At 40.5% G+C, this 57671-nt stretch carries 62 protein-coding genes, 2 tRNA genes and 1 other annotated feature (1 of these 65 running past the window's edge); of the genes, 13 read left to right on the top strand and 51 right to left on the bottom strand.

Annotation, left to right across the window (positions count from 1 at the left end):
• The 21 genes from H5S10_RS07020 to polA form a co-directional block, all read right to left on the bottom strand.
• A protein-coding gene (locus H5S10_RS07020) for a HAMP domain-containing sensor histidine kinase (RefSeq protein WP_182586909.1) crosses the window boundary here: on the bottom strand, positions 1 to 1086 show its 5' portion. The gene continues 390 nt to the left of window position 1, outside the view; only the first 1086 of its 1476 coding nucleotides appear in the window; the start codon lies at positions 1084 to 1086; the stop codon falls past the left edge of the window.
• A 12-nt stretch (positions 1087 to 1098) separates the two neighbouring features.
• Complete coding sequence (locus H5S10_RS07015; RefSeq protein WP_003664091.1) at positions 1099 to 1785, bottom strand: response regulator transcription factor; 687 nt, start codon at positions 1783 to 1785, stop codon at positions 1099 to 1101.
• Positions 1786 to 2009: 224 nt separating this feature from the next.
• On the bottom strand, positions 2010 to 2189 hold the full coding sequence (gene rpmF, locus H5S10_RS07010) for a 50S ribosomal protein L32 (RefSeq protein ID WP_003664092.1): 180 nt from the start codon (positions 2187 to 2189) through the stop codon (positions 2010 to 2012).
• 54 nt (positions 2190 to 2243) lie between these two features.
• Positions 2244 to 2801 (bottom strand): DUF177 domain-containing protein, encoded by a 558-nt coding sequence (locus tag H5S10_RS07005; RefSeq protein ID WP_182589155.1) that lies wholly within the window; start codon positions 2799 to 2801, stop codon positions 2244 to 2246.
• Positions 2802 to 2930: 129 nt separating this feature from the next.
• Complete coding sequence (locus H5S10_RS07000; protein ID WP_182589154.1) at positions 2931 to 4064, bottom strand: nucleotidyltransferase; 1134 nt, start codon at positions 4062 to 4064, stop codon at positions 2931 to 2933.
• A gap of 11 nt (positions 4065 to 4075) precedes the next feature.
• On the bottom strand, positions 4076 to 4816 hold the full coding sequence (locus H5S10_RS06995; protein ID WP_182586907.1) for a class I SAM-dependent DNA methyltransferase: 741 nt from the start codon (positions 4814 to 4816) through the stop codon (positions 4076 to 4078).
• Positions 4816 to 5172: a ribosome silencing factor gene (gene rsfS / locus H5S10_RS06990; protein WP_019251367.1), complete on the bottom strand. Its 357-nt coding sequence runs from the start codon at positions 5170 to 5172 to the stop codon at positions 4816 to 4818. Before rsfS ends, H5S10_RS06995 begins: the two co-directional genes overlap by 1 nt.
• On the bottom strand, positions 5172 to 5786 hold the full coding sequence (gene yqeK / locus H5S10_RS06985; RefSeq protein ID WP_182586906.1) for a bis(5'-nucleosyl)-tetraphosphatase (symmetrical) YqeK: 615 nt from the start codon (positions 5784 to 5786) through the stop codon (positions 5172 to 5174). Before yqeK ends, rsfS begins: the two co-directional genes overlap by 1 nt.
• Positions 5779 to 6423 (bottom strand): nicotinate-nucleotide adenylyltransferase, encoded by a 645-nt coding sequence (locus H5S10_RS06980; RefSeq protein ID WP_182589153.1) that lies wholly within the window; start codon positions 6421 to 6423, stop codon positions 5779 to 5781. The genes yqeK and H5S10_RS06980 overlap by 8 nt, the downstream gene beginning before the upstream one ends.
• A 21-nt stretch (positions 6424 to 6444) precedes the next feature.
• Complete coding sequence (gene yhbY, locus H5S10_RS06975) at positions 6445 to 6756, bottom strand: ribosome assembly RNA-binding protein YhbY (RefSeq protein ID WP_003664099.1); 312 nt, start codon at positions 6754 to 6756, stop codon at positions 6445 to 6447.
• A 24-nt stretch (positions 6757 to 6780) separates the two neighbouring features.
• Positions 6781 to 7908, bottom strand: a complete 1128-nt coding sequence (gene yqeH, locus H5S10_RS06970; protein WP_182589152.1) for a ribosome biogenesis GTPase YqeH — start codon at positions 7906 to 7908, stop codon at positions 6781 to 6783.
• On the bottom strand, positions 7901 to 8431 hold the full coding sequence (locus H5S10_RS06965; protein WP_019251371.1) for a YqeG family HAD IIIA-type phosphatase: 531 nt from the start codon (positions 8429 to 8431) through the stop codon (positions 7901 to 7903). The genes yqeH and H5S10_RS06965 overlap by 8 nt, the downstream gene beginning before the upstream one ends.
• 153 nt (positions 8432 to 8584) lie before the next feature.
• Entirely contained in the window at positions 8585 to 8938 is a 354-nt protein-coding gene (gene rplT, locus H5S10_RS06960) for a 50S ribosomal protein L20 (protein WP_003664105.1), read from the bottom strand.
• Between the two features lie 44 nt (positions 8939 to 8982).
• Positions 8983 to 9180 carry a 50S ribosomal protein L35 gene (gene rpmI / locus H5S10_RS06955; protein WP_003664106.1) on the bottom strand — a complete coding sequence of 66 codons (198 nt, stop codon included), beginning with the start codon at positions 9178 to 9180 and terminating at the stop codon, positions 8983 to 8985.
• 22 nt (positions 9181 to 9202) lie between these two features.
• Positions 9203 to 9715, bottom strand: a complete 513-nt coding sequence (gene infC, locus H5S10_RS06950) for a translation initiation factor IF-3 (RefSeq protein WP_003664107.1) — start codon at positions 9713 to 9715, stop codon at positions 9203 to 9205.
• 42 nt (positions 9716 to 9757) lie between these two features.
• Positions 9758 to 9894 (bottom strand) — a sequence feature (ribosomal protein L20 leader region).
• A gap of 46 nt (positions 9895 to 9940) precedes the next feature.
• Positions 9941 to 10882: a primosomal protein DnaI gene (gene dnaI / locus H5S10_RS06945; protein WP_182589151.1), complete on the bottom strand. Its 942-nt coding sequence runs from the start codon at positions 10880 to 10882 to the stop codon at positions 9941 to 9943.
• Between the two features lie 20 nt (positions 10883 to 10902).
• Entirely contained in the window at positions 10903 to 12264 is a 1362-nt protein-coding gene (locus H5S10_RS06940) for a replication initiation and membrane attachment family protein (RefSeq protein ID WP_182589150.1), read from the bottom strand.
• 17 nt (positions 12265 to 12281) lie between these two features.
• Positions 12282 to 12746: a transcriptional regulator NrdR gene (nrdR, locus tag H5S10_RS06935; protein WP_182586901.1), complete on the bottom strand. Its 465-nt coding sequence runs from the start codon at positions 12744 to 12746 to the stop codon at positions 12282 to 12284.
• Positions 12747 to 12791: 45 nt separating this feature from the next.
• The gene (gene coaE / locus H5S10_RS06930) at positions 12792 to 13391 is read right to left on the bottom strand and encodes a dephospho-CoA kinase (protein ID WP_182586900.1); all 600 of its coding nucleotides are present in this window, start codon (positions 13389 to 13391) and stop codon (positions 12792 to 12794) included.
• A gap of 3 nt (positions 13392 to 13394) precedes the next feature.
• Complete coding sequence (gene mutM, locus H5S10_RS06925; RefSeq protein ID WP_182586899.1) at positions 13395 to 14225, bottom strand: DNA-formamidopyrimidine glycosylase; 831 nt, start codon at positions 14223 to 14225, stop codon at positions 13395 to 13397.
• Between the two features lie 14 nt (positions 14226 to 14239).
• Complete coding sequence (polA, locus tag H5S10_RS06920; RefSeq protein WP_182589149.1) at positions 14240 to 16906, bottom strand: DNA polymerase I; 2667 nt, start codon at positions 16904 to 16906, stop codon at positions 14240 to 14242.
• Between the two features lie 122 nt (positions 16907 to 17028).
• Between polA and H5S10_RS06915 the strand changes: the two genes are divergently transcribed.
• Positions 17029 to 17703 (top strand): YoaK family protein, encoded by a 675-nt coding sequence (locus H5S10_RS06915; RefSeq protein WP_182586897.1) that lies wholly within the window; start codon positions 17029 to 17031, stop codon positions 17701 to 17703.
• 58 nt (positions 17704 to 17761) lie between these two features.
• On the opposite strand, the gene H5S10_RS06910 is transcribed toward H5S10_RS06915, so the two are convergent.
• Positions 17762 to 18475 carry a Bax inhibitor-1/YccA family protein gene (locus H5S10_RS06910; protein WP_182589148.1) on the bottom strand — a complete coding sequence of 238 codons (714 nt, stop codon included), beginning with the start codon at positions 18473 to 18475 and terminating at the stop codon, positions 17762 to 17764.
• A gap of 91 nt (positions 18476 to 18566) precedes the next feature.
• Positions 18567 to 19871 carry a UDP-N-acetylmuramate--L-alanine ligase gene (gene murC / locus H5S10_RS06905; RefSeq protein ID WP_182589147.1) on the bottom strand — a complete coding sequence of 435 codons (1305 nt, stop codon included), beginning with the start codon at positions 19869 to 19871 and terminating at the stop codon, positions 18567 to 18569.
• A 255-nt stretch (positions 19872 to 20126) separates the two neighbouring features.
• Here murC and H5S10_RS06900 point away from each other — a divergent pair, with 255 nt between their 5' ends.
• A complete protein-coding gene (locus tag H5S10_RS06900; RefSeq protein ID WP_134989257.1) occupies positions 20127 to 20420 on the top strand; it encodes a type II toxin-antitoxin system prevent-host-death family antitoxin in 294 nt (97 codons plus the stop codon).
• 3 nt (positions 20421 to 20423) lie between these two features.
• Complete coding sequence (locus H5S10_RS06895) at positions 20424 to 20762, top strand: type II toxin-antitoxin system YafQ family toxin (protein ID WP_182589146.1); 339 nt, start codon at positions 20424 to 20426, stop codon at positions 20760 to 20762.
• 139 nt (positions 20763 to 20901) lie between these two features.
• Here the strand turns inward: H5S10_RS06895 and ytpR are convergent, their stop codons facing one another.
• Together ytpR and H5S10_RS06885 are read right to left on the bottom strand one after the other, a co-directional pair.
• The gene (gene ytpR, locus H5S10_RS06890) at positions 20902 to 21549 is read right to left on the bottom strand and encodes a YtpR family tRNA-binding protein (RefSeq protein WP_182586893.1); all 648 of its coding nucleotides are present in this window, start codon (positions 21547 to 21549) and stop codon (positions 20902 to 20904) included.
• A gap of 128 nt (positions 21550 to 21677) precedes the next feature.
• On the bottom strand, positions 21678 to 21998 hold the full coding sequence (locus H5S10_RS06885; protein WP_035156972.1) for a thioredoxin family protein: 321 nt from the start codon (positions 21996 to 21998) through the stop codon (positions 21678 to 21680).
• Between the two features lie 164 nt (positions 21999 to 22162).
• On the opposite strand from H5S10_RS06885, the gene H5S10_RS06880 reads away from it, so the two are divergent.
• The 4 genes from H5S10_RS06880 to H5S10_RS06865 all read left to right on the top strand — a co-directional run bounded on the left by H5S10_RS06880 (position 22163) and on the right by H5S10_RS06865 (position 26160).
• Entirely contained in the window at positions 22163 to 22501 is a 339-nt protein-coding gene (locus H5S10_RS06880; RefSeq protein WP_182586892.1) for a PepSY domain-containing protein, read from the top strand.
• A gap of 56 nt (positions 22502 to 22557) precedes the next feature.
• Positions 22558 to 23478: a glutaminase A gene (gene glsA, locus H5S10_RS06875; RefSeq protein ID WP_182586891.1), complete on the top strand. Its 921-nt coding sequence runs from the start codon at positions 22558 to 22560 to the stop codon at positions 23476 to 23478.
• 166 nt (positions 23479 to 23644) lie between these two features.
• The gene (locus H5S10_RS06870) at positions 23645 to 24628 is read left to right on the top strand and encodes an aldo/keto reductase (RefSeq protein WP_182589145.1); all 984 of its coding nucleotides are present in this window, start codon (positions 23645 to 23647) and stop codon (positions 24626 to 24628) included.
• Positions 24629 to 24666: 38 nt separating this feature from the next.
• A complete protein-coding gene (locus H5S10_RS06865; protein WP_182589144.1) occupies positions 24667 to 26160 on the top strand; it encodes a glycosyltransferase in 1494 nt (497 codons plus the stop codon).
• Between the two features lie 56 nt (positions 26161 to 26216).
• Here H5S10_RS06865 and H5S10_RS10310 read toward each other — a convergent pair whose 3' ends face one another.
• From H5S10_RS10310 to H5S10_RS06830, 4 genes are all read right to left on the bottom strand, one after another.
• The gene (locus H5S10_RS10310; RefSeq protein ID WP_233446402.1) at positions 26217 to 31163 is read right to left on the bottom strand and encodes a mucin-binding protein; all 4947 of its coding nucleotides are present in this window, start codon (positions 31161 to 31163) and stop codon (positions 26217 to 26219) included.
• Positions 31164 to 31395: 232 nt separating this feature from the next.
• Positions 31396 to 32037: a tRNA (guanosine(46)-N7)-methyltransferase TrmB gene (trmB, locus tag H5S10_RS06840; RefSeq protein ID WP_035156976.1), complete on the bottom strand. Its 642-nt coding sequence runs from the start codon at positions 32035 to 32037 to the stop codon at positions 31396 to 31398.
• Between the two features lie 12 nt (positions 32038 to 32049).
• The gene (locus tag H5S10_RS06835) at positions 32050 to 33252 is read right to left on the bottom strand and encodes an ABC transporter permease (protein ID WP_182589143.1); all 1203 of its coding nucleotides are present in this window, start codon (positions 33250 to 33252) and stop codon (positions 32050 to 32052) included.
• Positions 33245 to 33982 (bottom strand): ABC transporter ATP-binding protein, encoded by a 738-nt coding sequence (locus H5S10_RS06830; RefSeq protein ID WP_182586886.1) that lies wholly within the window; start codon positions 33980 to 33982, stop codon positions 33245 to 33247. The genes H5S10_RS06835 and H5S10_RS06830 overlap by 8 nt, the downstream gene beginning before the upstream one ends.
• A gap of 136 nt (positions 33983 to 34118) precedes the next feature.
• Here H5S10_RS06830 and H5S10_RS06825 point away from each other — a divergent pair, with 136 nt between their 5' ends.
• Both H5S10_RS06825 and H5S10_RS06820 read left to right on the top strand, forming a co-directional pair.
• Positions 34119 to 34553, top strand: coding sequence for an HIT family protein (locus H5S10_RS06825; RefSeq protein WP_182589142.1), 435 nt, complete (start codon positions 34119 to 34121; stop codon positions 34551 to 34553).
• Between the two features lie 2 nt (positions 34554 to 34555).
• Positions 34556 to 34786, top strand: coding sequence for a hypothetical protein (locus H5S10_RS06820; protein WP_182586884.1), 231 nt, complete (start codon positions 34556 to 34558; stop codon positions 34784 to 34786).
• Positions 34787 to 34972: 186 nt separating this feature from the next.
• On the opposite strand, the gene H5S10_RS06815 is transcribed toward H5S10_RS06820, so the two are convergent.
• The 6 genes from H5S10_RS06815 to argS all read right to left on the bottom strand — a co-directional run bounded on the left by H5S10_RS06815 (position 34973) and on the right by argS (position 44222).
• A complete protein-coding gene (locus H5S10_RS06815; RefSeq protein WP_182589141.1) occupies positions 34973 to 35908 on the bottom strand; it encodes a peptidylprolyl isomerase in 936 nt (311 codons plus the stop codon).
• Positions 35909 to 36022: 114 nt separating this feature from the next.
• On the bottom strand, positions 36023 to 38515 hold the full coding sequence (locus H5S10_RS06810) for an ATP-binding protein (protein WP_182589140.1): 2493 nt from the start codon (positions 38513 to 38515) through the stop codon (positions 36023 to 36025).
• A gap of 3 nt (positions 38516 to 38518) precedes the next feature.
• Positions 38519 to 39703: a metallophosphoesterase family protein gene (locus H5S10_RS06805; protein ID WP_182589139.1), complete on the bottom strand. Its 1185-nt coding sequence runs from the start codon at positions 39701 to 39703 to the stop codon at positions 38519 to 38521.
• Between the two features lie 79 nt (positions 39704 to 39782).
• Positions 39783 to 40154, bottom strand: coding sequence for a YlbF family regulator (locus H5S10_RS06800; protein ID WP_182586880.1), 372 nt, complete (start codon positions 40152 to 40154; stop codon positions 39783 to 39785).
• A 48-nt stretch (positions 40155 to 40202) separates the two neighbouring features.
• The gene (locus H5S10_RS06795; RefSeq protein ID WP_182589138.1) at positions 40203 to 42368 is read right to left on the bottom strand and encodes a PBP1A family penicillin-binding protein; all 2166 of its coding nucleotides are present in this window, start codon (positions 42366 to 42368) and stop codon (positions 40203 to 40205) included.
• Between the two features lie 165 nt (positions 42369 to 42533).
• Complete coding sequence (argS, locus tag H5S10_RS06790; RefSeq protein ID WP_182589137.1) at positions 42534 to 44222, bottom strand: arginine--tRNA ligase; 1689 nt, start codon at positions 44220 to 44222, stop codon at positions 42534 to 42536.
• A 359-nt stretch (positions 44223 to 44581) separates the two neighbouring features.
• Here argS and thiD point away from each other — a divergent pair, with 359 nt between their 5' ends.
• A complete protein-coding gene (gene thiD / locus H5S10_RS06785; protein WP_182589136.1) occupies positions 44582 to 45397 on the top strand; it encodes a bifunctional hydroxymethylpyrimidine kinase/phosphomethylpyrimidine kinase in 816 nt (271 codons plus the stop codon).
• Between the two features lie 12 nt (positions 45398 to 45409).
• On the top strand, positions 45410 to 46348 hold the full coding sequence (locus tag H5S10_RS06780) for an L-lactate dehydrogenase (protein ID WP_182589135.1): 939 nt from the start codon (positions 45410 to 45412) through the stop codon (positions 46346 to 46348).
• Positions 46349 to 46402: 54 nt separating this feature from the next.
• On the opposite strand, the gene H5S10_RS06775 is transcribed toward H5S10_RS06780, so the two are convergent.
• Both H5S10_RS06775 and H5S10_RS06770 read right to left on the bottom strand, forming a co-directional pair.
• Positions 46403 to 46473: transfer RNA gene (locus tag H5S10_RS06775), tRNA-Gly, on the bottom strand.
• 63 nt (positions 46474 to 46536) lie between these two features.
• On the bottom strand, positions 46537 to 46809 hold the full coding sequence (locus H5S10_RS06770) for a hypothetical protein (protein WP_003664174.1): 273 nt from the start codon (positions 46807 to 46809) through the stop codon (positions 46537 to 46539).
• Positions 46810 to 46950: 141 nt separating this feature from the next.
• On the opposite strand from H5S10_RS06770, the gene H5S10_RS06765 reads away from it, so the two are divergent.
• On the top strand, positions 46951 to 47286 hold the full coding sequence (locus H5S10_RS06765) for a hypothetical protein (protein WP_182586875.1): 336 nt from the start codon (positions 46951 to 46953) through the stop codon (positions 47284 to 47286).
• Here the strand turns inward: H5S10_RS06765 and folP are convergent.
• From folP to H5S10_RS06695, 14 genes are all read right to left on the bottom strand, one after another.
• Positions 47252 to 48415, bottom strand: a complete 1164-nt coding sequence (gene folP / locus H5S10_RS06760) for a dihydropteroate synthase (RefSeq protein ID WP_182586874.1) — start codon at positions 48413 to 48415, stop codon at positions 47252 to 47254. The two genes, H5S10_RS06765 and folP, sit on opposite strands and share 35 nt — an antisense overlap.
• A complete protein-coding gene (locus H5S10_RS06755; protein WP_182589134.1) occupies positions 48402 to 49004 on the bottom strand; it encodes a non-canonical purine NTP pyrophosphatase in 603 nt (200 codons plus the stop codon). Before H5S10_RS06755 ends, folP begins: the two co-directional genes overlap by 14 nt.
• Complete coding sequence (locus tag H5S10_RS06750) at positions 48994 to 50253, bottom strand: bifunctional folylpolyglutamate synthase/dihydrofolate synthase (protein WP_182589133.1); 1260 nt, start codon at positions 50251 to 50253, stop codon at positions 48994 to 48996. Before H5S10_RS06750 ends, H5S10_RS06755 begins: the two co-directional genes overlap by 11 nt.
• Complete coding sequence (gene folE / locus H5S10_RS06745; protein ID WP_182586871.1) at positions 50240 to 50818, bottom strand: GTP cyclohydrolase I FolE; 579 nt, start codon at positions 50816 to 50818, stop codon at positions 50240 to 50242. The genes H5S10_RS06750 and folE overlap by 14 nt, the downstream gene beginning before the upstream one ends.
• Positions 50800 to 51312 (bottom strand): 2-amino-4-hydroxy-6-hydroxymethyldihydropteridine diphosphokinase, encoded by a 513-nt coding sequence (gene folK / locus H5S10_RS06740; protein WP_182589132.1) that lies wholly within the window; start codon positions 51310 to 51312, stop codon positions 50800 to 50802. The genes folE and folK overlap by 19 nt, the downstream gene beginning before the upstream one ends.
• Before the next feature lie 2 nt (positions 51313 to 51314).
• Entirely contained in the window at positions 51315 to 51674 is a 360-nt protein-coding gene (gene folB / locus H5S10_RS06735; RefSeq protein ID WP_182586933.1) for a dihydroneopterin aldolase, read from the bottom strand.
• A 63-nt stretch (positions 51675 to 51737) separates the two neighbouring features.
• Entirely contained in the window at positions 51738 to 52133 is a 396-nt protein-coding gene (locus H5S10_RS06730) for an ASCH domain-containing protein (RefSeq protein WP_182589131.1), read from the bottom strand.
• Between the two features lie 76 nt (positions 52134 to 52209).
• Positions 52210 to 52293, bottom strand: a tRNA-Leu gene (locus H5S10_RS06725).
• Between the two features lie 82 nt (positions 52294 to 52375).
• Entirely contained in the window at positions 52376 to 52654 is a 279-nt protein-coding gene (locus tag H5S10_RS06720; protein WP_003664194.1) for a heavy metal-binding domain-containing protein, read from the bottom strand.
• Between the two features lie 343 nt (positions 52655 to 52997).
• Complete coding sequence (locus tag H5S10_RS06715; RefSeq protein WP_182589130.1) at positions 52998 to 53675, bottom strand: CPBP family intramembrane glutamic endopeptidase; 678 nt, start codon at positions 53673 to 53675, stop codon at positions 52998 to 53000.
• Positions 53659 to 53904 carry a hypothetical protein gene (locus tag H5S10_RS06710; RefSeq protein ID WP_003668533.1) on the bottom strand — a complete coding sequence of 82 codons (246 nt, stop codon included), beginning with the start codon at positions 53902 to 53904 and terminating at the stop codon, positions 53659 to 53661. Before H5S10_RS06710 ends, H5S10_RS06715 begins: the two co-directional genes overlap by 17 nt.
• A gap of 116 nt (positions 53905 to 54020) precedes the next feature.
• On the bottom strand, positions 54021 to 54944 hold the full coding sequence (gene rbsK / locus H5S10_RS06705) for a ribokinase (protein WP_182589129.1): 924 nt from the start codon (positions 54942 to 54944) through the stop codon (positions 54021 to 54023).
• Positions 54945 to 55000: 56 nt separating this feature from the next.
• Complete coding sequence (rbsR, locus tag H5S10_RS06700) at positions 55001 to 56017, bottom strand: ribose utilization transcriptional repressor RbsR (protein ID WP_182589128.1); 1017 nt, start codon at positions 56015 to 56017, stop codon at positions 55001 to 55003.
• Between the two features lie 81 nt (positions 56018 to 56098).
• On the bottom strand, positions 56099 to 56707 hold the full coding sequence (locus H5S10_RS06695) for a hypothetical protein (protein ID WP_182589127.1): 609 nt from the start codon (positions 56705 to 56707) through the stop codon (positions 56099 to 56101).
• Positions 56708 to 56922: 215 nt separating this feature from the next.
• Here H5S10_RS06695 and H5S10_RS06690 point away from each other — a divergent pair, with 215 nt between their 5' ends.
• Positions 56923 to 57555, top strand: a complete 633-nt coding sequence (locus tag H5S10_RS06690; protein ID WP_003664204.1) for a deoxynucleoside kinase — start codon at positions 56923 to 56925, stop codon at positions 57553 to 57555.
• The last annotated feature ends 116 nt before the right edge of the window (positions 57556 to 57671 follow it).

Below are 57671 nucleotides of genomic sequence, written 5' to 3'. Positions count from 1 at the left end.
GTCGTCCAAACGGAAAGTAAAGTCTGGATATAGCATCTTAAAGTTATTGTAGACCTGGTGAACCACATCATTAACAACCGTATGCTGGTTGCGGAAATTGATCTCAACTTGTTCTGCCCGGCTCAAATCAAGCATTTCCTGAACTAAATTCTTCATCCGGCGCGTTTCAATCAATGTTGCTTTAATTGAATCATCCAACACTTTGGGATCATCCTTCCCCCATCGTTGAAGCATCTCTAAATGCCCTTGAATAATCGCAACAGGCGTCCGTAATTCGTGACTAACATCACTGACAAATTGTGACTGCTGGTCGATATACCGCTGCATCCGATCAAGCATCTCATTAAACATCGTTATCAGTTCTGCTAGTTCATCATTACGATTGGTGGTTGGTACTCGGACATCTTTAGTTGGATCAGCACTAATCTCCTTAACCGTATCGTGAATCCCGTCCAATGGTCGAAGGAGAAAGAGTGAAAGAAAGTATCCCAATAGACCACTCGCAATCACAACCAAGCAAAGGGCTAATACACATACTAATGCCAACTGATGATAGCTTTGCATATAAGCATCGAGATTATTTTCAACTTGTAAGTACCCAATCAACTGCCGATTAGTCTGCCCATAGATTGGCATCTGACCGACCAGCACATCATGATCGGGCCCAGCAGCAATATGGATATTGCGATTAGTCGTAAACTGTGGCTTTTTAATATAGCGACCAGTACTCAAAATGTTTTTCCCATCAGGATTGTAAATGTTGATAACTAAGTGCCCATCACTTAATTCCTTAATGACTGGTCGTTTATATTCCTCTCCCGAAATAATGTTTGACCGTTTTCTGTCTGGATCAATAAGGTGACTAACGTTCTTTTTTGTTAAGGGCCTATTAACAGTACTTAATTGTGTACTAATGTTGGTCATCCCTTGATTCAATAATTGTCTTTCCTGATGAAATAAATTTTGCGTAAATGCACTAAATAATGCCATGACAACGATACAAAAGATGATTAATGACCCTAATGCTGTTCCAGCTGCCCACTTAATTTTTAGTGAAACAAACCGTCTTTCATCTTTTTGTTTCATAATTGATCATTCCTAGGAGCGAATCACATATCCAGTACCACGAACCGTTTGGATATAGCTCTTTTCACCAGGACGGTCGATCTTATTTCGTAAGTACCGAATATAAACATCAACAACATTGGTCTCAACTTTGGAGTCATAGCCCCATACCTTACTCAAAAGATCTTTTCGTGACATAACCACATTGATATTTTCCATCAAGATCAAAAGTAATTCGTATTCCCGCTTTGTAAGGTTAATTACTTCATCACCACGACGAACAACGCGATTCTCTTTTTCAATGGTAAGGTCCTTGTAATTGACCGTCGTTTGGTGTTCCTTATTATTACCATCTTCAATACTAATTCGCCGTAATAATGCCCGAACCCGCGCAAGAAGTTCTTCAATAGCAAACGGCTTAACAATATAATCATCTGCCCCGTGATCTAATCCAGAAACACGGTCAATAACAGAATCACGAGCGGTCATGATAATAATTGGTGTGTCTTTTAATTCACGAACCCGCCGTGCAACTTCGATCCCATTTAATTCTGGGAGCATCAAGTCTAGCAAAATCACATCAAAATCTTGATTTAAGGCTGCTTCTAATCCGGCACGACCATCAAGTTCAACATCTGTATCGTAGCCTTCATGCTTTAATTCAAGTTCTACAAAGTTTGCTAAATTTTCCTCATCCTCAATAATTAAAATTCGACTCATTAATAACTCACCTACTATAATAATCTTTTTTTACTTGTTATACGTATTAATAAAACACAATAATTTTATCACAATTTTTTAATAAACCCCAGTATTCTCTATACTAAAAATCTCGATTTATCAAGGAATTAGATTATATCATTTTTTACTTATAAATTCTTAGAAAATTTTAAAATAAAAAAACTATCCTAGGTCCGGCGCCTAAAGGATAGCTTTTATATTAATTAGTTGTTAGTGTTAACAACTTGCTTGCCATCGTAGTAACCACAACTTGGGCATACCATGTGTGACTTACGAAGTTCACCACAGTTTGGGCAAGGAGTAAGGCCAGGTACATTTAACTTGATGTGACCCCGACGCATACGCTTCTTAGTCTTTGAAGTCTTCCGTGCTGGAACAGCCATGTTTGACACCTCCTAAGAAATTAGAATTATCCACAAATGGTTTTTAACCGTCCGCTATTTTTTGTTATCCTGATCAGGAAAAAGGTTTTGCAACTTAGCGAGACGTGGATCAACTTTGTCATCTTTCTGCTGCTGGGCCTTATAGTCATCTTCAGAGATAACACTCCAACCCTTTCCGTTTGGCATTGGTTTGCCAGATTTTTCTTCGGCAGAAAGGACCCGTAGTGGTACCTGTTCAACGATATTTTCCGCTAATGCAGTATCAAAATCAATTAAATCACCCTTTTTAATCAGGAAAACAACCTCATCTTCATCCTCATAGCGGGCAAAGTGTGAACGATCATCGATATACGTCTCTGAGAACGTAAAATCGAGTGGTAATTGAACGGGTGTTAACGAGCGACTAGATGGAACGGTTAACGTCGTAGTAACATGAGCGCTAATCGTTGCATCACCATCGTCATAAGTAACGTAACCATCAACTTTAACTGGTTGAACAGCTAAAATAATATCTGGAAACAGTTTCGTTAATGATGCGTTCAGATCAAAAGTACTTTGAATATGAAGTGGTTCATCTTGGTAACGATGTAATTCAGCTAACGACCATTTCAACGTACTAACCTCCTAATGCAACATGTGCAATTATACTAGTCCCCTTATACGTTGTCAATGTTTTTTCCTTGACAACCTTTCAGGAAACCAAATCTACTTAGAATATTTTACCAAACTTTATCAAAGACGTTAATTAATAATTATCGGCGGGTGCTTCAAATCTTGTTCAACTGGTGTAAATAACTGATACAGTTTTCCTGCTCGATAATCAAGGTTAAGCAATTGATCGCGCATTTCTTGATCTACCTTTGTAATCAACGGAAGATCAAGCTGCTTTTTTACCTCATGAAGGTATTCACGTCCTTGTTTATTAAAGGCCAAGACATGGAGATAAGGATGTTTACTATGTTCAGCTACTTCTTCTTGGGTAATCTGCAAGATTGTGTATAAATAAACCCGCAATAAGTGTGCATAAGTATATCGCTTAGTCTTGGTGAACTTCATAAATGAATTAAAATCAAGGCTTCGCTGGGCGGCCTCCTTCATCCGATATTCGAGTCCTTCTGCCATTAAGTAAGTTGACTGAAGGGTCGAAATAGGCGCTTGGATAAGTTGATTACGTAATAAGGGATAAAGTTCTGTCCATGAAGGAATAATCTTTATTGTTGCTAATGCATCCCCCATTACCTGGGGAACAGCTTGCCAGTAATCGCCCTTTTCACTGATTGCCTGACGGATTGCACTCGCACTCGCAATTTTGCCTTTAATTTGCTGGTCGTGATAGTTACTCCCCTGTCGCTTGATAGGCAGCAACTCAAAATGATAGTCCTGGTTAATTTTAGCTTTGGTATAAGCAAAAGCTAAAATATCATTGGGATCAATAAGTGTGATCCCAGTTTGTTCTTTTAATTGTTGGTTAAATTGGGTGGCATAAGTTGCATTGTACTTATTAAAATTTTCCTGGTTAAAAGCTTCTTCAGCCTTTACTAAGCGTGCAAAATCCCATTCTGGATGTTCGCTCCCAAAGACAATTGAATCAACGCCAAGAGCATTTAAGAGACTCAGCGCACCTCCTGCAAACCGATGTGCTGGTTGGACAGCGTAAAAAAGCGGTAATTCGATCACCAGGTCAACCCCATTCATCACTGCTGCCCTTGCCCGTGACCATTTATCAACAATTGTCGGTTCGCCACGCTGGGTAAAATTACCACTCATTACCGCTACCGTTACATCTGCCCCGGAAATTTTTTTTGCCTGCTGAAGGTGGTAGCGATGCCCATTGTGAAATGGATTATATTCAACAACCATCCCTACTGCTTTCATGTGAACTCTCCTTATTTATGACACTTAAAGAACCATCGTGTTGGGTTTTCTTCTTTGATAGATGTCGAAAAATTTGATCCCACTTCAACAGAATTAAAGCCAGCTTGAGATAACATCTGCTTTAACAAGGGCAATTCATAAGCACGTTCATAATGGGTTTCTCCAACACGATCATAACGTCCATCATTACCTCGAGTGAAAAAAGCTAATTCATGAATCACACCATGATCAACATCATCATCTTTAAAAGACTGCCAGATGAATGCCCGTTGATGATCTTCACCTTCATAGTTGAACATATATCCCGGATAAATGACATCAGTTTGATAAGGGGAAATGACATCAAATAAAAAGATCCCATTATCTTTCAAGTGATCAGCAATCTCATTGAAGGTCTTCTGCACGGCCTTTGCATCGGCTAAATAACAAAAAGAGTCTGCATAACACGTGATCGCATCATACTGCGGTAAAGCACTGAGGTCCCGCATATCGGCTTGCAAGAGATGCATATTAACCCCAGCTTTCGTGGCATGTTGATCGGCAATACTGAGCATCTCAGCAGAAAAGTCAGCAACCGTTACGTCAAATCCACGAGCAGCGAGCATTACTCCCAACCGTCCACTACCCCCAGCTAAATCTAAAATGCTCTTAGTATCAGCAGGAAGGTTCTTAATTGTGAATTCTTCCCACTTCTGGTACATCTCAGGATCAAAAAGCTGGTCATATAACTGGGCAAAACTTTGATAAATCATTAATCATTAATCCAGTCGTTAATATTGACAAGGGGTGCGTCGGCCCATAATTTTTCAAGGTTATAGAATTGACGAGTTTCTTCACGGAAAATGTGGACAACCACGTCACCAAGGTCAACCAATACCCATTGAGCATGATTTTTACCTTCAACGCTACCAATTTTGACATTTTCTTCATGCGCTTTTTCAACAATGGCATTGGTGATCGCTTGTACTTGCCGGTCTGAACCGCCAGTCATAATAACGAAATAATCAGCCATTGGACTAATCTCATCAACTTTAAGGGCAACGATATCTTCTGCGCGCCGACCATCGGCAGCCTTGACAACCATTTCTAATAATTGTTTACTATCCATTAATCTATCTCTCCTTCATATTGCGGAACCCATGCATTATAGGTATCTATTGTCTTTGGATATACCGGCTTTCCATTTTCAATCAAATAAGCCAGCGTATGTTTTGTTTGATAAGCAACCCCTGCTTGAAGGTTTGCTGCTGTAATTACTCGTGCCTTTTTTACGCCGGCAAAGTCCCGACCCGGTTCAATATAATCAGCCATGTAGATAACTTGTTCGAGCTTTGTCATTACTGGCGCCCCAGTAGTATGGTGACGAACCGCATTTAGGATATCTTCATCCCAAATCCCTAATTCATCCTTGATTAGCTCTGCACCAACTACTCCATGCCAAATTGCATTACCATAATCTAAGAGCAGCGGATTAAGCCCTTTTTTCTTAATCTCAGCAATAAAATCTTCGTCAGGACGCTGTTTGGCATAATCATGACACAGACCGGCAATACTAGCTTTTTCAACATCAACCCCGTATTGCTCAGCTAACTTAATCGCTGTCTCTTCCACACGTAACACATGCTGAAATCGTTTATCCTTTAACGCCTTTTTTAGACGATCGATAAGTTCAGACCGTGTCATCGGGATATAACTTTTATTATAAACTAATTCTTCATTCACGATATAATTGATGCTCCTCAATAAATTTTCTTACAGCATCCGGTACCATATACTTAATCGATTGGCCATGTTGCACCCGTTGTCGAATATCGGTTGAACTAAAATCAACTGTTGGGACATCTACCCAAATTACTGGATACCGTGTCTCATTCTTCGCTCTTTGACGGTGAACGCCGACAAAATGGAAATGAGGCAAGCGGATTAAATCATTGATCCGGTACCACTTGTCAAGGTAATCGACCATATCCCCACCAATAATAAAGTAATAATCCACATCAGGGTGCTTAGCTAACAAATACTTAATAGTATCGTAAGTATAGCTAACTCCGCCTCGCTCTAATTCGGCATGCTCAATCCCTAAAAAGGGGTTATCAGCAACTGCTAATTCGAGCATCTGCAACCGCAATTGAGGATCAAGCGAATCTTTATGATCTACATGGGGAGGTTTAGCATCTGGTAAAAAATCAACCCGATCAAGACAAAGAGCGTGACCAACTTGATCAGCCATAAATAAGTGCGCATTATGAATAGGATTAAATGTTCCCCCATAGAGACCGATTCGTTTACGATGTCCACTAACCTTAGTCTGCGGTTGTGCCTGGGGTTGCACCTTGTCTACTACACTACAGCTTTGCAAAACCGTCACTCCTACTTTTACTTAGATTTCAGCTACCCGTGATGACAATTCACGGGCATCCTTATTTGCTGAGACCTTAAATAAAACTAACACCCGACCAATAACTTGAACTACTTGAATAGAAGTTTTTTCTTCAATTAATTCGCGCACTTCATCAGTTGTAACATCTGAGTTTTGTAAAATGCTAACCTTAATTAACTCTCGACGGTCAAGTGCGCCGTCTAATTGAGCAAGCCAGTTGTCAGTCAGACCATCTTTACCCACAGAAAATAGTGGTTGAAGGTGGTTTGCTTGTGCTCGTAAAAATCGTTTTTGTTTTCCTCTTAATTGCATAAGTCTTTTCCTTTCAAATATTAATTAAATCATTGCGCGCCGTACAAGAGCCCCCACACCTTTAGGAACCCACGCAGCAACAGTCGTTTTTGCAGGAACGGTAATCCATCCCAGACCCTCAAAAACAATATCGCTCTTTTCGGTAATGTGGAATTCATAGCGTTCTAATGGTGGAAAACTATCTTTCTCATCACTAGTCGGTGGTGTAAGTAAGTCTCCCAAGTGTTTAGCATAGAAATTATCAGCATTGCTTAGCTTTGTACGGTGAATTGGTAAATTATTATCAAAGTAAGCAACCATCCCTGCGCGTTCACCATACAGATAATCAAACCGCGCAACGCCACCTAAGAATAATGTTTGGCCATCATTTAATTGGTAAGTCTTTGGTTTAATTTCTTTTTGGGGAGCAACAATCTTCAAGTCTTTTGGTGATAAAACATGGGCCATTTGTTCTTGATGAATAATTCCGGGAGTATCAACTAAAACATGTCCATCATCAAGGGGAATTTCAATCTTATCAAGAGTAGTTCCTGGAAAACGTGAAGTAGTAATCAATTCGTTTACTCCCGTTCGTTGCTTGATAATCTGATTTATTAACGTTGATTTTCCAACATTGGTAACACCTACAACATAAACGTCTCGATTGTGCCGGTATTTTTCAATCACATCAAGCAAGTGGTCAATCTGATGGTTCTTTTTAGCAGAAACAAGAACCGTATTAATTGGACGCAATCCGGCAATATTTGCCTGTTGACGAATCCAGTCAGTTAATTTTGGCCGCCGCAGAGAGCGTGGTAACAGGTCCTCCTTGTTTCCAACTAATAGCACTGGATTATCACCAACAAAACGGTGTAAGCCCGGAATTAAACTCCCATTGAAGTCAAAAACATCAACAACATACACAATTAAAGCATTGGCATCCCGAATCTGATTTAATAGGCGCAGAAAATCATCATCCGTTAATGACACCGGAGCAATTTCATTGTAGTGCCGCAAACGGAAACAACGCTGACAATACAATTCTCCTGTCTCTTTTCCCTTCTCAAGGGCTGACTTAGGCGTATACCCCAAGCCATTAGGATCTTCTGTTTGGATAATACTCCCACAACCTATACAGCGTAATTCTTCAGTTTGTTGTTCTTGTTCAGTCATTCAAATCCTCCTGCCATTTTAAATCTGGATATTTTTTATTTAAACTCTTCCAAACACGGCGTTCAAAAAAGCGGTTAATACGGGTATCCCACTTATCCGTATTTAATAGTGGACGTACTAAGATACTTCGAATGCCCGCTTGGTTAGCCGCAGCAATATCGGTCAATAGCTGGTCGCCAACCATGACCACTTCATCTTTTGTTAAATTAAGTTTTTTTCGTGCACGATCAATCCCAAAACTTAAAGGCTTCAATGATCGCGAAACAAATGGAAGATCAAGGCTATTAACAGCTTTCCCAACTCGTTCCTTACTATTATTAGAAATAACAATTAGTGGAATATGGGCTTCCCGTAAAGCATCCATCCACTCCTTTAATTCTGGAGTTCCATCTGGATTGTTCCAAGCAATCAAGGTATTATCCAGGTCACTAAAAACAGCTCGCACTCCCTGCTCTTTTAATTGGGCAGGAGAAACAGAATATATTGTATTAACCATCCATGTTGGTTTAAATATCTCTAACAAAGTCGCACCTCATCAAATTTAATATTCCAATCGGTTAACCCGATTAAATGTTCTAGTATTTAATTATATCGTGTGCTTTACTCGGAAAGCAACTAATTAAAAAAAGCCGCTTATCATGCATACGCATCATAAGCGACCGAAGATTATTTAGGCTTAGTTAAGAGCTTTCTTAGCTTCGTCAACGAGTGCCTTGAATGCATCTGCATCGTTAACAGCTAAATCAGCTAACATCTTACGGTTAATGTCAATGTTAGCAACCTTTAAGCCGTGCATTAACTTGCTGTAACTAATGTCGTTCATACGTGCAGCAGCGTTAATCCGAGCAATCCAAAGTTCACGGAACTTACGCTTGTTGACCTTACGATCACGGAAAGCGTAAGTGTAACTCTTCATTACTTGGTCTTTAGCAGTCTTGAAAAGACGGTGCTTTGAACCACGGTAACCCTTTGCTAACTTCATAATGCGCTTGCGACGTGCACGCGTAACAGTTCCACCTTTAACTCGCATGTTGAAATCCTCCTACGTATATTAAATAGTTATTTTTGTGAAGTTTACTTAAATGGTAATAACTTCTTGTAACGCTTTACGTTGGTCTTGTCCATCATGCTCAAACCACGTAATTGACGACGTTGCTTCTTAGTCTTACCGTGGAAACGGTGACTAGTGAATGAGTTTCCACTCTTGAATCCACCATTAGCTGTACGCTTGAAACGCTTGGCAGCAGCACGGTTACTCTTCATCTTTGGCATAACTAATTCCTACCTTCTTAAATTAATTCTTTGCTTTATCAGCAGCCGGAGCAAGAGTCAAGAAAATACTCCGCCCTTCCATCTTTGGACGTTGGACAACAGTAGCGATGTCTGAAGTTTCTTCAGCCATTCGTTCAATCATGTCACGACCGATATCCTTATGGGTAATAGCACGACCACGGAAACGTAATGAAATCCGTACCTTATCGCCCTTTTCAATGAACTTACGAACACGCTTTAACTTAACGTTAAAGTCATTAGTATCGATTGATGGACTAAGGCGAATTTCCTTAACCGTTATCGTCTTTTGCTTCTTACGAGCTTCACGCTCTTTCTTTTGCATCTCGAAACGGTACTTCCCGTAATCCATAATGCGGGCAACAGCTGGGCGTGCCTTTGGTGCAACTAATACTAGGTCTAAGTTAGCTTCTTCAGCTAACTGTAGTGCTTCACGCTTAGACTTAATGCCTAGTTGTTCACCATCTTGACCGATTAACCGCACTTCCCGTGCACGAATACCGTTATTGACAATCATATCTTGTGCTATGGCAACGCACCTCCAATTTTTTTAGCGAAAGATCAAGCAAAAAAGCGAGGTACAAAAGTACCCCGCTTCATAACAACGACCTTATCCTAGTGGTCGATTATCATTCATCTCGTCAGCCCGGCGATCGATATCACCTAGGCGAGAAGCGGGTGCTTCTGCTTTTTCTTTCAACGTTTATTAGCTTACTAAATTCAAAGTTTAATGTCAAGAACTTTATCCCTTATCACGCAAATTCTTTCCTTCCATTTCAATTTCTCGTGATAAGTACTTAACTCTTTCCATAATTCGAGCTGCTTTGAGGGGCTCATTATCGCCCTGTGCGTTGATAGCAAGATGGTTATTTTGCAACTCCTCCATTGAAAAATTAGAACTAAAGAAGGTTGGTAACTCCTCTTGCATCCGATATTCTAAGATCACGCTTAAAATATCATCTCTTACCCAAGTTGTCATTGCACCAGCCCCAATATCATCAAGCATTAAAATCGGGGCTCGTTTAATAGCATCCAATTTTTCCCCTGTATTGTTTTGCTTAATTGAATTCCGCATTTCAACAGCAAAACTAGGGAAATGGACCATCGTTGTTGCAACACCTTTACTCTTAGCGAGTTCATTAGCGATTGCTCCAAGAAGGTATGTTTTTCCGACCCCAAATTGCCCATATAAGTAAAGCCCTGGTTGGAACTTATCTTTTTGATAATTATCCGTAAAGTCCATGGCTGCTTGAATTGCCTTTGTTCGTGTATCAGTTTGGGTATCTTCATTTAAATAGTAATCATCATATGACGCATTTTTAATGAACTTCGGCATATTAATTGAGTTAACTAGCCGTTGAATATAACGTTGGCGCTGCCGTTCCAATAATTGTTTAGTTGGAACATAGGTTACGTCAATCTGCCCTGCACTGATAACTAATTGTGGGGAATATCCTGGGGCAACAGTTGGCACGCCTTTTTCAATTAATTGCTTTTCATGAAAAAACTCATAAAGCTTTGACTGTCCCCGTTTAATTGCTTCTTTACTAAGATGGTCACGATTTTCGTTTAAGAACGCTTGAACATCTTTATCCGCATAGACCTGCTTCATTGTTTGCTGGATATTGTTTGCGATATTTTGCCCACGCATTAACTCTTGTAAAGTTTTATTTAGTGACTGCATGCTGCCACCTCCTTTAGTTGCTACTTCTTCTTCCGATTAGCGATCCGTTCACGCAATTTAGCAATTTCTTGTGAGGAAGCCTTTTTCATCAGCTCACTCGTATCTTTTTTGCTCCATGCTGGCATCGGTTCTTTAATCGTCTTGCGCCACTTATTTTTCTTTGGCGTCTTCGTTTCCTTTTTCTTTTCTTGCGACTGCTTGTTGAAGGTCTTTAATTGAACGATGGCTTGCTCTCCATTAATTACGCCATGCTGGAGCCAGTTATTGGCAATTGCATCGACAAAATTAGCAGTCAAAGTAGCATTTCCCCGATCACTAATCACATACCAAGTTAAGATATTAATAGCATCTTGGGTCAGCTTTTCTTGCGCTACTAAACCTGTCAGAATATGACGTTCACCTGAAGTTACATAACCACCCGTCTGACCTTTAAGAACCTGCAAAAATTCAACTGGAGAATAATCCTTAGCTGTCGTCAATAATTCTTGATCTTTACTGGTTAGTTCACTATTTTTATTTGTTACGGGCGCTTCTTTTTCCGCTACCTTTGTCGTTGAAGAGTAGACGATGTTATAGGTAGACGCGACAATTTGCTTAAATTTTTGAGGATGGAAATGATTGGTTTGGAGATCAATCGACCGCAAAACCAATGTCTTCATCGTTGGTGCATCAATCCCATATAATTGATGTTCTATTAATATTAGGTCTCGATTATTTTCAAGATCGGCACTGACAATTGGTTGATTAGCTAGCAAGTGGATGAGGGTTGACCAATCAAAGTCATCGCTCATCCCCGTTGTTAACTGGGGTTGCTTTTCTACTGGTGATTGCTTTCGCGCCGTTAAAATCGCTTGTGGCGTTTCAGTAATTGACTGCGAGTTAACGTGAAATTCTTCAAAAAAGTTGTGACTCACATTAGTTAATGAAGTATTAGAAGAAGCAAGCTTGTATTGCCGACTCTGCTTAATCAAACGGTCAAATGCTTCTTCTCCTACTTCTTCTAAAAGTAAAATACTCAGTAAATTATCAGCTAAAAATTTTTCCGGAGTAAGGGTTGGCTGTAATTCATAAACATATACATCCCCGATCTCATCGTGTTGAAAGTAAGTCTGAACTAAGCCAACCGCCTCTAAACGATGAAGAGCTTCCAGCACTTGTTGGCCACCAGCATTTATCTGGGCTAACAGGTCACTTTGCAAAGTCCTGTTGGCAATTGTAGGATTAGGCAGTAAGCGCGCTTTTAACGCATAAAAAAAACTAAACGCAACCGGCCCTAAAATCGGCTGATAAAATGTTGCAAAAGTCCGGTCATTAAAACTAATAAATGCAGTGCTGGCCGTAACAATATAACCGGCTTGCGGATCAAAAGCTGCTGCAGTCATTTTACAGCCCTCCTCAATTATTTTTTATGTTCTGCCTTCATCATTGTTTCAAGTTCGCTCATAAAGGCGTCAACGTCCTTAAATTGACGGTAAACACTTGCAAACCGAATATAGGCAATCTCATCGACGTCTTTTAATTCGTTCATCACAAATTTACCAATAATTTGACTGGAGACTTCGCTTTCACCAATGCTCCGGATTTGTTTTTCCACTTTATCTGCAATCTTGGTCAATCGCTCCATACTAACCGGTCGTTTTTCTGCCGAGCGCACAATTCCATTAAGAATCTTTTGGCGACTGAATTCTTGACGCGTGCCATCTTTTTTAATTACTAGTAGTGGCGTTTCCTCGTACCGTTCAAAGGTTGTAAACCGAAAGCCACAATGAATGCACTCACGACGACGACGAATAAAGCTTCCGTCTTCGCTTGGCCGGCTATCGACAACCCGTGATCCATTTTTGTGACAATGTGGACAGCGCAATGTGTCCCCCTCCTTTATAGTATAAGTACTTTATTTTACCACATTTTACTTTGCTTTTAGCTGCTTTATTAAGGATGCGACCTGTTTTTGCAAGGCAACCTGATCACCATTATTATTTATTTTAAAATCCGCCAACGCTTCTTTCTCTGATAACGGCATTTGGGCAGCAATTCGTGCTTGAGCTTCCTTTTTAGAACAGTGATCGCGAGCCATTAACCGCTTAAGCTGAGTTTGTGGATCAGTATAAACAACTATAACGTAATCACAATCTTCATCATAATGTTGCTCGAATAACAATGGTACATCTAACACCACGAAGGGAATTCCTCGTTTCTTCAAAGTATCAGCTTGCGCAAAGATAGCATCGTAAATCAATGGCTGAAGAATCTCATTGAGTTTTTTTAATGCTTCTTTATCATTAAAGACAATTTTAGCGAGGGCCGGTCGATTTAGCTCACCCGTTGGCAAAAGTACTTTCGGACCGAACACTTTGACAATCCTCGTTAGTCCAACCGAATCTGGCTTTTGAACTTGCCGTGCTACTTGGTCAGCATCAATCACCGGAATTCCCGCCTGCCGCAAAATATTGCTTACTGTTGTCTTCCCAGTTGCAATGCCACCTGTTAATCCAACTATCTTTGTCATTTTCTATTCCTTCAACGCTTGACAGTGGGGACAAAATGTCGTTCCACGTTCAGCAACCTTAATTTTAACCATTTTCGTGCCACAACGCGGACATTCATCTCCTGCATGACCATAAGCTTTTAAGCGATCCTGGAAAGCACCGGCATCACCAAACGCATTCGTAAAACTATGCACAGTGGTTCCCTTGTACTTAATCGCTGTCGCTAGTTCTTTGATGATATTTTCCCGTAATTCAGCAATCTGATTAGTCGTTAAAGTATTGGCTGGTTGCTCTGGATTTATTCCCGTCATCCATAGTACCTCATCAACATAAATATTACCCAAACCGGCAACGTGCCGCTGATTGAGTAAGAATGGCTTAATCTTTCCCCGACTCTTTTTTAATTCAGCTATAAAGTACGGCAAAGTGAAAGTATCTTCTGTCGGTTCAGGACCAATTGTCTTCAAACCGCCGATATTCATCTCATCACCGGTTTTTACCAATGTCATTCGGCCAAACTTACGGGTGTCTTGATAACATAATTCCGTGCCATCCGTAAATTCAAAGACAACATGGGTATGTTTATCAATCGGGCCGCCAATCGGTTGGTTGTAATATTTTCCTTCCATACGGAGGTGCGAAATCATCGTCAAATCATTAGTAAAACGGAAAAGAAGATATTTTCCTCGCCGATCAATATTTTCAATCGTCTGTCCAATCAATGCTTGTCGAAAATCTTCAACGTCATTGGTAATTGTTTTCCCATAGTAAACGTCAATCGCATTAATTTTACGCTTAACGGCAATCTTCAACAAACCGCGGCGAACAGTTTCAACTTCTGGTAATTCAGGCATTTAATTCCTCCAATCTATTTTTTAAGGTCATACCAGGTATCCCCATACTTACTATCTACTTTAAGTGGTACATCCAACTTAACGGCTGAATCCATTACTTTTGGCACTAATTCCGCTAAAACTGGAATTTCTTCCTTCGGGGCCTCAAAGACTAATTCATCATGAATCTGTAAGAGCATTTTTGCCTTTAGATGACGTTTTTCAAGTTCATCTTGCATCCGAATCATCGCAATCTTAATAATATCAGCAGCACTCCCTTGAATTGGGGTATTCATTGCTGTCCGCTCGGCAAATGATCGCTTGCTGAAACTTTTGGCATGAATGTCTGGTAAGTAACGACGTCGATGGGTAATCGTCTCAACATAACCATTTTCTTTAGCAAACGCAATCGTGTCATTGATGTATTTCTTTACGCCGGGAAATTCGTGGAAGTAATTTTGAATAAATTCATGAGCTTCTGCACGACTAACATGAATCCGTTGTGCCAGTCCGTAATCACTAATCCCGTAAACAATTCCAAAATTAACTGCTTTTGCCCGGCGCCGCATATTACGGTCAATCTCGGCATCAGGAGCTAGGTGAAAAATCCGGCGAGCTGTACTGGCGTGAATATCTTCCCCATTTTTAAAGTCTTCCTGGAGGTTCTTGTCACCAGTGATATGGGCAAGAACCCGTAATTCAACTTGCGAATAATCTGAAGAGAAGATTTGCCACCCTTCATGACTAGGCACAAATGCCTTTCTGATTAAGCGTCCTTCTGGCAACCGTACTGGAATATTTTGCAGGTTAGGATCGACAGAGGACAAACGGCCAGTTTGCGTCAACGTCTGTAAGTAACGCGTATGGATCTTCTGGTCATTTGAATGGATAACTTTCAGCAAACCAGTGATATAGGTAGATTGAAGCTTGGCAATTTGGCGATATTCCAAAATCTGCTCAACAATCGGGGACTTATCAGCTAGCTTCTCCAGCACATCAACTGCAGTGGAATAACCGGTCTTGGTCTTTTTGATCACTGGTAATTTCAATTTTTCAAACAGAATATGGCCCAGTTGCTTAGTGGAGTTAATGTTAAATTCCTCACCAGCTTCTTGATAGATCTGACTTTCAATTTCTGATAGCCGTTCAGTTAATTTACTACCCATATCTTTCAAAGTTTGTGCATCTACATGGACACCCGCGATTTCCATTTTTGCAAGAACCCGGGTTAGCGGTAATTCAATATCGGTATATAGCGGCGTTTGCTTATTTTCATCTAATTTAGCAAAAAGATCCTTACGCAGATGTTCAATTGCCCGCGCCTTCGTAGCCAAGTGACTAAAGAAGACCTCGTCATCATCAGGCACCGCGCGCTTAGCACCTTTACCATAAACTTCTTCATCTGTTCGGACATCATCATAACCGTGTTCCTGAGCTACTTGTCCCAGGTCGTTACTATTGTCATTAGTATTTAGAAGGTAAGATGCCAAAAGCAGATCAAAATTAATATTTTCAAGCGGAATACCGAGACGATGAAGACCAACGATTTGCGCCTTGGCATTGAAGACATTCTTCTTAACGCTATCACTCTGGAGCAAATCTTTGAGGGGCGCCTCTTTAAGCAGGTCCACATCTCGACTCGTAAACCAGTGTCCTTCATTGCCGATCACAAAACCAGCGAATGGTGACGTGTGGTAGTTTTCTGCTGGCATTTCAAGGTAAAAACTGACTTCACCCGTCAATTGTCCTAGTTTGTCTAAGTTATCCTTAGTTAAAACCGTGTAGTCAATTGGAGCAATTTCAGCTTCATCTTCGTCGCCGGCCCCATCGATATCCATCTTTTTCAAGAAAGATTTAAAGCCCATCTCTTTGTAAAACTTGATCAAGTCATCAGTTTGTGGGCCTTGGTATTGCAGATCATCTAAGTCAATCTTGAGCGGAGCATCCCGAAGAATTGTCGCTAACGTCTTACATTGGCGAGCAATCTCTTCATCCTCAATCAAATGTTCTTTCATCTTACTCTTTTTGAGGTCATCAATATGGTTATAAAGCTCTTCAACCGAACCAAACTGTTTCACAAGCTTGATCGCCGTCTTTTCCCCAATTTTAGTTACACCCGGATAATTATCGGAAGAATCACCCATCAATGCCTTCATATCAATTATTTGGCGTGGGGTAATTCCTAATTTTTCCTCGACATGTGCTGGCGTATAATGTTCCGTATCAGTAACTCCTTTGTGAGTAACGGCAACCGTCGTATTTTCACTTGCTAACTGGGTAAGGTCCCGATCTCCTGTTACGATCAACGTCTTGTAGCCAGCATCATCCGCCTGCTTAGCCAAAGTACCGATAATATCGTCAGCCTCATAGTTAGCTAATTCATAACTATGTAACCCAGAGTCTTTGATCAATTCGCGCACATAAGGGATTTGCTCGGTTAATTCATTAGGCGTCTTGTTTCGACCACCCTTATAGTCATCATACATTTTCGTCCGGAAGGTTACTTTTCCTGCATCAAAGGCTACTAAGGCGGCATCCGGTTTAAAATTTTGCAATACATGGTCAAGCATTAACTTAAAACCATAAATCGCAGCCGTATGCAAGCCGTCCTTATTTGTAAACTTGTCCATTTGGTTATGCATGGCAAAAAATGCCCGGAAAACAATACTATTTCCGTCAATTAACAATAATTGTTTTGTCATTTAATTCCCGCCCTTCTATCGCTAATAGTAATTGTACCAGAGAATATAGCAATGGTTTAGTTTCTTGACCAAAGATTTAAGTTATAATTAAAATGAAAAACATTAGATGTGAGATGAAATTTATGGATAAACTCATTAACTATCAAAAGCCAGCAGAAGCACGTCTCTTTGCCCTCCTTCTTACTTTCAGCGGTGGCTTCATCGATGCTTTTACATATATCAAATGCGGACGTACGATGGCAGCAGCCCAAACTGGCAATATCATTTTCCTTAGTGCCGCGCTAGCAAACCATAATTTTCTCGGTGTTGTTGATCGTCTGGGCTCATTGATCGCATTTATTTTTGGATTAGCAATGGTCAGTATCCTGCACGCTCATTTAAGAACTGATTATTGGCGAGTAGTTTGTCTGTTGCCGATTTTATTAGTAGGGGCCATTATCGGTTTCCTCCCGGATAGCTTTCCTGATTATCTGATGGTTCCAGCTGTTTCCTTTGGTTTAGCAATGCAAAGTGCCGCTTTTAGCAAAATCGAAGGACTTGGTTATAATAGTGTCTTTACAAGTGGCAGTGTCAAAAAAGCTGCTGTTGCCTGGAGCGAATATTATTTTCATCACGATCGTTCGCAACGATCAGCTGCCTTTAGTTATCTGATGATCGTGATTTGCTTTACGCTTGGCGCGATCATTTCTGCGCAGTTGCTTCCCTTTTTCCGAATGAAAACTATCTGGATTGCAACGTTTTTGATTCTCGTAACTGATAGTTCTTATTATTTAACAAAAAAGAATGCTAAAAAATAATCATTTAAAGTAGGAAAAAGGCTAAGAAAAAGTTTTTGCTTTTTCTTAGCCTTTTCAATTAATTTCGCTCACTCATTCCAAAAATTTGAAGAAGTGAGATGAAGAGGTTTACGAAGTCTAAGTACAATTGAAGGGCACCTAGAACAGCTAAACCATTCGTTGATACTTCACCACCATAGTTAATGTAGATTTGCTTCATCTTTTGTGCATCCCAAGCTGTCAAAACAGTAAAGATAATAACAGCGATAAAGGAGAAGATGTAAGCAACGGCAGGACTTTGTAAGAACATGTTGATCAGGTAAGCAATCATTAAAGCAATCAAGGCAGCCATTGCGTGAGCACCAAACTTACTTAAGTCACGCTTAGTAATGGTCCCGTACAAAGCCATCGTGACAAAAACAGCCGCGGATGATACGAAGGCTGAGGCAATGCTTGCTCCCGAATAAACACCAGCAATAATTGCAAACTCAACACCATAAATTATCGCCGTCAGCATCAGCATAATAAATGCCCCAACTGGGTTCCGCGTAGCACTAAAGCTTACCCCCATTGACAAAGCAATCGGTAGTAATAAGATAATCCAAACCATGCCAGGGTGAGCACCAAAAAAACCGAAAACAGCACTCCGGAATACCCCCATGGTCAAGTAAGCACTGAATGCAGAAACAAGAACTGCCAGCGTCATGTTTCCATACATTCGGGTCAAGAAACTATTCAAACCAGCTGCGTCAGTAACAACCCGACGCCCTGGTTCTTGAGAAAAGTTATTCATCAAAACTCCCTCTTTCTATTTAATTTGACTTTATTTGACTAATTATAAAAATGGTAGCAGAGGCCACCATTTCATTCAAGTAAATCTTTAATTATTTTAACAATTCTTTGTACTTTTCTTCGTACTTTTCAACGTCACCGGCACCCATGAAAACAACTACTGCATTATGGTATTGCAAAAGTTTGTCCATGGTATCCATGTCGATACCTTCACTACCTTCAATTCGTTGCTCCAAATCGGCACTAGAAACATTTCCAGCATTTTCACGAATTGAACCAAAAATTGGGGTAACAAAAGTCTTATCTGCCCGGCTAAGTGATTCCGCAAAGCCATCGATATAAGCGGCCAATCGTGAGTATGTGTGCGGTTGGAAAACAGCGATAACTTCACGATCTGGGTACTTTTGCCGTGCCGCATCAATTGTTGCTTTAATTTCGCTCGGGTGGTGAGCATAGTCATCAATAATGGTCGTATCCGCAATATCAGTCTCGCTGAAACGACGCTTTACCCCACTAAAGTTGGCTAGTTCTTGTTGAATCTCATCCATATTCATGTGTTCCATGTAAGCAACTGCTAGCACTGCTAAGCTATTAAGGACACTGTGTTCACCGTATAAGTGAATAGTGAATGTGCCAAGCTTTTGGTCGCGGAAGTATGCATCATACGTTGAGCCTTCTGGTGTCCGTTGAATATTTTCTGCCCGGAAATCATCATCTAGGTTAGTTCCATAGTAGTAAACCGGAACATCAACGTTTAAGTCACGAAGACTAGGATCGTCTCCCCAAGCAAAAATTGCCCGTTGAACTTGCTTACCGTACGTTTCAAATGAATCGCGGACATCTGCCAAATCGTTGAAGTAATCAGGGTGATCAAAGTCAACGTTCGTCATAATTGCATAGTCTGGGTGGTAAGCAAGGAAGTGATCACGGTATTCATCAGCTTCAAAAACAAAGAAGCGTGCGTCCGCATTTCCTTTCCCTACCCCATCACCGATCAAGTAGCTGGTTGGTTCTACCGCTGCTAATACGTGTGATAACAATGCAGTCGTACTGGTCTTCCCGTGTGCTCCGGCAATCCCAATACTAGTATGATTCTTAACCTCATTTTCAACAGCCTCAGGGTAACTTAAAATTTTAAGGCCTAATTCATGTGCTCGTTTAATCTCTGGGTGATCATCATCAAAAGCGTTTCCTTGGATAACAATCATCCCCGGTTTCAAATTGGCTGGATCAAATGGCAAAACTTTAATTCCCGCCGCTAACAATGGCGCTTGTGTAAATGTTTCCTTTTCAATATCTGAACCTAGTACTTGGTGTCCTTTGTCATGAAGGATACGTGCTAAAGAGGCCATCCCGGTCCCTTTAATACCAACAAAGTAATATGTATTTTGTTCCATCAATCCAATTCCTTTCAACAATTCAATTTAAAATAAATGCGAGGGGTAGATCAGCAACTATGATCCATCCCTCACTAAATAATAAAGCATTATAAAATTTTGGCAATAGTAATCAGCTGTTTTTTGTTAGTTTTCTGGGTAAGAAATTTTTCTTCTTCTATTATAAAACTAGTATTTTACAAATTTATCTCCATAGATATTTGTTACAAAATAATGTACAATATTAAGTACAAAAAGAAGCAAGGATGTGATTATATGCCAATTGCTACTACTCAAAGCGACTTCAGAAAACATATCAAGGATTACCTTGATCGAGTTAATGAAGACGAGCAAACTGTCTTAGTTGCCCGTTCAAACCAACGAACAGCTGCAATCATCTCCCAAAACCAATTGAATGCATTGCTTGATGCTGTAAATGCTAAGGAAGATTCATTAGACTATGCTATTGCAAGAGATAAATTAATTGACATGCATATTATTCCAGATGATCCTATTATTGACTCCAATGACAATTACTGGAATCAATTCAAGAATAGTGAGGAAAAGTAGGTCATGTCTTATTACTCTTTTCGGCCACGTAAAACATTTAACGCTGACTTAGCACGCCTTGGTAAATTAGACCCATCAATTATTGATGATATCCATGAGGCCATTGATATTTTACTCAATGGCGATGCTCTCCCCAAAGAATATAGGGATCACCACTTGCAAAGAAAATATGCTGGTTACAGAGAATTTCATGTCAGAGATACTCCCAAAGGCGCAAAACCTACGAAAACCAATGATGTTCTAGTAATCTATAAGATTGACCACCAAGATCTTGTATTAGTTGCTGTACGAGCATGTTCTCACAATAATCTTTTTAATAAGTCATATCGAAAAAACAAATAAGTTTTCGCAAGTCAAAGATAAACATCACAATCACAGTACAATAATGGCCTCTAGGATTCGTTAAAGTTGAACCCTAGAGGCCATTATTGCTTGCAGGGGCTTGCGTCGCTCCCATCAAAAATCACTTATCGCTTTTTTGTTAGTTTTCTGGGTAGAACGTATCAGCCTTGGCAAAATCAACTGGTTCACCGACTTCTTGCCAATCATCAGGGATAATGAACAAGCCCTTTTCATCAGGAGCGTTCTTAATCCGTAGTTCACGGAAACCACAAAGCATGCCGTCACTATCGACACCCATCAACTGACCAGGCCAAATGATCTTACCGTCTGGCATCATCGCACCAGGACGAGCAACTACGACTTTAATACCTTCCGCAACATTAGGAGATCCGCACACGATCTGGACAGTCTTATCATCAGCAATCCGTGTTTGCGTTACCTTTAAGTGGTCAGACTTAGGATGGTCAGTGAGCTTTTCAACATAACCAACCACAAACTTAGGATCTTCGTCAGCCGTTAAGAGCTTATCAAAGCCCGCTTCTTGTAACTTTACATTTAATTTTTCAACTTGAGCGGCATCTAAAAATACTTGCCCGTTTTCACTTGTTAATTCTGGTAAGATTTTGCTGGCGTTCATAAAGTTATAGCCAAGTAATGCACCATCTTTTTCAGCGGTGATCTGAGCTACATCATCAGCAATCTTAGTAATTTGGTCATCCGCATCCGGAGCGGTAATAACGACTAAAATGTCGCCTAATTCATTGGGATTGTAACTTGAAATTAACATCAAATATTCCTCTCTCTAATATAATCTACTATTTTATATTATTACATAAAAAGAAGACTATGAAAATCTAATTTAAAACTAAAGAAGGCTGAATAATTCAGTCCCTTTATTTTCACAGCCTTCTTATTTTACTTCAAATTGTTTAAAAAATCTTCAACTTGTTGCTTAGTTTTACGATCTTTATTGACAAATCGACCAATTTCTTTACCATTATTATATACAATGAAACTTGGAATTCCAAATACATTTAATTCAGCAGCAAGGTCGATGTTTTCATCGCGGTCAACTTCATAGAAAGTATAGTCACTGAAGTCTTGTTCGATCTCAGGCATTGCCGGCTTAATAAAACGGCAATCCGGGCACCAGCCAGCCGTAAAGAAAAGGACGACCTTGCCATTGCCGATAGTTTCAATTAATTGATCTTCTTTTAATTGTGGTAGTCTTTCCATAATCCTCATCCCTATATCATTTTAGCAATATTATACCATGCTTCTTATCTATTGTAAGTAATCTGCTTGCAAGGATTGGATATTTGGATTTTAATAATTAAAAATGATAGAATAAATGAGAAGTTAAGAACGGATTAAATTTAAATAGTGAAGGAAGCAATCATATGAATGCAAACAATAACTCCCTCAACCCCTGGCTGATTCCAGTCACATTAGGTGCATCCGGAATCGCTGGTTTTATCGCTGGCAAACTTTTTGGTAATCGCCAAATGTCTGCTGATCGGATCTTAAAACTAGTCAAAAATGATTTTGCAAGTGAAGGTTCGCTAACCGGCAGCTGGATCAATGATAAAGCAGTACCTTTCCAACGATTCGCGGTTAAAACCCAAGCTTATGAAGGCGGCGTTTCTCGGCTAGAAGATGGCGATGAAGTAGATTACGAGTTTGTTGCTGATGCATATACTGGTAGTCTATTGGAATTAAAACGAATTGAGAATAACTAAAGCAAAGGCTGGGGACAAACTTCCCAGCTTTTTTCAATGTAAAGGGAGAAAACATCATGAATCTTAATGACGCAATTCAAGAATGTTGGAGCAAAATTGACGAAGGACAGGTAGCAACGTATATTCCAGCTTTAGCAAAAGTTGATCCTTACCAACTTGGCGTTTACCTTTTTGACGTCACAAATGATAAAAAAGCAGAAGCAGGCGCATCTCAAGTTCGATTTGCCATCGAAAGCGTCTCGAAAGTAATCACCCTCCTCTACGCAATTGAACGTTTAGGCTTGTCAGCAGTTGAAGAACAAGTTGGAACACGCCAAACCGGCTTCCCCTTCGATACAATCCTTAACATGGAAATTACCAAAGAGACCCATCCTCTCAACGCTTTTGTTAACAGTGGCGCTATCCTCATCAGTTCATTAATCGAAGAACAAGATGGGCTTTCTCCCTTTGACCAAATCCTTGAATTTAGTCGTAAAATCTGCAATGACCCCGATATCACTCTCAACGAAGAAATTTACCAATCGGAGTTGCGAACCGGGGATATGAATCGGTCGTTAGCCTACTATCTCAAGGCCAAAGAAGTCCTCACTAATGATGTCACCCTTAGCCTTGACACCTATTTTAAGCAGTGTTCAATGATGGTCACTTGTCAAAGCCTAGCTAATCTCGGCGCCGTTCTTGCTAATGACGGGATCGCTCCTTGGAATAATGAACGAATCATTTCAAGCGAGGCCGCGACATATACAAAGTCGGTCATGATGACGACTGGCCTCTACAATGAATCAGGAACTTATTCCGTTAAAATCGGTGTCCCCACTAAGAGCGGTGTCGGCGGTGGTTTAGTTTCTGCTGCCCCAAATCATTATGGGATTGGGATTTTTAGTCCAGCACTCGACCATGCTGGTAATAGCGTTGCCGGGCTAGCCCTCCTTGAACTCATCAGTAAAAAATTAAAGCTTGATATATTTAGGTACTAACTGCAAATATCCGCCTTCTTATTGAACCCAACTTAATTAAATTTAACGTTCAATTCAATTTCGTTAATTTACTATTTTAATGCAATCTTTCGGTCCATCCTAAGGGTATTTTTAGTATAATTAAAGCAATTGATGCATGCGCTTTCACCCAATAAGGAGGTTTATCATGAAGTATCCAGTAACAATCGGTCATTCAGATGTTGAAGTAAATCCCCTCGGTCTTGGAACAAACGCTGTCGGCGGTTATAATCTCTTCCCGGATTTAGATGATCAAGCCGGCATTGATCTTGTTAAGACGGCTTTAGATAACGGAATCAATTTATTAGATACTGCCTATGTCTATGGCTTGGGTCATTCAGAGGAACTGATCGGGCAAGCCATTGAAGATTACGATCGGCATCAAATCATCATTGCAACAAAGGGCGCTCATGACTTTTCAACGGGTAAAGAAGTTATTAATAACGATCCAAATTTTATTACTCAGCAAGTCAATGACAGTTTACAACGGTTGCAAACTGACTATATTGATATTTACTATCTGCACTTTCCTGATCATGATACCCCGAAAGCAGAGGCAGTCGGTGCTCTTCAAAAATTACGGGAAGAAGGAAAGATTCGGGCAATCGGAGTTTCCAATTTTAGTCTTGCTCAAATCAAAGAGGCAAATGCGGATGGTTACGTTGACATTGTAGAAGATGAATTCAGCCTTCTTCATCAAGACCATCTAACAGAAGGAATGCTCGACTACCTGAATGAAAACAACATCAGCTTTGTCCCTTACTTCCCGCTAGCTTCTGGGCTATTGACTGGAAAGTATACCACTGATGCAACATTTCCTGCTAGTGATATCCGCAGCCAGATTGCCGACTTTAAAGAGCCACGTTACAGCACAATTTTACATGCTGTTGATCTCGTCCGTCCAATTGCTGATAACCATCACGCTACGATTGCCCAAATAATTCTCGCATGGTATCTGCAAAACCCACTTATTACTGCGGTGATTCCAGGAGCTAAAAATGCCCGCCAAGTCCTTTCTAATGCACAGGCAATGAAAATTGAACTTTCGACTGCTGAATATCGAACAGTTGAACAAGCATTCAATCAATTTAAGCAAATTAAGAGTGGTAAATCATTAAAAGATCCAGATTAAGGGATAAAACCACTAAATCGTTTGAGAAGGAATTTATCATGAATTATTTCATTACCAGCCGGCAGGATTTGCATACCTCGGCCATTGAACTCGCCCAGGTCAAGCGATTACGAATTTTCGATCACTTGAACGCCCCTGCCACTATCGTCACTATGCTATATAATTTTGACCATCAGACAATTGAAGAAAAACTGAATGTTAGTGGCCGCGTTCTTAACCTCTATCAGTTTTATCAACAGCTTCCTTACCACGCTGATCCTACAGTTGATCAATCCATTATCAAGCAGGCATTAGCTGTCCCCGCCTGCCAAGTTAAGGACAATTGTGCCCTGCGCAATGGCAAAGTACGGGTTCGCGTCAACTTCCGCAATGGACGGTTATACTATATCGACTATTTTGATCAGTATGGTTTTACCAATCGACGAGACTTTTACGATCAGGGATGTCGTACCTATACTGAATATTTTGAAGATAAGGGACGGTTAATTGCTCGCCAGTATTACGATCATAATGGACAGGTCAAGATAATCTATCATTATCGTGGTGGCGAAGGTAATGTCCCCATTCTCACCCTTATTCAGCTAATCGATCAAGGGCAGGAATGGCAATTTGATAATGAAGTCGAATTTCGGGCGCACTTTTTAGATGAGCTTGTTGGGGATGATTCCCAATCAATTCTTATCAGTGATCGTTCTAACATCGCATTAAAGTCGTTTACGCTAATGAAAAAGCCGGCAAGACGGTACCAAGTCTTTCACTCAGCTTTTACCGATAATGGGCAAAGCAATGGACCCATTTCAGCGATCTATCAGCCAATTTCAGCAATGCTTACAAAAGGTCAACTCACCGGGCTCATTTCGGCCACGGATCAAGAAGCTCAAGACGCTGCGAAACGGTTCCAAACCAACCATAGTTACGGCATTCCAGTGACCTATTTAACAAGCACAGAGCTCGCAAAAGAAATCCCCCTTGCCTATCGCCAAACCGGAAAATTCATCGCGGTTGCCCGACTTTCTAAAATCAAACAGCTTGATCATATTATCAATGCAATTATTCGGCTCCATCATGATTTCCCGCAAGTGACCCTTGATATTTATGGCTATAGTGATAGTTGGAATAAAAACCAAACTGCCAACGCCCTGAAGTCATTGGTTAAAGGGAATAACGCTGAACAATACATTAATTTCGTCGGCTATTGCGATGACCTTAGTGCTGTCTATGAACATGCCCAAGCAGAGATTTTAACAAGCTATTACGAGGGCTTTGCGATGGCTGTCCTAGAAGCACAGGGCCATGGCTGTCCAGTTATTAGTTATGATATCAATTATGGACCAGCTGACATAATCGATGACCAGCAGAGCGGTAAACTGATCCCCCCTAACGATCAAGAAGCCTTATACCAGCAACTGCGAAAACTGTTAGAAGATCCTAAACTTGCAAAGAAATATGCCCAAAACGCGCAAAAAGCAGCACAAAAATACCACTTCGATCATGTCGCGCTAAAATGGCAAAAGTTAATCAATAATAAATAAAAAGGAGTAATCCTTACAGCCAAGATGGCTGAGGGTTACTCCTTTTTAGCAGGAAATTAATCTTTCCGTTTCTTATTTACTTTTGTTAAGCCAAGTGCTGAGAGAAGACCAGCAAAACCGAGACCAATTAAGCTTGATGACTTTTGATTACCAGTTTGTGGCAATTGTTGAGCACCTTGCTTAGTAGTTGATTGAGCGGTTGGCTGCTCTGTTGGTTGAGCGGTCGGTTGACTCGTCGGCTGTTCCGTTGGTTGAGCGGTTGGCTGACTCGTTGGCTGTTCTGTTGGTTGAACAGTCGGCTGCTCTGTTGGCTGAGCGGTCGGTTGACTCGTCGGCTGTTCCGTTGGTTGAGCGGTTGGCTGACTCGTTGGCTGTTCTGTTGGTTGAACGGTCGGTTGGCTCGTTGGCTGTTCTGTTGGTTGGGCAGTCGGTTGGCTCGTCGGCTGCTCTGTTGGTTGAACAGTCGGTTGACTCGTTGGCTGTTCTGTTGGTTGAACGGTTGGCTGACTCGTCGGCTGTTCCGTTGGTTGAACAGTCGGTTGACTCGTTGGCTGTTCCGTTGGTTGAACAGTTGGCTGACTTGTCGGCTGTTCCGTTGGTTGAACGGTTGGCTGACTCGTTGGTTGCTCTGTTGGTTGAACGGTTGGCTGACTCGTCGGCTGTTCCGTTGGTTGAACAGTCGGTTGACTCGTTGGCTGTTCCGTTGGTTGAACGGTTGGCTGACTCGTCGGCTGTTCCGTTGGTTGAACGGTCGGTTGACTCGTCGGCTGTTCCGTTGGTTGCTCTGTTGGCTGCGTTGGGGTAGCTGTATATGTCACAATGAAGGTTCCTAAATCAGTAGTATCCTTATTTGGATCAATTGTACGTGCATTAATAAACTTAGTATCAACTTCATCATAACCAACTTCACTAGGCTTCTTGGAATCTACACGCCCCATAGTACTATCAGTAGTTGTCCATGGATCAGTTTCAAGAATTGTTACCTTACCATCTTTATTAGTAGTTGAGAAAACATTTCTAGTAAAGATTACAGTTTGCTTGTAAGTGTTCTTACCATCTGGTGAACCATTTACATCTTGGTAAGTCTTGCCACCATCTTTAGTACCATGGTAGACAACAGTTCTAGTGAAAGTCTTAGTTTCTTGTTTTACGTCAACCTTTGGTAAATCATGATCTTCATCTGGACCTGTTTCATGCTCGTTCTTTTCGTAAACTAATTGAAGGTCCTCAGGATTATCTGAAGTTGGTGTCAAAGTAATCTCGTCAGCCGTACCACTAATCCAGTGCCAAGTACCAACCATATCATCAGAAGTTGCGTACTTGTCGCCCTTCTTTAAGGTAATGTACTGACGACGAACACCATCCATAGTTTGAGTTTCATGGTTCCATTCAATCTTGCCAGCTTTAGTAGTTGCAACTTGAACGTTCTCACCATTAGCATTCTTGATAGTTTCTGGAGTAGTGGCTTGACCAGTTACCACATCTACATAAATATGACCATCAAATGTAACCTTTTGAGAAATTGGATCACTCAAAGTACTCTTATCATCATTATTTGCGACAAAAGTAATATTGCGAGTGAATTCCTTATGCAAATCACTTGGATCTACAGCTGGAGTACCATCTGGATTCTTTGGTACTTCTTTGGCTGGCGTATTTGGTGTAATGTTCTTAACTGCGTGTCTTAAGTATACATTGAAATGACTATCTTCTGTGCCATATTTATCACCATTGTGATAGTCAGTATCCACAAAGACATAACCTGCATTTTCAAGATCAGAGATACGCTTTTCATTATTGTTAAAGTGGATTAATTCGTTAGGTCTACCTTCACTATCACTTGCAGGGTCGGTATTACCAAGTTGAACCTTGTGATCCATACCGTCAGTGATGTCCCAGTAAGTAATATCAGCTTTAACGTCCTTGACGTATTCCAAAGTTACTTCACGATGTGCATCAAAGTTCTTGCTTGCTGGATCAAGATCAGTTCCATCTTGCTTAGCATTATTAGCAGTAGCTTTAGTTACAAGCCATTTACCTGCAAGCTTACCATCAGTAATTACAGGCTTAGTTACTTCGTTGAAACTTGCACCATGATCGTCAACTGTTGAACCATCGCCTGCTGTTGCAGTCCAAGTAATCTTGCCAGGAGTAGTAAGTGCAAGTAATGCCTTGCCACCTGTAAGAGCATCAGTGCCTTCTTCTGGCTGAACAAGCTTACCATTTACTGCATCTACATAAGCGGTACCTTCAAAAGTAACTTTTTGCGTAGTATCGTCAAGTAATGGAGTCTTATCCTTTTCAGTTACGTAGTGGATAATACGATCTGCGCTCTTGCTTAAGTCTTCTGGCTTAACACTTGAATTCTTTGGTACTTCATCAACTGGTGTATTTGGTGTAATGACCTTAGCTGCATGCTTCAAGTAAACGTATTGATCTTGAACATCATGAGTTAAAGTTTGCTTACCTAACTTACCATCTGTAGCATTATTAGATAAACCAACTAGAACATAGCCCTCTTTTTCGTAGTTAGTCCATAAGTTGTTAGTTGCATCAGGTGTATCACCAACATAATTAGCGCTACCAATATTAGAGATATGGTGATCATTAAGTTCTTTACCGTCTGTTGGAGTATAAACATCCTTACCTTCTACACCATTAACGTCAACATAGTGAATGTTGTATTGAGCTTTTTGCTTATAGATTAAGTAGCCGTCTGGTAATTCATCTTTCCAAGTAGATGCAGTAGGATCTCCGTAAGAAACCTCACCATTAGCGTCAGTACCAATCAAGTACCAATTGCCAGAATCGACACCACGCTTTGCTACTTGGCTATCAGTTAAGCTGATAGTTTCTGGAGTAGTTACAGCAGCTAAGTTCTTTTGATCGGCAGTTAAGCCTTGAGATGAATGTGCATCTACTGTCCAAGCTTCCTCAGCAGGATCACTAACCGAAGTATCAACGACCAACTCGCCATCTGTAGTAGTCTTAGTATGAACTAACTTAGTTGAGGTTGGGTCGGTTGCGTCGGTGTAGTAAACACCCCTCAAAGTAACCTTTTGGGTGGTATCGTCAAGTAATTGCTTACCATCCTTAGTATTAGCAACATAATGAATGGTACGGCTAGCGATCTTAGAATCAGTGTGAGGAGTTGCTTTATGAGTAAGATGAATTGTATATACATACTTAGCGTCTTCATCTGTTCCTTCACTGTGGTTAGCATTATCAGTATTATTAATACTAATACTACCAAAGTCATCGCTTACAACCGTGTATCCTTTACTCTTGTATTTATCAACTTGGTCATAAATACTTTGACGAGTCTTTTCAGCTCGATCACGCGTGTATTGATAATCATCTCCGGCTTCCGGTACCGGATTCTTTTTATAAGTATTTAATGTCTCACCAGTTACATCATCAATAATTGATACTTTGTATAAAGGACCATATGGATCAAAAACACTCATTCCACCATTTTTCGTTGGATCATTTGGGTAATACTTTACAGCCGGTGCATGAGAATACTGTCCATCGTATCCTTTAACCTGATAATTATCGTTGTAATTATATTCAGGGAAAGTATCTGTTGTGACAGGAATCCATTTACCATATGTCACTTGTCCATCAGTACCAACAGTCTTCGTACGCGTAAACTCAAGAGCTTGGCGGCCAGCATAGTGTTGCTTAGTTACATGATCGATGTTAACCCCTTCATCATTTTCATCGGTCATTCCATAATAAAAATAACGATATACCGTCTCTTTTGTCCCATCAGCTGATTCCTCTATATCAGTATTGTAATATAATTCATCATTAGGAACGTAATCGCCAATTTTTATTTTTGTATAGTCTACCTTATAAACTACTGATTGATTATCAGAAATATTTCCATTGGCAAATAATTTCCAATAATTAAGATCAGGTAATTTATCAAATGATTCCGTTGTTTCGACTACTTGAGGCTTCCATCGTTGTGACACATCCGGTGACATGATTGGATCAAAATAATCAACTACTAGCCGATTATTTTTACTAGCAATTGTATAAGTTTCGTCAGTAGTTAAATTCTTAACATTGAATATTCCATTTTTCACCTCATTGGTAACTAGATCGAAAGTAACCGTTGGCGTAATTTGATACTTTACTTTATAATCAGGAACTTCTTTTCCTTGATCATCTTGCATCGTTTTACCATCAGTTGCCATTGTATGACGATAGTGGATAGTTCTAGTAAGAGTAATTGGATCGTATTCTTTTTGCCGTGTTTGGTGTTTTAAATGAATTTGAAAGCTCATTTCAGGGCTTGTAAATTCTGTTGGAGCTTGATATGCACCAGCTGGTTTATAATTCCAAACACCTAAAATCTTCAGCATACGTTCAATACTCATCGTACCATTATTGTATGCTTTCTCATTAACCTTATCGCCAACTTTTCCGTACGCATAATGATGACCATTATTTTCGCTTGGTAAATATTCTGAATAATCTACTATCTTTCCGTTATCGTCATCATCAACAAACGTTAAATCAATTCTTGCATTTTGTTCGGTAGCAGCTTGGGAAACCTTACTTTCTTCAACTGGAGTATTTTGTGTGTTGACATTGTTTTTATTTAAATTAGCAATCGATTCATACTCGTTATCCTTTAACAATTCTTGATTCTTTTCATTGTTCAGTTGATCTGTGTTCTCATCACTTGTTTTATTTACTAATTGTTGTTCCTTTTGTGGATTACTACTAGTATTTTCGACTGAGTTTTGTTCTCCATTAGTTTGTTTATCAGCTTGTACAGCAGAAGTAGAAACTGGCTCAGTAATATCGGTATTTGCTGTTGTTGCTTCTTGCGCAATAGGTATATTATCAGCGTGTGCTACGGTACCCCCGACCATAAATGTCGTTCCTAATAAGACCGACGCAACACCAACACTGAGTTTGCGTAAACCAAACCGTTGCCGTTGCGGTTCCATTTTACGTACATATTCTTGTGTATTGTTCTTCGACATTCAATATCCCCCCATATATCTGTACGTCATAACTTATAATTTATTTTTCGAAAACATTCTAGCACATATTTATCGAATCATAAACACAAAATTATCATTCCATTTATGGCGGAATTACTTTTAAATACACTTTTTTATTTGATATCGCTATAAAGAAATCGATTTCTCATCCCCAACAAAAAAGCTAAAAAATACTAGTCAGCAAGTATTCGTCTACTTACTGACTAGTATTTTACTTAAAATTAGCAATTAGCTTATAGATTGGTTGGCCTTTCGCCGCAAATTTTTGCTCATACTCGGTTTCAACATTATGTTCATTTTCTTCGCTATGGTGCAGGTCTAACCAGACACCATCAAAGATCATTCCGTAGTTATTCATGCTTTCTAGTGAGAATTCAAAGAGACCCATGTTATCAGTTTTGAGTTCAATTGTGCCTTGATCTTGAAGGATTTGCTGATAGGTTGCTAAAAAGGTCTTGTAGGTCAACCGCCGTTTAGCATGCCGTTTCTTCGGCCATGGATCAGAGAAGTTAAGGTACATCTTAGCGACTTCCCCATCCTCAAAGTATTCTTGCAAGTCTTCCCCATCCCCACAAATTAATTGGAGGTTTGGCAAGTCTTCCTCAAGCGCTTTTTTGAGGGCGATTGCCGCAACGGTCCGTTGAATTTCAAGACCAATAAAGTTGATTTCGGGATGAGCCTTCGCCATGCCAATGATAAATTGACCTTTCCCCATCCCCACTTCTAAGTGGAGGGGCTGTTCTTTGGCAAACCGTGATTGCCACTTACCCTTAAATTGAGTAGCATCATCAATCATTAGTTCGGGATGAGCAGCAATTAATGGATCAGCCCACTTTTTATGTTTAACACGCATAGATTAAAATCCTCATTTCATTAGTTTTTTGACTCTGACATTGAAGTAGAAACGACTTAATAAGACCACTTCGACTGCCGCAATAATAAGATTAATTAGCATCTGACCGACATTCAGCTGCCAACTGATACTAGCAAGAGCGATCAATAGTGCTTCAAGCGCCGTCACCTTGGTTAACAGCTGCTTAAAGTCTGCCTGTTGCTGACTAGCTGGGATCGGATAGATGTGGGTAAAGACATTCGATTCATACTGGTCATAAAGTGGCATCAGCTGGGTCGCTATCAAGTAGATAAAGAGCACGACCACCACGGTACTAAGCCAGCCCGCTGGTAGTAAGAAGACAATCACCATTCCTAACAGGGTCAACCGACTAACGATCCCACTCACCTCCGTACTGCGGACAAATGCCCGAGCGTATAAGTAAGACCATGGTTGACCATCCTTGCTTAACCAGTGAATCAACCCATCTGCCCACTTCCGGCGTTTTGTATTTCCCTGAACACTTGGCACATCGGTAAAAAGGTTAAAGAAACGGTAGACACTATACATCCGATCTTGTTCTACCTTGACGGCAATGCGCCAATTGACGGCAAGATCACGATAATAGATAATTACCGCTAAGTATAGGAGTACTGCTACGACAAAGCCGACATAGGGGTTAACCAGCCACGTTGCGATTGAAGCAAGGAGCGGGTTTATCCAGTATTCTAACCGGGTCCGCCATTGTTGACCACCCCATCGTAAGCTCAATGATTTACGGGCCACATACATCCAATCAGCCTTATTGACAATGGCGACTAAAAAAATGGTCACAATCTCGGCACTGCTGAGTTTTTCCGTTGTTAACGCGAACGGTAGGGCGATAAAGGCGCCGACCACTGTCATTATTTCCGCTAAGATCAGACTATACCAGGTTGCCTGGTTAAGGTAACGATGGATTCCTTCAACTTGCGGCAAGAGAAAGACTGGGTCCGGCTTTTTGATCAGCGTTGCAAGCCGACCGATTTGGGCGATAACCGTAAACCAGCCGATCAAGATCAACCTGGTCCACCATTTATGCGGCCCCAAGGTTGGCAGCCATTGGGAGTAGCCATACGCCAAGGCTCCGAACAGGAAAAACAAGGCGATGACAAAGTGATCATTGAAGACTAGTCGCCAATAGCGCAGTAAGAGCATAAAGTGTTGACTGCGACGCTTGCTAAATAACTTATTCATCACGATCACCCTTTGCAAGATGCAAGTAAATCTCATCTAAGGATTCGCCGGCATAATCACCAGCTGCTCGTAGTTCTTCTAAAGTTCCATGTGCCCGGACTTTCCCATCTGCCAATAGGACAAAGCGGTCACAATACCGTTGCGCCGTATCAAGGACGTGGGTCGACATCAAAACCGCAACGCCCTCTTTCTTCTTTTGCTCAATCAAGCCCAGCAAGTCATGAACAGCCAAGGGATCCAACCCATAGAATGGTTCATCAATGATCAATAGCTTTGCCTTGGTCATAAAGGCACAACAGATCATTACCTTTTGCTTCATCCCCTTAGAGAAGTTAGCGGGGAACCAGTCAAGTTTATTATCCAGCCGAAAAAGTTTTAATAATTTTGTTGCCCGCTGCCATGCCTCATCGTGATCAAGCTCGTACGCCATAATCGTTAAATCGATATGCTCACGGAGAGTCAATTCATCATAAAGAATTGGCGTTTCGGGAACATAGGCGATCTGCTTTTTATACTCTTCCGGGTTAGCCTGGATAGTAAGGCCATCAATCTTGATTGACCCCGAAAATGGTCGCAATAAGCCAATCACGTGGTTTAGCGTTGTTGACTTCCCGGCACCGTTTAGGCCGATCAAACCAACCAGCTCGCCAGGTTGAACATCAAAGCTGACATCCTTCAACACGGGAATTTGCGAATATCCACCAACAAGTTTATTTATCTCTAAAGCCATTATTCATCCCTTCTTATTGATTGCTTAGTCATATCTTTTTATTATATCATAGGTTATTTCTTCTACTAAATCATGCACGAACGCGATTTTTTCGGTATACTTAGGATAAGTTTAATCTTCAAAAGGAGCGATTAATATGGACGATAATTGTATTTTCTGCAAAATCATTAACGGTGATATTCCTAGCTACACAGTCTATGAAGATGACGTCGTAAAGGCCTTCCTTGATATTTCTCAAGGAACTCCCGGCCACACCCTTGTCATCCCGAAGAAGCACGTCCCCGATTTATTTGCCTACGATGCTGATCTTGCTGCTCAAGTATTTTCCCGTATACCAAAGATTGCCCGGGCAGTCAAGGCTGCTAATCCTGCCATCAAGGGAATGAACGTGGTTAACAACAATGGTGAAGTCGCTTATCAATCAGTCTTCCACTCTCACTTCCACTTGATTCCACGGTACACTAGCGATGATGATTTTAAGATGATTTTTAAGGACAATTCTGGTAACTACAACGATGAAAAGTACAAAGAAATCCAACAATCAATCATCGATCAAATGAAAGAAGACTAGTTATGCAACGGCTAAAAGAAATTCAAGAGGAATTCAAACGGCTCAGCACCGAAGTCTCACAGCTAAAAAACGGCATTGATGAACTACAGTCTGCCATCCCTGGTGTGCAAAAGTTTATTAACGATGTTGAACGCGATGTTAAGAAGTGGAAGTTTAAAACCGAGCCTCGGCTGAACCGGATTCAGATTATTCTGGATGTGTTAAAACTTGATCAAAAAGAACAGCAAAAATAAGGGACTGTGACATAAGTTAAGTTACTTTCATAAAAAGCAAATACGCAGTACAACAATGGCCTCCAACGTCCGACAAAACCGAACGTTGGAGGCCTATGTTACTTGCGGGGGCTCCCAGAGGCTAGCTTCGCGTCGAAAAACGAAGTCACAAGTGACTTCTGTCTCGCTCCCATTTTTATACCCTATTTACTTGTTGAAACTACTACTGCTACTGTTGCTAGAGCTGCTAGTCGTTGTGCTGGAGTTAAGATAGTCATCAAGAATATTCTTAACATCGTTTTCCTTGATTGAAACGTTACCTTTCTTCAAGACGTTCGAAACAACCTTCCGCATAAAGTTTTGGTTGTTCATGTTTTCTTGAACGATTTGGTTCTTCAAGTCATTGATGTGTTGACTCTTCTTACCCTTAGCTGGGTGTTCGATCATGTAAATTACTTGGTAACCATCGTCAGTCTTAACAGGGGTAGTGGTGTATTCGCCAGTCTTTAACTTGAAGGCAGCCTTCTTGTAAGCAGAATCAAGTTGGTTGTCAGTATTATCAAAGGCTGGGAGCTTACCACCGTTGTTCTTGGTTTGACTATCAGTTGACTTGGACTTAGCAAGCTTCTTGAAAGTCTTATACTTGTTGCTGGAGTCATTTAATTGGTTAATGATATCTTCAGCATCAGACTTACTTCCAACAAGGATCGTCGCAGTTTGAACTTTAGGTTGGTACTTGGTCCATTGCTTATTGATCTGCTTGTTAGTGATGTGGGAGTAGTGACGAGCAGCAGCAGTCAAGAGTAAGTTTGACCGAATTTGTTGCTTCAATGACTTTTCAGTTAAGTTTTGACTTTGTAAATAAGCATTAAAGTCAGAACCATACTCACTCTTGTAGGTATTGTATTGCGCGTTAACTTGCTTATCACTGACTTCTTTACCGTATTGCTTTTCTAAGACCTTATCTAAGATCATTTGTTGAAGCACTTGCTTACCAGCACTAGTTTGCTTCATGCTGCTGTAGTATTCGCTCTCAGTGATTTTACCACCGCTAGTAGTAGCGACTGCTTTATTTCCACAAGCAGCAAGTGGCATCATCAATGCTGCCCCCGCGATAATAGCAATTAACTTTTTGGATTTCATGTAAGAAACACATCCTTAAACAAAATATTTTTTCGATAACTTCACTCATCCAATATACCACACTTATTTTTTCGTGCCAGTCTCATAAATAAATGTTTATACCATCTTCATAATTTATTCACGTTTGAACGCTTGCAAGTCAAGAATTTTAACGTCAAGATCCTTAATTCGGTCATCAGCAGTAAAATAGATAACCTGATTCTTCTCAGCAATTTTTTCTAGCAAGGCCAGCATTCGTTGCCGCCGAATGTTATCAAAATTAACGAATCCATCATCAATAATTACCGGGAAGTTGGCTTGATCACTCATCACAGTGACAAAGCCAAGCCGAAGCGCAATATACAGCTGTTCAGCCGTTCCTTGCGATAATTCTTCCACTAAAAAGACTTCTTGATCTTTCCGCACAACCTTGATCCCGTCCGTCGTTAAGTCAATCTGGGAATAACGGTGATCAGTTAACAAGGCAAAATATTGCTCTGCCTGCCGAATAATTGCGGGATAACGATCAGATGAAGCTCCTGCAAGAGCCTTATTAACCCATTGTATCGCCAATTGGTACCTTAACCATTCTTGTACTTCATACCAAATCTTAGCGGCTAGATTAGCCCGTTCCTGTTCAAGGTTACTGAGGGTTCCATCTTCAACTAAGCTATCAATTTCAACTTTATCTTTTTGCATCTCCTTGTGGGTTTGGGAGATTGTTAGGTTGAGCTGGTCAAGCTGGCGCCGAGTCTTCGATAAAGTCATCGCTAGCTCATCCCTGTTCGCGTATGCAGCGAGGGCTTGGCGGTCTTCTGCGGTCAATTGTTGTCCGTAGACATCGGATGCCAAGGCTTGGGATTGCGCTGCAGAACGGTTTGCTAAGTACTGGGTAAATTGGTTATCATCATGCACCCCAGCTTGCTGATAAATCGCCATTTTTTGCTGATTAATTTTACTGTAGTCTTGATTGAGCCGAGCTAAATTATTAGCAATCGTTGCTTTTTCCCGGGTATTTGCTTGAATATCCTGACGAGCTTGTTGCCCTTGTTCCAGCAAATCATCTAATTTAGCCCTAACAGTTGCCAGTGGCAGATTTTGCAAAGCCGGTGGCAATTGTTGGTTAAAGATGGCAAGCTGGTGGTCATATCTTTGCTGATCTTGTCCGGCAGTTTGGAGTTGGGCAGCTAATTCGGCGTTTCGTTGTAAATCCCCCTGCATTAATAGCCATTGATCAGGCGGAAAATCCTGTAAGCCGTATTTTTGACCAAATGCCATGATCGCTTGGGAATCGGTCGTTACTGGAGTAGCATGACTTTCTTGGCGTTGATAATAAAGATACATAACTGTCGCAAAGGCCGCAATTGCCCCGATAACGGTAATAAAAGTAGCATTCGCTAACAACCCGATGATAAAAAGGATAAAACCGCCGACAATTCCGATTATCGCGGTTCGAGAAGGGTCTCCGGTTGACTGGCTAGCGGTTGCCCGAGAAAGCGGTTGGACATTAAGGAGCCGGGCAAGTTCTGCTTTTTCCTGTGGGGTTAATGGCGCTGGCAAGGGATGGTGGTAGCGAATTTTAATTGCAGTTAATTCCTGCTGCCACTGATTAGCCTGCGTTTGTTGCCGGTGTTGCAAAGCCTCTTCCGCTTGTAATTCAACTGCTTGCTCCTTAAGGCGGCGAAGTTCCGGCATGCTGTGTGGCGAATGCTTAGTTGCTTGTGGAGACTGATGATCGATACTTGCCAAGCGCTGTTGATAGACCTGTTGTTGGCGGCGAAGTTCCTTTTCCCTCACTTGTAGCTCTTGGGCCGTTGCAACTTGCTGATCAGTTAAATAGTCAGCAAGCGGCCGAGTTTGGTGGCTATGTTGCCATTCATGGTAAACTGGCCACAACTGCTGTAAATGTTCTAATTTTTGCAAAAGCGGCTGTTGTTTTTTCAATTCTGCCTGTGCTTGTCGTAATTTTTCTTTGTTTGCTTGCAAATTTGTCTGCAGGTCTTGATATCGTTTAAATTTATTTCGTGCTCGATTAATTTTATCCGTTAAATCCGCGTATTGATGGAGGTCTTGATTGAGTGGCCATTTCCGTCCCCGTGGCTTATAGAGATGGTCAGCTTGTTTCTGGTATTGACTGATTAACTGCTCCCACTGTGCACTGCCAACCGCCCCTAGTTGCTGCAAATGTTGTTGCCATTCATCCCGATTAAGTTCATCTACAACCGTTAAGTCCCGTTGACCAAAACTAAAAAGTGCTTGATAGAGCGACCGATCCATTGTGCCAAGCAGTTGTTTTAATTCTTGCTCACCACCTTGACGACCTTGTGAATCAGTCACACTAACCTTACCACCGTTCCGCCCGCGTTGCCGTTTAATCAAGTAATCATGACCATTGACCTCAACTAATAAACTTCCCCCATAACTAGAAGTAGTCTTCGGAATATACTGGGCAAACCGGTTCTTTCCCCGCCCATCCGCAAAGCCGAATAAAATACTAACAAGAAAGGCCATCAAGGTTGTCTTTCCAGCTTCATTAGGGCCATAGATTATTTGGGGATTAGCTGTAAAATCGAAATCTTGATCATGCCATTTGCCAAAGCCATCGATATGGGCTTTTTTTATTTTCATCTTCTAATCCTCCCGCCGCAATAATTGGGTCGTTGCTTGCTTCAATTGCTGAAGATCAAGGCTTGTCAACTTAGCTGCTAAATCAGCATCCCGTGCTAAGCTTTTCGTTAATTCTGCAATATTAGCAGGGGTAAATACTTTTTGGGCGGCTTGTTGCCAATACCGTTCATCTAGATCAGCCATTGATGGCAACGAATTTTGCTGGTGGAGCAAGAGGTCATAGACCCACCATTTATCATTAGCTGCATTTTGGTCCTGCAGGTGTTCAAAGACATCCCCATTTGCAAGTAAGTGCCGAATCGTTGGTGAAAGTTGCCTAATGTTAGCAATCGTAAGTTCTACCAGTTGAAAAGGTTCTTTTTTCAGCTTACCATCAATTACTTGTGACAAGGATCGCTCCATTTCGGCAAGATCATTAGTTGGTAAAGCATTAACAGTTAGACTGGTCCATTCAATTTCTGCAACTGGTTTAAATTGCGGCACAAGTTTATTGCCCTGACTTTCTACTAAATAGTAGCCATGCTGCCCGGCTTCATTTTTATGCCGGCCCTGTGGATTACCGCTGTAAACGATAGGCGGTTCCTCATTCAAGATTTGGTGCTTATGAATATGGCCAAGTGCCCAATAATCATAATTTTTAGCGATTAATTCATCAATCGTAAACGGAGCATAGTGATTATCTTGACTTTGCCGGACTGCCCCGTGAAGCATCCCGATGTGCCAGGTTTCATTTCTTTTAGGTGGATATTTCTTCACTTGATCTTCTTGAAGCCATCGTTGATCATAACTAAAGCCCGAGATAGCCACAGTATCGTGATTTGCCAAAGTAAGGGTGGTGGTCATTACGCGATTACCAAAGACATGAACATTTGCGGGAAGTTCTCCTGCATCTTGGACAATTTGATAATCATGGTTACCGTAAAGCAAATAGACTGGGATATGGGCTTGATTAAGTCGTTCACACTGTTTGATAAAAAAATCAGTAGCGGCAATGCTTTGCTGATCACGATCATAAATATCCCCGCTAATTAAAACAAAATCGACTTTTAAGGCAATTGCATCGTCAACAATCTTTTGAAAGGCAGCAAATGTCGATGAATGGACGCGTTCCCATAATGGTTTTGGCATCGAAGCCAATCCTAAAAAGGGACTATCAAGGTGTAAATCGGCTGTATGAATAAATCTCATAGTTTGTCCTCTTAACAATAAAAGAGCTGAGAAAAATTTTGCTTTCTCCCAGCCCCTTACTCGTATCGTAATAAATTAATTATTCTTGTCCTGGCATCTTTGGCATTACTTCACTGTAAAGTTCTTGAATTGGACTTGTAATTGTCTTATTCAATTGTTGAAGCATGCTATCAACTTGCCGTTCTTGGTTCATCAAGTCTTGGACAACCTTCTTGCCACTTACTTCCTTGGCAAGGTTTTGAATGTTTTTAATTTCATCATCAGTTGGTTGTTGACCAGTCATTTGCTTGTGTTGAGCATCTGCTTGAGCTTGTTGGAACTTTTTGAAGGTGTCAAAAGTTTCGCTATCAGCCTTTAATGCTTCAAAAGCCTTTTGTAATCCTTGATATTCTTGAGTTTCGCGCAATTGGCGACTAAGTTCATTTGCAGTATCATAAATATTTACAACCATGTAAAAGTCTCCTTTATTTCGTTCTTAGATTAATTGTATCATATTATCCTAGAAAAGCGATCGAACATTACTCCACCATTGACTCGCCTTATTACCAAAGTTATTTACTGATTGGTTGAAGTTATTTACAAAGTCGCCTCCATCTTTGAGGAATGATCCCCAACCTTTAGAGGAACCCTTTGTCTTTTCATTTGCCCGTGTTTGAGCATCTTCAACCGTGAATTTGGTTCCAGCAGTGTTTGGCAAAATCGCACTCATTTCATTCTTGTAAAGGTAGTTAATGCTCCGTTCAGAAATATCGTTTAGGGTATGGCTTTGATTTGTATCATCATAGCCTTCCCACGTTGCAACCACTACATCGGGCGTATAACCGACGATCCACTTATCACGATCATTGGAATCATCGCCTTTTACTCCTGAGTTTGTGGTCCCAGTCTTACCAGCAAGCGTATAGCCACTTGGTTTGGCCGTTTTACCAGTTCCGTGATCAAATACGCCAATTAGCATACTAGTCATTTCTTTGGCTGTCTTACCTGAAATGATCCGCTTATTCTTGCTTCCATCATTTTTGGCGATCACCTTTCCAGAGGCATCTTCAATCTTGGTAATGTAGTGCGGGGATGGCATTAACCCATCATTAGCAAAGACTGCATAGGCACGGGCCATTTGTTGCGGTGATACTCCCCGCGTCATTCCACCGAGGGCTAAGGCAAGGTTCTTATCACCTTTTTCGACTGGTAAGCCAAATTTCTTTGCCATGTCATAACCACGATTGACCCCGATCTTATTTAATAACCAGACTGCTGGGGCGTTAAGACTCTCATAAAGGGCCTTATACATCGGCACTGTCCCACTATAGGTATCATCGTAGTTCTTTGGCGTGTAATTATTAGTTCCATAAGATTGTTTCTTATCTTGAAGCGTTGAATCATAGAAATATCCATGCTCTAGGGCGGGCGTGTATACAACAATCGGTTTAATCGTCGACCCTGGCTGCCGCCGCATCTGCGTAGAGCGGTTAAAGCCACGGAATACATGTTTCCCACGTCCCCCAACGACCGCGGTAATTCCCCCATTTTTCGGATTCATCGCAATCGAAGCTGATTGAACCATTGTGCCATCAGCTGAGTTCTGCGGGAAGTTATCGTCATCGTCATAGGTTTGCTGCATTGCTCGTTGTTGGTCTTGATCCAGCGTCGTATAAATCCGATAACCATTATTCATAATATCTTTTTCGGAAATATGATAGCGACTCTCTGCTTCCGCAATGACCGCATCAAAGAAGTACGGGTACTTATAACTGTCATTTGGCACGTAGCCGTTGGTAATATTCAACGGTGTCTGCTTATATTGATCTGCCGCACTTTGACTTAATTTATGATTTTCCACCATCAACTGAAGAACCATATTCCGTCGTTGCTTCGTCGCTGTCGGATGTTCTACCGGATCGTACATCCCAGGTGACGTCAGCATTCCGGCCAGGGTCGCTGCTTGGGGTACTGTTAGCTGACTGGCATTTTCATTGAAGTAACGCTTTGCCGCATCTTGAACTCCCCAGACCCCATGGCCAAAGTAGGCATTATTGAGGTACATTGTTAAAATTTCATTTTTGCTATATTGGTTTTCTACCTCAACCGCAATAAAGATCTCCCGGGCCTTACGAGAGAAAGTCTGTTGTTGCGTTAAGAAGGCATTCTTAACCAGTTGTTGTGTTAAAGTACTACCCCCACCAGAGATATAATCCCGGTGAAGAAGTTTATTTTTCACTAGTAAGAAGCCAGCCCGACCTAACCCTTTGACTGAAAAACCGTGTTCATGATAGAAGTTCCGATCTTCAGTCGAGAGGACCGCGTTAGGAACATTTGAGGAAATATCTTTTAGTTCCACATAAGTTCCCTTTTGAGCATAGAGGCTCCCGGCCGATTGATTGCTACGGTCATAAATCATTGTTGGTCGCTGCAACCGGTTCTTAAGATTTTTAACATCTGCAGTTTTTGCAACAAACGTCAAATGGATACTGGTAATTAAGAAAATTCCCAGAAAAATAACAATGATCCATCGCGTTAATTGATAACGATGCCAGAATTTTTTCAGCATCGCAACAAAGAGCTGCCAATAGTGTTTAAACCAAACTCGGAATGATGCCCAAGTCTTTTTTAACCACTTTATGATTCGCTCTTTCAAATCTGAATTAGATTGTGGTTCACGATTCATTAATAAATCTCCATTTTCATTTCAAAAAGCTGACAATTATTTTATCACATTTTGATAAATGGTAAGCTATTTTCTCCGTCAGCTTTACCAGAAATTAAAAGAAGAGACTGGAGAAAAACTGATTCTCTCAAGTCTCTTCACAATAATATTTAGCTGCAGTAACGATTACATTTCATCTGGTGCCTTGATATCAAGTAAATCAAGAGCTGATTTAAGCACATCACTAACTGCTTGAGTAAGAGCTAACCGTGCTGGTTGAGCTTCATCCTTATCAAGAATCCGAGTGTGAGCGTAGTATTGGTTAAATTTCTTAGCCAATTCAAGGGCATACTTAGCGATTACTGATGGATCGTAGTTTAATGCAGCCCGCTTGATTGCTTCGCTGTATTGACCAAGGAAGCTGATTAATTCCCAAGCTTCAGCACCGGCCTTTGTCAAGTCAACATCGCTAAAGTCCCGGATGCCACCCTTACGTAAGATACTCTCCGCACGAGCACGAGCATATTGAACATAAGGACCAGTTTCACCTTCAAACTTAACAACATCTTCAAGCTTGAAGTTAACAGCATTCCGACGGTAGTTTTTTAAATCGTGGAAGATAACGGCACCAACACCGACTTCTTTAGCAACTTCATCAGCGTTTTCAAGGTCAGGGTTCTTTTCAGCAATTTGCTTCCGCGCTAAATCAATGGAATCGTTCAATACGTCTTCAAGGGAAACAACATTACCCTTCCGCGTAGACATCTTCTTACCGTTTAAGTTCATTAAACCAAAGGAGATGTGTTCAATTTGATCCCACCAGTTGAAGCCCATTTCCTTTAAGGCCGCACGTAATTGCTTAAAGTAAGTTTCTTGTTCGGCACCAACAACGTAAAGGGACTTAGCATGGCCATACATCCGTTTCCGGAAAAGCGCCGTTGCCAAATCACGAGTGATGTAAGTTGTCGTTCCGTTACTCTTGATGATTAGTAATGGTGGTAAGTTATATTCATCAAGGTCAACAATTTCTGCACCCCGACTAGGCTTCAGTAAGTTCTTATCCCGTAACAATTGGATAGGTTCTTCCATCTTTTGAGCAGAGAAAGCTTCACCATTAAATGAGTCGAAGTTTACATCTAGCATCTTGTAAACACGTTGGAACCGTTCAAGAGAAACTTCACGGAACCAGTGCCAAAGCCGCCATGCTTCTTCGTCACCATGTTCAAGCTTAGCAAACCAGTTACGACCTGCTTCAGTGTATTCTGGATGTTCGTCAGCTTCGTTATTGATCCGCACATAGTACTTAAGCAAAGTGTTAATAGGATCCTTCTTAACTTCTGCTTCGTCTCCCCACATCTCATAAGCCGCCATTAACTTACCAAATTGCGTACCCCAATCACCAAGGTAATCAATTCGAATTAAGTTGTAGTTAACTTTTTCAAGAATCCGAGCAACGGCTTCACCAATCATGGTTGAACGAAGGTGCCCCATTCCCATAGGCTTAGCAATGTTTGGTGATGAATAATCAATCGTAACGTTAGCTTCGTGCCCAAGGTCAATCTCACCATAATGTTCAGGATTTGCTAAGATCGTTTGCAAAATCTTAGCACCAACTTGCGCTTTATCAAGGAAGAAGTTGATATATGGACCAGCAACAACTACCTTTTCAAAACCGTCTTGGTCAACCTTTTCAACTAATTCACTTGCGATCATTTGCGGTGCTTTACGTAAGGTCTTAGCTAAAAAGAATGTTGGGAAGGCATAATCCCCGTTACTAGAATCCTTTGGCCGTTCAATCTTAGCTTCAATTTCTTTAACATCCATCTCTGGCAATGCTTGTGCCAATGCAGCTGCAACTTGTTGCTTATCGCTCATATATATTCCTCCTTATACTTATAAAAAACGCCCCTAATAAGCATTACGCTTACTAGAGACGAGATTTACCCGCGGTACCACTCTAATTGAATTAGAATTCCACTCATTCATTAATTTAATTGAAATATCTGAGGCACGCCTTCACAAATCGAAAAGCCCCTAACTCTCATCAACAAAGGGTCGCTGTAGATTTCAAAATGCTACTACTCCTCAAATCCTATTTTCATACTCAACCATTATAACAAATTTAGATTTAAAAACAAGGACTGATCTACGAGGTTAAGTTATTACTTTTCTCTTACTTATTATATGTTACAATTATTATCATTAAATAATAATGAAAGGTTGATGAGTTATTTATGACAAACCCTACAATTCAAGCTGTTACAATTGCAGGTCATGATTCGGACGGGAGTGCTGGAATGCCCGCTGACCTTCATGCCTTTTTTGCGGATGGCGTATATGGTCACGGTATTTTAACTGCCGCTGTTTCCGGAAATTCTTACGGGATCACCTCTTCTCAAGTAATGCCGCAAGAATTTATTGCCGAACAGTTTAAGGTATTAAGCGAAGATTTTGACATCAAAGCAGCCAAAACTGGAATGCTTGCTAATGAGGATGTAATTAATGTCGTTGCTGATAACTATTCGCCTAAACATTTTGGTCCGTTAGTTGTTGACCCTGTGATCATTACTAAACACGGTGCAATGTTACTTGAACAATCAGCCTATGAACTATTTCGTGAACGAATTATTCCCCTTGCAACTGTCATTACCCCTAATTTCTATGAAGCACAAAAATTAACAGGCATTGAAATGACCACAGATGAAGAACGGGTTAAAGCAGCTCATCATCTTCAAGACTTAGGGGCAAAAAACGTGGTGATTAAAGGCGCGCATAATGATGATAGCCAAACAACTGTTGATGACTTTGTTCTTCTTGAAGACGGCGATAGCTTCTGGCTTAAAAAACCTTTTGTTAAGACTGATCGGTTGAATGGAACTGGTGATAGCTTCTCTGCAATTATCGCTGCCGAGCTTGCGAAGGGAAATAATGTTAAAATAGCAGTAACAAAGGCTAAAGATGCCGTTTACGCAGCAATCGCAAATCCATTAACGGTTGGTCATAAATTTGGGCCAATCAATCATTGGGATGCGCAAAAGGAGCTGCATTAGGAGGAATTTTTGATGCTTGATACGTATAGGCACAAAGTTGTATTAATAGGCGACGGGGCTGTCGGCTCATCATTTGCCTTTTCATTATTGCAGTCAACAAATGAGGTCGATGAATTGGTACTGGTAGATCGAACAAGGTCAAAAGCAGTTGGGGATGCTGCTGATCTTGCTGATATTACACCCCTGACAAACCCAGTAAAGATTTACGCGGGAACCTATGAAGATGCTACTGATGCTGACGTGGTTGTTATTACAGCTGGGATTCCCCGTAAACCTGGTGAAACACGGTTAGACCTAGTTAATAAAAACACTACGATTCTTAAATCAATTATTGAACCAATTGTCAAAAGTGGGTTCACTGGCGTTTTCGTTATCTCAAGCAATCCCGTTGATATCCTTACAACAATTGCGCAGCGAATCAGCGGTTTCCCTAAAGAGCGCGTCATCGGCACCGGAACTTCTCTTGATTCAATGCGGCTCCGGGTCCTCTTAAGCAAGAAATTACACCTATCCGTCAATGTCATCGATGCCTTAATGCTTGGCGAACACGGTGATACTTCTTTTGCGGCTTTTAATGAAATCACAGTCAGCGGAAAAGCCCTCAACACTATTACTGCCCTTTCAAACACTGATAAAAACGAAATTGAAAAAGCAGTTCACGAAGCTGGCAGTCAAATAATCACCAATAAAGGGGCTACTTTCTACGGAATTGCTAAATGCCTCTCGTATATTACACGGGCAATCATCGAAAACCGTAATCTTGTCCTGCCAATTTCGGCTCCACTTGAGGGACAGTATGGAATTAATGATCTGTACTTAGGAACACCTGCCATCATTAATAGTCAAGGAATCGGCCAGGTCGTTGAATATCCGTTAACGTCAGATGAAGTTAAAAAGATGCAACAATCTGCTGAAGCAATGCATCAGGTTTTAGCTAAGATTGAAGTCTAAAAAAGCTGAGGCTGGGAGAAATAAAATTTCCTCCTAGCCTCAGCTTTTTATAAGAGCGGGTAACGAGAATCGAACTCGCGACGCAACCTTGGGAAGGTTGAGTTTTACCACTAAACTATACCCGCATTAACTAACTAAGTTCAACACTTAGTTAGTATATACCTCTTCTAATTATTTGTCATCTTTTTTTAAGATTTTTTTGAAGATTTAGCATCTTCTGCTGTTTCTTCGTCATCCTTTTTTTCTTCACGAGGAACAGCCTTTACCATCTTAGCTTCTTTTTGGCGAATAACAGCGCGGCCATTTAATTCGTTAACCCCGCTTTTATCAGACGGATCAAAATCTTGGATAGATACCATAATTGAATTAGTATAAACCTTTTCAACGACACCAGAAAATTCATGTTCGAGGGGACCGAATTTCTTTCCTTTTACAATATCGCCAATTTCAAAATCTGCCACTTGATTTCACCTCAAATATTATTTATTTTTACGCAAGCAATATACGTACCATACACTTTTTTTATTATATTTTCAAGTCAAATGCATATAGTCAGTTTCTTTCATTAATGCTAAAATCAAAGCCGAAAGGAGTTTACCCATATGTTAAAAATAATAGTGGCGGTCCTAATCATTATTTTGATTTTCACTACTACCACTGGTCTCCATGCCAAAATTGAACGGAAAGTGACTAACTGGCTTGAACTAAGCCGTTTATTCTTTTTCCTTTTATTAACTGCTTCGATTGTCCATACCTTTCTTCATTTTAAAACTCAGCTTTTGAGCAACCTAGTATGGATCATTTTTTTAATTTTAATCTATATCTTAATGGAAACTGCTTTCCGCCTTAAACGGGAAACATTTGGCAAGCCCTATCTAACAGCCTTACTTTTTATTGCCCTTATCATTGCCTTGGGGATTGGCTGTTGGTGGATCTAAACCAGTAACTATTTTCAATAGTATCGATCATTTTCACTAATTGACTGGTTTCCTCAACATCATGAACTCGTAAAACACGACCGCCTCGCAAATACATTGCTGTCTCAGCAATCAATGTTACGCCGAGACGGTCTTCTTTTGCTAGATTAAATAATTTTTGCCCAAAGCCCTTTCGTGAGATCGCAACCATAATCGGGCGATGGAGGTAATTAAGCTGATCAATGTTACGCATCATCGCATAATCCTGGTAACCGTCAGCCACCTTGGCATACCCAATTCCTTGGTCTAAAATCACCCGTTCAAGATCAATCCCAGCAGCTGCTATTGTCCCAAGATTATGTTCAAAAAATTTCTGCATCGCTACTGTGAGATTATCGTAGTCATGAGTTCGGCTACTATGCATTGTTACCATTCCAACATTTGCCTTAGCCATCAAAATTAGTTTTTGTTTTGAGTTAAACGCCTGCACATCATTGATAATATCTACCCCAGCCTTAATTGCCGCTGCCATTACTGGGAGTTTATATGTATCAACTGCGATAGCAACCTGGGGATAGTTTTCACGAAGAAGCTGAATGGCCGGCATAATTCGTGAAATTTCTTCTTCCGGATCAACTTCCTTAAAGCCACCCGGTTTCGTAGTTTGACCACCAACTTCAATTACGTTTGCACCGGCTGCTACCATCTTATCAATTTGGCTAGCCATAGCGGAGTGAGATTGAAATTTGCCCCCATCATAAAAGGAGTCAGGAGTTACATTTAAAATCCCATAAATCACGGGGTGGGCTGTCAGGTCAAAAGTAAACCGACCTGCGCGCCAAGTAATTTGGTGACGGTGGTAAATTTGATCGAGTGAAGAAATTAATTCTTGGTCTTTATTCCACCGTTCTTTCACCCGCGCTATTAGTTCTTTTAGGGAAAGGAGCGGCAAAGAAAATTCGACGCGTTTTTCAACACAAGCTACAGGGATATCGAAATGACGAATAAATTGCTCCACCATCCCAGCCATCTCCACATCTGGACAATCCCAGGTTAATAAAAGCTGCTGGTGCCGATTAACTTGGTCAGCTAAGATTGCGGATACTAATTTAGAATGGTCTTTGGTAACTAAATTTTCAGTAACTTTCATTTGCTTCTCCTAATTGATCTAATAAGTTCTTAACAGCCCGTGCACGATGTAAATAGGAAATGCGGGTCGGCTGGTCCATTTCGGCAAGTGTTTGTGATTCGCCAGCTGGAATAAAGATCCGATCAAAGCCCGTCGCATTGACTCCGCGTTCGGTATGAGCAATCGTTCCCTTCAATTGACCGTGACCAATTTTAACCACTTGATTATTTATCGCCAGGGCAATCGTTGTTTTCATTATAAATTGTCGTGATTTACCATCGACTAAATGAATCAAGTAATCATTTAAATCACCATCGGGAACTTCTTGCGTCAATTCCCGCGCTGTCTGTACCCCATACCTTCCTGGAAAAGCTAAGAGTTCTAAGCCGGAATCATCGGCAATTATTTTTGCTGCTGGTAGCTGTTGACTGATAAAGAGGGCCTTAGCCTTTGCATTTTTTTCATAGCTCTCTGTTGATTCAGGCGGAAAGGCTTGTTGAGGCAACTTTTTTCGGTATCCCACACCGTGTTGGTGGTAAAAATTTAGAATGGTTTCGATTTCTTTAATTTTATGAATATTATGGGTTGCAATAATAAAATTATTTTTCATCTAAATCGGCCTCGATATCTTTAATCGTATAAAAAGAACCCGTTACGACAATTAAATCATTCGGCTCCGCAATCTTTTTTGCCGCCACTAACCCTTTTCGTGGATTATCAGCAATAATTGCTTGGGGCAGAACTGATTTTAACTTCCTTGCTGCGAGAGCACGGGTTGGATGATCAGGGGTAGTAATTATTATCTCGTCTGCCATTTGCTGATAAATTTTAACCATCTGCCTAATATTTTTATCAGCGAGAAAACCAAGAACCATAATTATTTTATTATGGGGGAGCTTAAAGATAGTTTTGGTAAGTTGCTTAGCTGCATCAGGATTATGTGCTCCGTCCAGAATAACAAGAGGATGATCCGCAATTTTCTGCATTCGGCCAGCAATCTTCACCGTCGCAAGTGTTGATAGTAAAGGTTGCCAAGATGTAACAAGGCCCTGCTGGCGAAGAAAGGCAAATACACTGACAACGGTTCCCAGGTTTTCACTTTGGAAAGTCCCCAATAAATTAAAAGGAACTTTGTAAATTTCATGATTAACTTGCAGGGGCGCCTGCCCATCAACGATTGACTGGGCATCCGCTTGCGTTAACCCTACTCTTTGTTGATAAGCCTTTTCCTTAATAATTGTGAGGGCGTCTTTTTCTTGGTGTGGTGCTAAAAATACTTGTTTAGTCCCGGTCTTGATAATTCCTGCTTTCGCCTGAGCAATTTGGGCAATCGTTGAGCCTAAGATCCGCGTATGGTCAAGGGCAATATGGGTTATCACGGTAATAAAAGGTGCGCTGATAATATTGGTTGCATCATCTTGACCGCCTAAACCGCATTCAATGACTGCCCAATCAACTTTTTGATCTGCAAAATATTGAAGCATTATCAAGGTCCACCACTCAAAAATGGTAATATCATCAGGCGAAAGATCAGCTGGTAAGTGTTCGATGATCTTTTGGTAAGTGATCGTAAAGTCTTTTTTACTAATCAAATGGTCATTAACCTTAATTTGCTCCCGATCATCTACCAACGCCGGACTGCTAAAATAGCCGACCTGGTATCCAGCATTTTGTAACCCTTGTTCTAACATTGTCCCAGTCGAGCCTTTTCCGTTTGTCCCCGCAATATGGATAATTTTGAATCGCTGGTCAGGATTTCCTAAACGAGTAAGAATTCGTCGCAAAAATTTTACCCGATCTTGTTGTCCCCCAAGCATTTGGCGGTTAAGACTCGCATTAATTTGTTCATAGGTCTGCACGATAATTCCTCGTTTGATTTAGAAATTCTTGTTTCAAATCACGGTCAGTCTTAAATTGACCAGTAAACTTATCGGTATAAGTAAATTGACCAGCCTTATTAACGCCCCGCATTTCCATACAAAGGTGGCGAGCCGCGATAGTTACTGCAACGCCGGCTGGATCAAGAATTCGCTGCAACTCAGCGACTAAGTCTGTTGTAACGCGTTCTTGCATCCCCGGTTTTTTCGTTACAAAATCTAACAACCGGGGAATCTTACTGAGACCAATAACTTTCTTATCTTTGGGAACATAAGCCACATTCGCGTATCCAAAAAAGGGCAGTAAATGGTGTTCACACATTGAATAAAAAGGTATGTGCTGCACTAATACCATTTCCGGCACATCATCAACATGAAAAACCTTATAATTAGCTATTTCTTCTGGTTGATGATTAAGAGAGGAAAAAACTTCTTGGTACATTTTGGCAACGCGCTGGGGTGTTTCGGCTAATCCTTCTCGTTTAGGATCTTCACCGATTGCAATTAGTAAATCTTTAACAGCCTTTGCTATTTTTTGTTGGTCCATGAAAACACCTCTCGTCCATATATCTTTCTAAGCCAATTATGATCTGGAGTCTCATTTAACAAGTGATCCAATTGTTGATAATAAGGATCTTTTTGATTAGTAATTTCGCGCATTGGCAATAAAACAAACTGCCGGTTAACCATTTCTGGATGAGGAATCGTTAACGTTGGTGTTTTAATATGTTGATGACCAAAATCAATAATATCAAGGTCAATTGTCCGTGGTCCCCAATGGATGAGCCGGCGTCGATGTAACTCCTGCTCAATATTGTGAAGGTGGTTGAGGAGTTGCTGAGCCGTTAAAACGGTTACGATCTTAATTGCAATATTGTAAAAAGAATCTTGTTTCACCCCACCCACCGGCTCTGTTTCATAAACGGAGGAAATCGCCGTAATATCAATCTTAGGTGGCACATTTAACAGCTGAATCGCTTTTTGAAGGTTTGCTAACCGATCGCCGACATTACTACCAACACTTAGGTATACTTCAGTCATAATTACTTGCTCCCTGCTACTTCAATTTCGACATTATCAAAAATCCCGGCAATCGGCACACTATATTTACGGATGCGAAGGCGGATCCCATCAAGCATCGGGTATGTCTTGAAAAGCTCGCGCAGTAAGTTATTAGCGAGGCTCTCAATCAAATTATAGTTGTGGTGGGCAACAAACTCCGCAATTGTTTCATAAACATCAGCGTAACTGACGGTCTCATCTAATTCATCGGTTCTAACCAGCGTTTCAATTGGATAGTCCATCTCACAGTCAATCTCAATTTTTTGGCCAAGCTTTTTCTCTTCCGCAAACACACCATTGTAAGTATTAAATGCCATGTTGTTAATTCTAATCTTTCCGATAAGCTATTGCCCCTTCATTTTTTATTTTCTATCATAACGCATAAGTTAGTTGGTGAAAATATCTTAATAGATTAAGGGAGCAATCTTTTCCTGGTACCATTGCTCACCAGCTTTTGACAAGGGGTTAGTAAATGGCGCAGGTTTAATCAAACGATCATCGACGTTAAACAATTTTAACTGTCCCTTAACTTTTAATGGTTCAATCCAATAAGAGCCTCCCTCCTCAAAGGGCGCAATTACCCATGCGTAGTATTTTTGTTCACCATCATCCCGTTCCTCAATTCCAGTGATCTTAGCAACACATAACGCATGACCAGCTACAGCCCCACGCGTTTTCTTAGCACTATTACAAATTAAGAGGTCACCACGATACTTAGTTGCCCATGTCCGGTATTCCTCTGTTTTTGTGCCATTTAAGATTTCCATTCCATATTCGGGATAAATTGATAAAGCTTTCATCTTGACCTTCCCTTGCAGTTTTATTTCAATATAAAGAAAAAAGCCCGGCAAATCAATGTTTACCGAGCTTTTCAGATGCCTCAGGCAGGATTCGAACCTGTACATGGATAACCATACAACGACCTGAACGTTGCGCGTCTGCCAGTTCCGCCACTGAGGCACTAACTATTTTGTAACATTATTAAGTATACCGAACTCATCAAAAATTACAAGTATTTTTATTAGCAATCCTCAATTTGTTCTTATTTAACGAATTGAATCATTGTTCCATACGCGGTTAAGACCAAGAATTTGGGTGCAACCTGCATATTGGCAACATCTGTAGTAAATCGAACTCCAACAACACCATCAGCACCCTTTTCACTAGCCCGCCGCTTTAATTTTTCTTGAACATCACTAAATAATTGGTCCATGGACTCAAATGAATCAATTGCTTCGGTCGGCATTGCCAAATGACTAGTGGCGTTAACAATCCCTAAAATGCGGTGGGCTTGAGGAAACCCCTCAGTTGATAAAAACATGTGTTATCCTCCCTAAATTCTTTACCATTTAAAAATAACAAAGAGACCGGAAGATTTCCAGCCTCTTTGTTTATTGCGGAAAGAATCTGCTACTTTGCTCGGGAACTAATTATTAATTCATTTTTGATTCTAACTTCCGCAAAGTCGCATTTATATCATCAATCTAGTGCACCCTGGTGACCTTATTACATAAATATTCAGTCTAAGATTTCATGTCACACTTATGTTGCTTCTAGCCTACTATTAATTTCTTCGGTGCTGGATTGATATAGGGGATCTTACTACTCTAATCTTTCCACACTTATAATGTACCATTAATTGTAAGCGATTTCAAGGAGTAACTTTAGATAACTTGAACCAAGAGGACATACATTGCAATCGCATTATTAATCATATGAATCGCAATCGAATTTCGAATGTCGTCCGTTCGCAAATAAACATATGCCAAAACCATCCCCATATAAGCATAGATCAAGAAACTAATGGGATTAGTGCTCATATGACCTGTAGAGAATACTATCCCTGAAAGGATAACTTTAGGCCAGATGTTACCACGCTTAAAAAACATATTTGTCAATGTACCACGAAAAATAAATTCTTCAGCAATTGGACTTAAGACAACTGCTGAAAAACAAAATACAATCGTAATCACTTCATTATGACCAAGCATGCTTTCTAAGGCCGCATTGTTTGCTGTCTCAGTTTGATGATAGATAAGTTGGTTGAGATAGCTAAGGACATCCATTCCCAAAATAATCGCTAGGTACCCACCGATAATCCAACCAACCTTTATTCCCGCCGGCTGCCCTAATTGGTTATAAGCTTCATATGTCCGGTGTGCCCACCAAATAATCGCTAACATTAAACCGATGAATAAGGCCATAAATCCGTCCACGATAAGCTGATTGGTTTTTGAATAACGTAAAGCAAAATTAACTGCCATCGGGGGAACTTCAATTGCAATTAGCATCAGTGCAATTAAAATCACCTTAGATGTCCACTGTCTAATTACTTTTATCATTATTTTTCTCTTCCTTTGCCCGTTTCTCACGCATTCGTTGGATACTCCACCGGGTAGAAATTTTTGTCACAATGATATTTGCAACTACGAAACCAATTACCCAGAGAAGGTACATCACCCAACCAGAAATATAATTTTCAGCAGTCAACCATACTAAGAGCGCAAAGATGATAAACGGCGGAATGACCACCTTAAGAATAAATTCTGCTTTCACAAAGAAAACCTCCATTATTATTTGTCCAACAGTTTACTAAATCAACATGTAAAGTGCAAGAGTACTAAGAAAGCTGAGAAAAGTTTTCGCTTTCCTCAGCCTCACCATTTTTAATTTATATTTAACTAAACTTAGTTATTCTTTGATGCAGCAACTACTTCGTCATAAGTAGGAATTGATGGTAATGCACCAAGCTTTTGAACAGCTAATGAACTTGCCCGTTGAGCGTAAACAATTGCCTTTTCGATGTTGCTCATATCAGGCTTTAATTGGGATGAAAGAGCACCAATGAATGTATCACCAGCGGCAGTAGTATCAACAGCATTAACCTTAAAGGCAGGAATGAAGTTGTAACCATCTTGAGTACAGTAGAAGGCACCCTTTGCTCCAACAGTAATAATTAAATTACGGACACCCATTTGAGCAAACTTAGCGGCTGACATAAGCATTGAAGTTTCGTCTGTAATAATAATTCCTGTTAAAGCAGCACTTTCTGTTTCATTTGGAATGATTAAGTCAGTTAACTTCAATAAGTCAGGATTAATTTCATGAGCAGGAGCAGGATTCAAGATTGTCTTTACACCATTTTCCTTTGCAATTTGGAATGCCCGTAAAGTAGCTTCTTGTGGTGTTTCAAATTGGGCAATGACAAAATCGGCGGCAGCAATTTGATCGCGAGCATCTTCAACTTCCTTAACGCTTAATTGTTGGTTTGCTCCTCCGTATACTAAGATACTGTTTTGGCCACTTTCATCAAGTAAGATGGCTGCAGATCCAGTACCTGTTTGATCGTCAACATGGATCCCAGTTGTGTCGACGTTGTTATTCTTGAGGTCATTGATCATCATCTTACCACCAGCGTCATCACCAACTTGACCAACAAATGCTGTTTCAGCGCCTGAACGTGCAGCAGCAACAGCTTGGTTTGCACCTTTTCCCCCGGCAGCATTAGTTTTACTTAAAGCGGCAATTGTTTCCCCAGGTAATGGCATCCGCTTAACCTTCATTGTTGTATCAACATTTAAACTACCTACAATTGTTACATGATTTGTCATTTGTTTATTTCCTCCTTAAACAATTGGCATCTAATTGATAATATCATCATACCATATTATTTTGGACGATAGGAACTTGTACTATCTCGTTTAATTAATTTTACTGGAAAGTTTTGCACACGGGCTTCAGCACTACTATGACTAATCTGTTCAATGAGCATTTTAGTAGCTCCCGCACCGAGGTCAAAAATAGGCTGTTGCACTGTAGTTAATCGTGGATAAACATAATCATCCCAGTAGATGTTATCATAACCGATCACAGAAATGTCTTCGGGAACCTTAACGTCTAATTCATGTAACCCTCGCAACAACCCAATTGCCATTTCATCATTTGCTGCAAAAACAGCAGAGGCGCCAGTTGCTAAAACATCTTTTGCCGCTTTATATCCGCCATCCTTTGTCAAGGGTGCCCGAATAACATCGTGAATAGGATCGAGGCTTAGATTATTTTCTTTAATAATATTTTTAAATCCATTCATTCGGTGATTTAAGTTTTCAGTAGGATTATCAGAAGTAAGAACGGCAATATGTTTGTGACCAAGTTCAATGAGGTGCTTAGCCGCAATTTGACCACCAAGGTAATCATTGGTTTGTACCCGGTCACCTTCCTGCGTATGATTCTGGTCAAATAAAATATAAGGAATCTCATTAAAAGAAATGACTTCTTTAATCGTCTCGGTAGTCATCGTCGCACTAGCAATTACTAATCCACTAATTGATCGTTCAATCATCTGGGAAAGGTAATATTTTTCCAGCTTTGGATCACGGTTGGCACTAAAGACAAGCGGAATAAATTCTGCTTCACGGGCAATACTCTGTACCCCTTCAACAAAAGTACCAAAAAACGGATTGGCAATATTAGGAACTAGTACCCCAATTGTCTTAGCACTCTTTAAAATTAAGTTACGAGCATTAAAATCAGGAACGTATTTATACTTATCCCGTAATGCCAAAACTCGTTCTTGAGTTGCTGTACTGAATCGATCACCTTTATTATTCAAAATTTGCGAAACAGTGGTTACAGAAACACCAGCTTCTTTTGCTAAATCACGAATTGTTATTTTCTTTTTCATGGCTGTTCAACCTCTTTAGTAAACAGTTTTATCTAGTTAATAATATTTAACTAATTTAAACTATCTCGACTCATATTGCAATCACATTTCGTTAAAAATATCATTAAAAATCTGTTTCCCGGTTGCCATTTGAGTACCACGAACACGGAGATAGTCAATCTTTGCTCGCAAAATATCATATTCCCATAATGAGGATAGGTCATGGTCATTATAGTAATGAATCGTTACTTTAATGGGCGTGAGATCAATAATTATTCCTGTAAAATCATCACTCCCCTTATACTTTTCAGTGCCAATGACAACTGGAAGGCGGTTCTCATAGGAATCATTGAGAAGGTTTGACAATAAGTTTCCTTGGGTAATTTTTGGATGGTTATCAATAAACTTTTGCACTTGCCAAATATCAAAATAGTTGTGATCATGGGCAACTTTAGTTTTTTCAGAAACCGTCATTAAATAGTCACTATGGCGTTCCGTATAAAGAATGCTCTTGATCCGAATAGCAATTAATCCATTAATTTTACCATCCCAGTCAATGCTAATCATCAAACAAAATACTGGATCGAGGGCAACAACAAATCCGACATTAAAATAATCATCATTAGGCAAGTTATGAACCTCAATCAATGTTCCTTGCTGCTTTGCCATTGTTAATTGAACACGATTCTCACTTTCACTTTCTTTTCTCATCGTTACATCCTTACTATTAATTTTTCACATGATTAGATTTTTAAAATTTAATCACATCTCTACTTTTATTATAATCGCTAACAATGTGGATGTGATAACTTTTACCACGATAAGTTAAATCTGGTAACCACCAAATATTGTAAAATTGGGTGTGTCATTCCACAATATTTTGTAGTAAGATATTTTTTGTGACAAAAAAGTAAAGAGGGGCCATTATGGTGATTATTACAGCAGGGATGATTGGTGTCGGTAAAACAACTTTAACTGGGAAGATTGCCGAACACTTACATACAAAAGCATTTTTTGAACCAGTCGGAGAAAATCCAGTTTTACCACTGTATTATAAAAATCCAAAACAGTACGGCTTTTTACTCCAAATTTATTTTTTAAACAAGCGTTTCTCAATGATTAAACAAGCACTTACTGATGATAATAACGTGCTTGACCGTTCTATCTACGAAGATGCCTTGTTTACGCGAGAAAATAACGCCGAGGGGAACATCACTGATACTGAATTAGAAGTATACTTAAAGCTTCTTGACAACATGATGAGTGACCTCCAACAGTTACCTAAGCGCGCACCAGATTTAATGGTTTATTCTGAAACAGATTTTGAAACCATCTTATACCGAATTAAAAAGCGCGGGCGGGATTACGAGCAAATTGATACTAATCCAGAGTTAAAGGATTACTATTACAAGATGTGGAGTGCCTACAAGCAATGGTACAAGGATTACGATGCTAGTCCAAAAATGAAAATTGATTTAGAGCGTTATGACCTTGAAGATCCTAAGAACGTTGATGCGGTCTTAGCAATGATTGATGAACGGTTGAAGTCATTACGCTAAATCATAACCACCCGTCAAACGGGTGGTTTGCACATCGGCTATAAGCCGATAATAAAAGCCGGCGTCTCAAGACGCTGGCTTTCGCTTTGCTCAAGCCAAAATGCTCTGACTACTTT

The sequence above is a fragment of the Limosilactobacillus balticus genome (assembly GCF_014145615.1).
Classification (GTDB): Bacteria; Bacillota; Bacilli; order Lactobacillales; family Lactobacillaceae; genus Limosilactobacillus; species Limosilactobacillus balticus.
Note: the sequence above shows the minus strand (reverse complement) of the source record. Positions and strands in the feature narration are given on the sequence as shown.

Bases quoted from the DNA above. Each gene is read 5' to 3' on its own strand.
- H5S10_RS07015 (WP_003664091.1), bottom strand. From the start codon at position 1,785: ATGAGTCGAATTTTAATTATTGAGGATGAGGAAAATTTAGCAAACTTT.
- rpmF (WP_003664092.1), bottom strand. From the start codon at position 2,189: ATGGCTGTTCCAGCACGGAAGACTTCAAAGACTAAGAAGCGTATGCGT.
- H5S10_RS07000 (WP_182589154.1), bottom strand. From the start codon at position 4,064: ATGAAAGCAGTAGGGATGGTTGTTGAATATAATCCATTTCACAATGGG.
- H5S10_RS06995 (WP_182586907.1), bottom strand. From the start codon at position 4,816: ATGATTTATCAAAGTTTTGCCCAGTTATATGACCAGCTTTTTGATCCT.
- rsfS (WP_019251367.1), bottom strand. From the start codon at position 5,172: ATGGATAGTAAACAATTATTAGAAATGGTTGTCAAGGCTGCCGATGGT.
- yhbY (WP_003664099.1), bottom strand. From the start codon at position 6,756: ATGCAATTAAGAGGAAAACAAAAACGATTTTTACGAGCACAAGCAAAC.
- yqeH (WP_182589152.1), bottom strand. From the start codon at position 7,908: ATGACTGAACAAGAACAACAAACTGAAGAATTACGCTGTATAGGTTGT.
- rplT (WP_003664105.1), bottom strand. From the start codon at position 8,938: ATGCGAGTTAAAGGTGGAACTGTTACGCGTGCACGTCGCAAGCGCATT.
- rpmI (WP_003664106.1), bottom strand. From the start codon at position 9,180: ATGCCAAAGATGAAGAGTAACCGTGCTGCTGCCAAGCGTTTCAAGCGT.
- infC (WP_003664107.1), bottom strand. From the start codon at position 9,715: ATGATTGTCAATAACGGTATTCGTGCACGGGAAGTGCGGTTAATCGGT.
- dnaI (WP_182589151.1), bottom strand. From the start codon at position 10,882: ATGCAGTCACTAAATAAAACTTTACAAGAGTTAATGCGTGGGCAAAAT.
- H5S10_RS06940 (WP_182589150.1), bottom strand. From the start codon at position 12,264: ATGACTGCAGCAGCTTTTGATCCGCAAGCCGGTTATATTGTTACGGCC.
- coaE (WP_182586900.1), bottom strand. From the start codon at position 13,391: ATGACAAAGATAGTTGGATTAACAGGTGGCATTGCAACTGGGAAGACA.
- mutM (WP_182586899.1), bottom strand. From the start codon at position 14,225: ATGCCTGAATTACCAGAAGTTGAAACTGTTCGCCGCGGTTTGTTGAAG.
- polA (WP_182589149.1), bottom strand. From the start codon at position 16,906: ATGACAAAACAATTATTGTTAATTGACGGAAATAGTATTGTTTTCCGG.
- H5S10_RS06915 (WP_182586897.1), top strand. From the start codon at position 17,029: ATGGATAAACTCATTAACTATCAAAAGCCAGCAGAAGCACGTCTCTTT.
- H5S10_RS06910 (WP_182589148.1), bottom strand. From the start codon at position 18,475: ATGAATAACTTTTCTCAAGAACCAGGGCGTCGGGTTGTTACTGACGCA.
- murC (WP_182589147.1), bottom strand. From the start codon at position 19,871: ATGGAACAAAATACATATTACTTTGTTGGTATTAAAGGGACCGGGATG.
- H5S10_RS06900 (WP_134989257.1), top strand. From the start codon at position 20,127: ATGCCAATTGCTACTACTCAAAGCGACTTCAGAAAACATATCAAGGAT.
- H5S10_RS06895 (WP_182589146.1), top strand. From the start codon at position 20,424: ATGTCTTATTACTCTTTTCGGCCACGTAAAACATTTAACGCTGACTTA.
- ytpR (WP_182586893.1), bottom strand. From the start codon at position 21,549: ATGTTAATTTCAAGTTACAATCCCAATGAATTAGGCGACATTTTAGTC.
- H5S10_RS06885 (WP_035156972.1), bottom strand. From the start codon at position 21,998: ATGGAAAGACTACCACAATTAAAAGAAGATCAATTAATTGAAACTATC.
- H5S10_RS06880 (WP_182586892.1), top strand. From the start codon at position 22,163: ATGAATGCAAACAATAACTCCCTCAACCCCTGGCTGATTCCAGTCACA.
- glsA (WP_182586891.1), top strand. From the start codon at position 22,558: ATGAATCTTAATGACGCAATTCAAGAATGTTGGAGCAAAATTGACGAA.
- H5S10_RS06870 (WP_182589145.1), top strand. From the start codon at position 23,645: ATGAAGTATCCAGTAACAATCGGTCATTCAGATGTTGAAGTAAATCCC.
- H5S10_RS06865 (WP_182589144.1), top strand. From the start codon at position 24,667: ATGAATTATTTCATTACCAGCCGGCAGGATTTGCATACCTCGGCCATT.
- H5S10_RS10310 (WP_233446402.1), bottom strand. From the start codon at position 31,163: ATGTCGAAGAACAATACACAAGAATATGTACGTAAAATGGAACCGCAA.
- trmB (WP_035156976.1), bottom strand. From the start codon at position 32,037: ATGCGTGTTAAACATAAAAAGTGGGCTGATCCATTAATTGCTGCTCAT.
- H5S10_RS06835 (WP_182589143.1), bottom strand. From the start codon at position 33,252: ATGAATAAGTTATTTAGCAAGCGTCGCAGTCAACACTTTATGCTCTTA.
- H5S10_RS06830 (WP_182586886.1), bottom strand. From the start codon at position 33,982: ATGGCTTTAGAGATAAATAAACTTGTTGGTGGATATTCGCAAATTCCC.
- H5S10_RS06825 (WP_182589142.1), top strand. From the start codon at position 34,119: ATGGACGATAATTGTATTTTCTGCAAAATCATTAACGGTGATATTCCT.
- H5S10_RS06820 (WP_182586884.1), top strand. From the start codon at position 34,556: ATGCAACGGCTAAAAGAAATTCAAGAGGAATTCAAACGGCTCAGCACC.
- H5S10_RS06815 (WP_182589141.1), bottom strand. From the start codon at position 35,908: ATGAAATCCAAAAAGTTAATTGCTATTATCGCGGGGGCAGCATTGATG.
- H5S10_RS06810 (WP_182589140.1), bottom strand. From the start codon at position 38,515: ATGAAAATAAAAAAAGCCCATATCGATGGCTTTGGCAAATGGCATGAT.
- H5S10_RS06805 (WP_182589139.1), bottom strand. From the start codon at position 39,703: ATGAGATTTATTCATACAGCCGATTTACACCTTGATAGTCCCTTTTTA.
- H5S10_RS06800 (WP_182586880.1), bottom strand. From the start codon at position 40,154: ATGGTTGTAAATATTTATGATACTGCAAATGAACTTAGTCGCCAATTG.
- H5S10_RS06795 (WP_182589138.1), bottom strand. From the start codon at position 42,368: ATGAATCGTGAACCACAATCTAATTCAGATTTGAAAGAGCGAATCATA.
- argS (WP_182589137.1), bottom strand. From the start codon at position 44,222: ATGAGCGATAAGCAACAAGTTGCAGCTGCATTGGCACAAGCATTGCCA.
- thiD (WP_182589136.1), top strand. From the start codon at position 44,582: ATGACAAACCCTACAATTCAAGCTGTTACAATTGCAGGTCATGATTCG.
- H5S10_RS06780 (WP_182589135.1), top strand. From the start codon at position 45,410: ATGCTTGATACGTATAGGCACAAAGTTGTATTAATAGGCGACGGGGCT.
- H5S10_RS06765 (WP_182586875.1), top strand. From the start codon at position 46,951: ATGTTAAAAATAATAGTGGCGGTCCTAATCATTATTTTGATTTTCACT.
- folP (WP_182586874.1), bottom strand. From the start codon at position 48,415: ATGAAAGTTACTGAAAATTTAGTTACCAAAGACCATTCTAAATTAGTA.
- H5S10_RS06755 (WP_182589134.1), bottom strand. From the start codon at position 49,004: ATGAAAAATAATTTTATTATTGCAACCCATAATATTCATAAAATTAAA.
- folE (WP_182586871.1), bottom strand. From the start codon at position 50,818: ATGGACCAACAAAAAATAGCAAAGGCTGTTAAAGATTTACTAATTGCA.
- folK (WP_182589132.1), bottom strand. From the start codon at position 51,312: ATGACTGAAGTATACCTAAGTGTTGGTAGTAATGTCGGCGATCGGTTA.
- H5S10_RS06730 (WP_182589131.1), bottom strand. From the start codon at position 52,133: ATGAAAGCTTTATCAATTTATCCCGAATATGGAATGGAAATCTTAAAT.
- H5S10_RS06720 (WP_003664194.1), bottom strand. From the start codon at position 52,654: ATGTTTTTATCAACTGAGGGGTTTCCTCAAGCCCACCGCATTTTAGGG.
- H5S10_RS06715 (WP_182589130.1), bottom strand. From the start codon at position 53,675: ATGATAAAAGTAATTAGACAGTGGACATCTAAGGTGATTTTAATTGCA.
- H5S10_RS06710 (WP_003668533.1), bottom strand. From the start codon at position 53,904: ATGGAGGTTTTCTTTGTGAAAGCAGAATTTATTCTTAAGGTGGTCATT.
- rbsK (WP_182589129.1), bottom strand. From the start codon at position 54,944: ATGACAAATCATGTAACAATTGTAGGTAGTTTAAATGTTGATACAACA.
- rbsR (WP_182589128.1), bottom strand. From the start codon at position 56,017: ATGAAAAAGAAAATAACAATTCGTGATTTAGCAAAAGAAGCTGGTGTT.
- H5S10_RS06695 (WP_182589127.1), bottom strand. From the start codon at position 56,707: ATGAGAAAAGAAAGTGAAAGTGAGAATCGTGTTCAATTAACAATGGCA.
- H5S10_RS06690 (WP_003664204.1), top strand. From the start codon at position 56,923: ATGGTGATTATTACAGCAGGGATGATTGGTGTCGGTAAAACAACTTTA.